This window comes from Kitasatospora sp. NPDC034035 (assembly GCF_055575755.1).
This window is the reverse complement of sequence record NZ_JBVISA010000014.1, coordinates 56404-111427: the sequence shown is the minus strand read 5'-3', so window position 1 is coordinate 111427 and position 55024 is coordinate 56404. Positions and strand designations below refer to the sequence as shown.

The 55024-nt window shown below is 73.1% G+C and carries 55 protein-coding genes (2 of these 55 running past the window's edge); 29 read left to right on the top strand and 26 right to left on the bottom strand.

The genetic code is table 11. From position 1 onward, the window contains the following. Together ACZ52J_RS21225 and ACZ52J_RS21220 are read right to left on the bottom strand one after the other, a co-directional pair. Positions 1–459, bottom strand: the 5' portion of a protein-coding gene (locus ACZ52J_RS21225) for an acyl-CoA dehydrogenase family protein (RefSeq protein ID WP_465620748.1). Its footprint begins 1257 nt before the window's first position; the window shows 459 of its 1716 coding nt (coding positions 1–459); the start codon lies at positions 457–459; the stop codon falls past the left edge of the window. Between the two features lie 84 nt (positions 460–543). Further along, entirely contained in the window at positions 544–1098 is a 555-nt protein-coding gene (locus ACZ52J_RS21220) for a PadR family transcriptional regulator (protein WP_465620747.1), read from the bottom strand. A 203-nt stretch (positions 1099–1301) separates the two neighbouring features. On the opposite strand from ACZ52J_RS21220, the gene ACZ52J_RS21215 reads away from it, so the two are divergent. Then, the gene (locus ACZ52J_RS21215; protein WP_360490268.1) at positions 1302–1772 is read left to right on the top strand and encodes an SPW repeat protein; all 471 of its coding nucleotides are present in this window, start codon (positions 1302–1304) and stop codon (positions 1770–1772) included. Positions 1773–1940: 168 nt separating this feature from the next. On the opposite strand, the gene ACZ52J_RS21210 is transcribed toward ACZ52J_RS21215, so the two are convergent. Then, on the bottom strand, positions 1941–3347 hold the full coding sequence (locus ACZ52J_RS21210) for a class II fumarate hydratase (RefSeq protein ID WP_465620746.1): 1407 nt from the start codon (positions 3345–3347) through the stop codon (positions 1941–1943). Between the two features lie 205 nt (positions 3348–3552). After that, positions 3553–4320: a carbon-nitrogen hydrolase family protein gene (locus tag ACZ52J_RS21205; RefSeq protein WP_465620745.1), complete on the bottom strand. Its 768-nt coding sequence runs from the start codon at positions 4318–4320 to the stop codon at positions 3553–3555. Between the two features lie 250 nt (positions 4321–4570). On the opposite strand from ACZ52J_RS21205, the gene ACZ52J_RS21200 reads away from it, so the two are divergent. Continuing rightward, complete coding sequence (locus ACZ52J_RS21200; protein ID WP_465620744.1) at positions 4571–6490, top strand: cholesterol oxidase substrate-binding domain-containing protein; 1920 nt, start codon at positions 4571–4573, stop codon at positions 6488–6490. 48 nt (positions 6491–6538) lie between these two features. Here the strand turns inward: ACZ52J_RS21200 and ACZ52J_RS21195 are convergent, their stop codons facing one another. After that, positions 6539–7129, bottom strand: coding sequence for a helix-turn-helix domain-containing protein (locus ACZ52J_RS21195; RefSeq protein ID WP_465620893.1), 591 nt, complete (start codon positions 7127–7129; stop codon positions 6539–6541). Positions 7130–7333: 204 nt separating this feature from the next. On the opposite strand from ACZ52J_RS21195, the gene ACZ52J_RS21190 reads away from it, so the two are divergent. The 8 genes from ACZ52J_RS21190 (at position 7334) to ACZ52J_RS21155 (ending at position 14587) form a co-directional block, all read left to right on the top strand. Next, positions 7334–8116: an AzlC family ABC transporter permease gene (locus tag ACZ52J_RS21190; protein WP_465620743.1), complete on the top strand. Its 783-nt coding sequence runs from the start codon at positions 7334–7336 to the stop codon at positions 8114–8116. Continuing rightward, positions 8116–8424: an AzlD domain-containing protein gene (locus tag ACZ52J_RS21185; protein WP_396287678.1), complete on the top strand. Its 309-nt coding sequence runs from the start codon at positions 8116–8118 to the stop codon at positions 8422–8424. Before ACZ52J_RS21190 ends, ACZ52J_RS21185 begins: the two co-directional genes overlap by 1 nt. A gap of 123 nt (positions 8425–8547) precedes the next feature. Further along, positions 8548–9735, top strand: a complete 1188-nt coding sequence (locus ACZ52J_RS21180; RefSeq protein ID WP_360490256.1) for an acyl-CoA dehydrogenase family protein — start codon at positions 8548–8550, stop codon at positions 9733–9735. Positions 9736–9808: 73 nt separating this feature from the next. After that, positions 9809–10183 (top strand): ADP-ribosylation/crystallin J1, encoded by a 375-nt coding sequence (locus tag ACZ52J_RS21175; protein WP_465620742.1) that lies wholly within the window; start codon positions 9809–9811, stop codon positions 10181–10183. Then, a complete protein-coding gene (locus ACZ52J_RS21170; RefSeq protein WP_465620740.1) occupies positions 10180–11004 on the top strand; it encodes an ATP-grasp domain-containing protein in 825 nt (274 codons plus the stop codon). Before ACZ52J_RS21175 ends, ACZ52J_RS21170 begins: the two co-directional genes overlap by 4 nt. Before the next feature lie 225 nt (positions 11005–11229). After that, positions 11230–12108: an alkaline phosphatase family protein gene (locus ACZ52J_RS21165; RefSeq protein WP_465620739.1), complete on the top strand. Its 879-nt coding sequence runs from the start codon at positions 11230–11232 to the stop codon at positions 12106–12108. Between the two features lie 436 nt (positions 12109–12544). Beyond that, the gene (locus tag ACZ52J_RS21160; protein ID WP_465620738.1) at positions 12545–13027 is read left to right on the top strand and encodes a hypothetical protein; all 483 of its coding nucleotides are present in this window, start codon (positions 12545–12547) and stop codon (positions 13025–13027) included. A gap of 246 nt (positions 13028–13273) precedes the next feature. Next, entirely contained in the window at positions 13274–14587 is a 1314-nt protein-coding gene (locus tag ACZ52J_RS21155; RefSeq protein ID WP_465620736.1) for a multidrug effflux MFS transporter, read from the top strand. 94 nt (positions 14588–14681) lie between these two features. Here ACZ52J_RS21155 and ACZ52J_RS21150 read toward each other — a convergent pair whose 3' ends face one another. The 9 genes from ACZ52J_RS21150 to ACZ52J_RS21110 all read right to left on the bottom strand — a co-directional run bounded on the left by ACZ52J_RS21150 (position 14682) and on the right by ACZ52J_RS21110 (position 22899). Next, on the bottom strand, positions 14682–16424 hold the full coding sequence (locus tag ACZ52J_RS21150) for a glycosyl hydrolase family 18 protein (protein ID WP_465620734.1): 1743 nt from the start codon (positions 16422–16424) through the stop codon (positions 14682–14684). 550 nt (positions 16425–16974) lie between these two features. Further along, positions 16975–17544 (bottom strand): hypothetical protein, encoded by a 570-nt coding sequence (locus ACZ52J_RS21145; RefSeq protein WP_465620732.1) that lies wholly within the window; start codon positions 17542–17544, stop codon positions 16975–16977. A 212-nt stretch (positions 17545–17756) separates the two neighbouring features. After that, a complete protein-coding gene (locus tag ACZ52J_RS21140; RefSeq protein ID WP_465620730.1) occupies positions 17757–18710 on the bottom strand; it encodes an ABC transporter substrate-binding protein in 954 nt (317 codons plus the stop codon). A 50-nt stretch (positions 18711–18760) separates the two neighbouring features. Next, positions 18761–19438: an ABC transporter permease gene (locus tag ACZ52J_RS21135; RefSeq protein ID WP_465620728.1), complete on the bottom strand. Its 678-nt coding sequence runs from the start codon at positions 19436–19438 to the stop codon at positions 18761–18763. Then, positions 19435–20103, bottom strand: a complete 669-nt coding sequence (locus ACZ52J_RS21130) for an ABC transporter permease (protein ID WP_360490236.1) — start codon at positions 20101–20103, stop codon at positions 19435–19437. Before ACZ52J_RS21130 ends, ACZ52J_RS21135 begins: the two co-directional genes overlap by 4 nt. After that, complete coding sequence (locus ACZ52J_RS21125; RefSeq protein ID WP_465620726.1) at positions 20093–21304, bottom strand: ABC transporter ATP-binding protein; 1212 nt, start codon at positions 21302–21304, stop codon at positions 20093–20095. The genes ACZ52J_RS21130 and ACZ52J_RS21125 overlap by 11 nt, the downstream gene beginning before the upstream one ends. A 346-nt stretch (positions 21305–21650) precedes the next feature. Continuing rightward, positions 21651–22037 (bottom strand): rhodanese-like domain-containing protein, encoded by a 387-nt coding sequence (locus ACZ52J_RS21120; RefSeq protein WP_465620724.1) that lies wholly within the window; start codon positions 22035–22037, stop codon positions 21651–21653. After that, the gene (locus ACZ52J_RS21115; protein WP_465620722.1) at positions 22031–22612 is read right to left on the bottom strand and encodes a cysteine dioxygenase; all 582 of its coding nucleotides are present in this window, start codon (positions 22610–22612) and stop codon (positions 22031–22033) included. Before ACZ52J_RS21115 ends, ACZ52J_RS21120 begins: the two co-directional genes overlap by 7 nt. A 209-nt stretch (positions 22613–22821) precedes the next feature. Beyond that, entirely contained in the window at positions 22822–22899 is a 78-nt protein-coding gene (locus ACZ52J_RS21110; RefSeq protein ID WP_107054354.1) for a putative leader peptide, read from the bottom strand. A gap of 412 nt (positions 22900–23311) precedes the next feature. Between ACZ52J_RS21110 and ACZ52J_RS21105 the strand changes: the two genes are divergently transcribed. The 4 genes from ACZ52J_RS21105 to ACZ52J_RS21090 all read left to right on the top strand — a co-directional run bounded on the left by ACZ52J_RS21105 (position 23312) and on the right by ACZ52J_RS21090 (position 28370). Next, positions 23312–24154 carry a nitrilase-related carbon-nitrogen hydrolase gene (locus tag ACZ52J_RS21105; RefSeq protein WP_360490228.1) on the top strand — a complete coding sequence of 281 codons (843 nt, stop codon included), beginning with the start codon at positions 23312–23314 and terminating at the stop codon, positions 24152–24154. Between the two features lie 11 nt (positions 24155–24165). Further along, positions 24166–25596, top strand: coding sequence for a dihydropyrimidinase (hydA, locus tag ACZ52J_RS21100; protein WP_465620720.1), 1431 nt, complete (start codon positions 24166–24168; stop codon positions 25594–25596). Positions 25597–25769: 173 nt separating this feature from the next. Beyond that, positions 25770–26783, top strand: coding sequence for a TIGR03842 family LLM class F420-dependent oxidoreductase (locus ACZ52J_RS21095; RefSeq protein WP_360490224.1), 1014 nt, complete (start codon positions 25770–25772; stop codon positions 26781–26783). A 39-nt stretch (positions 26784–26822) separates the two neighbouring features. Then, a complete protein-coding gene (locus tag ACZ52J_RS21090; RefSeq protein ID WP_465620718.1) occupies positions 26823–28370 on the top strand; it encodes an NCS1 family nucleobase:cation symporter-1 in 1548 nt (515 codons plus the stop codon). 146 nt (positions 28371–28516) lie between these two features. On the opposite strand, the gene ACZ52J_RS21085 is transcribed toward ACZ52J_RS21090, so the two are convergent. Continuing rightward, a complete protein-coding gene (locus ACZ52J_RS21085) occupies positions 28517–29758 on the bottom strand; it encodes a glycosyltransferase (protein WP_465620716.1) in 1242 nt (413 codons plus the stop codon). 199 nt (positions 29759–29957) lie between these two features. Between ACZ52J_RS21085 and ACZ52J_RS21080 the strand changes: the two genes are divergently transcribed. Both ACZ52J_RS21080 and ACZ52J_RS21075 read left to right on the top strand, forming a co-directional pair. After that, complete coding sequence (locus tag ACZ52J_RS21080; protein WP_360490218.1) at positions 29958–30224, top strand: GlsB/YeaQ/YmgE family stress response membrane protein; 267 nt, start codon at positions 29958–29960, stop codon at positions 30222–30224. Between the two features lie 186 nt (positions 30225–30410). Next, on the top strand, positions 30411–30677 hold the full coding sequence (locus ACZ52J_RS21075; protein WP_360490216.1) for a GlsB/YeaQ/YmgE family stress response membrane protein: 267 nt from the start codon (positions 30411–30413) through the stop codon (positions 30675–30677). Positions 30678–30760: 83 nt separating this feature from the next. On the opposite strand, the gene ACZ52J_RS21070 is transcribed toward ACZ52J_RS21075, so the two are convergent. The 4 genes from ACZ52J_RS21070 to ACZ52J_RS21055 all read right to left on the bottom strand — a co-directional run bounded on the left by ACZ52J_RS21070 (position 30761) and on the right by ACZ52J_RS21055 (position 34450). Further along, the gene (locus tag ACZ52J_RS21070) at positions 30761–31681 is read right to left on the bottom strand and encodes an ADP-ribosylglycohydrolase family protein (protein ID WP_465620713.1); all 921 of its coding nucleotides are present in this window, start codon (positions 31679–31681) and stop codon (positions 30761–30763) included. 110 nt (positions 31682–31791) lie between these two features. Further along, entirely contained in the window at positions 31792–32379 is a 588-nt protein-coding gene (locus tag ACZ52J_RS21065) for a TetR/AcrR family transcriptional regulator (RefSeq protein WP_465620712.1), read from the bottom strand. 93 nt (positions 32380–32472) lie between these two features. Further along, on the bottom strand, positions 32473–33486 hold the full coding sequence (locus tag ACZ52J_RS21060; RefSeq protein ID WP_465620710.1) for an aldo/keto reductase: 1014 nt from the start codon (positions 33484–33486) through the stop codon (positions 32473–32475). A 118-nt stretch (positions 33487–33604) separates the two neighbouring features. Beyond that, the gene (locus ACZ52J_RS21055) at positions 33605–34450 is read right to left on the bottom strand and encodes a class I SAM-dependent methyltransferase (protein ID WP_465620708.1); all 846 of its coding nucleotides are present in this window, start codon (positions 34448–34450) and stop codon (positions 33605–33607) included. 260 nt (positions 34451–34710) lie between these two features. Here ACZ52J_RS21055 and ACZ52J_RS21050 point away from each other — a divergent pair, with 260 nt between their 5' ends. The 8 genes from ACZ52J_RS21050 (at position 34711) to paaE (ending at position 43335) form a co-directional block, all read left to right on the top strand. Further along, the gene (locus ACZ52J_RS21050) at positions 34711–35955 is read left to right on the top strand and encodes a sensor histidine kinase (protein WP_465620706.1); all 1245 of its coding nucleotides are present in this window, start codon (positions 34711–34713) and stop codon (positions 35953–35955) included. Positions 35956–36035: 80 nt separating this feature from the next. Then, positions 36036–36695 (top strand): response regulator, encoded by a 660-nt coding sequence (locus ACZ52J_RS21045; RefSeq protein ID WP_465620704.1) that lies wholly within the window; start codon positions 36036–36038, stop codon positions 36693–36695. Between the two features lie 757 nt (positions 36696–37452). Further along, a complete protein-coding gene (locus tag ACZ52J_RS21040) occupies positions 37453–38877 on the top strand; it encodes a M20 family metallopeptidase (RefSeq protein WP_465620703.1) in 1425 nt (474 codons plus the stop codon). A 319-nt stretch (positions 38878–39196) separates the two neighbouring features. Further along, the gene (gene paaA / locus ACZ52J_RS21035) at positions 39197–40213 is read left to right on the top strand and encodes a 1,2-phenylacetyl-CoA epoxidase subunit PaaA (protein WP_360490200.1); all 1017 of its coding nucleotides are present in this window, start codon (positions 39197–39199) and stop codon (positions 40211–40213) included. Then, positions 40210–40527, top strand: a complete 318-nt coding sequence (gene paaB / locus ACZ52J_RS21030) for a 1,2-phenylacetyl-CoA epoxidase subunit PaaB (RefSeq protein ID WP_465620701.1) — start codon at positions 40210–40212, stop codon at positions 40525–40527. The genes paaA and paaB overlap by 4 nt, the downstream gene beginning before the upstream one ends. A gap of 13 nt (positions 40528–40540) precedes the next feature. Next, on the top strand, positions 40541–41467 hold the full coding sequence (gene paaC / locus ACZ52J_RS21025) for a 1,2-phenylacetyl-CoA epoxidase subunit PaaC (RefSeq protein ID WP_465620699.1): 927 nt from the start codon (positions 40541–40543) through the stop codon (positions 41465–41467). A 176-nt stretch (positions 41468–41643) separates the two neighbouring features. Then, positions 41644–42192 carry a PaaD-like zinc ribbon domain-containing protein gene (locus ACZ52J_RS21020; protein WP_396287677.1) on the top strand — a complete coding sequence of 183 codons (549 nt, stop codon included), beginning with the start codon at positions 41644–41646 and terminating at the stop codon, positions 42190–42192. Continuing rightward, on the top strand, positions 42193–43335 hold the full coding sequence (gene paaE / locus ACZ52J_RS21015) for a 1,2-phenylacetyl-CoA epoxidase subunit PaaE (protein WP_360490194.1): 1143 nt from the start codon (positions 42193–42195) through the stop codon (positions 43333–43335). Positions 43336–43403: 68 nt separating this feature from the next. On the opposite strand, the gene ACZ52J_RS21010 is transcribed toward paaE, so the two are convergent. Next, complete coding sequence (locus ACZ52J_RS21010; protein ID WP_465620697.1) at positions 43404–44615, bottom strand: NAD(P)-binding domain-containing protein; 1212 nt, start codon at positions 44613–44615, stop codon at positions 43404–43406. 84 nt (positions 44616–44699) lie between these two features. After that, complete coding sequence (locus ACZ52J_RS21005; RefSeq protein WP_465620695.1) at positions 44700–45071, bottom strand: YbjQ family protein; 372 nt, start codon at positions 45069–45071, stop codon at positions 44700–44702. A 124-nt stretch (positions 45072–45195) separates the two neighbouring features. Here ACZ52J_RS21005 and ACZ52J_RS21000 point away from each other — a divergent pair, with 124 nt between their 5' ends. The 3 genes from ACZ52J_RS21000 (at position 45196) to ACZ52J_RS20990 (ending at position 47650) form a co-directional block, all read left to right on the top strand. After that, complete coding sequence (locus ACZ52J_RS21000) at positions 45196–46125, top strand: hypothetical protein (RefSeq protein ID WP_360490188.1); 930 nt, start codon at positions 45196–45198, stop codon at positions 46123–46125. Positions 46126–46223: 98 nt separating this feature from the next. Beyond that, positions 46224–46748 carry a hypothetical protein gene (locus tag ACZ52J_RS20995; protein ID WP_465620693.1) on the top strand — a complete coding sequence of 175 codons (525 nt, stop codon included), beginning with the start codon at positions 46224–46226 and terminating at the stop codon, positions 46746–46748. Positions 46749–46849: 101 nt separating this feature from the next. Next, positions 46850–47650, top strand: coding sequence for an aminoacyl-tRNA hydrolase (locus tag ACZ52J_RS20990; RefSeq protein ID WP_465620691.1), 801 nt, complete (start codon positions 46850–46852; stop codon positions 47648–47650). A gap of 33 nt (positions 47651–47683) precedes the next feature. Here the strand turns inward: ACZ52J_RS20990 and ACZ52J_RS20985 are convergent, their stop codons facing one another. Beyond that, positions 47684–48802, bottom strand: a complete 1119-nt coding sequence (locus tag ACZ52J_RS20985; protein WP_465620689.1) for a fatty acid desaturase family protein — start codon at positions 48800–48802, stop codon at positions 47684–47686. Between the two features lie 7 nt (positions 48803–48809). Then, a complete protein-coding gene (locus ACZ52J_RS20980) occupies positions 48810–49865 on the bottom strand; it encodes a ferredoxin reductase (RefSeq protein ID WP_465620687.1) in 1056 nt (351 codons plus the stop codon). Between the two features lie 87 nt (positions 49866–49952). Here ACZ52J_RS20980 and ACZ52J_RS20975 point away from each other — a divergent pair, with 87 nt between their 5' ends. Beyond that, the gene (locus tag ACZ52J_RS20975) at positions 49953–51092 is read left to right on the top strand and encodes a helix-turn-helix domain-containing protein (protein ID WP_360490177.1); all 1140 of its coding nucleotides are present in this window, start codon (positions 49953–49955) and stop codon (positions 51090–51092) included. A 198-nt stretch (positions 51093–51290) separates the two neighbouring features. On the opposite strand, the gene ACZ52J_RS20970 is transcribed toward ACZ52J_RS20975, so the two are convergent. Genes ACZ52J_RS20970 through ACZ52J_RS20960 form a run of 3 tightly spaced genes read right to left on the bottom strand, consistent with a single transcriptional unit; the run spans position 51291 to position 53730 of the window. Beyond that, positions 51291–52040: a hypothetical protein gene (locus ACZ52J_RS20970; protein WP_465620685.1), complete on the bottom strand. Its 750-nt coding sequence runs from the start codon at positions 52038–52040 to the stop codon at positions 51291–51293. A 29-nt stretch (positions 52041–52069) separates the two neighbouring features. Further along, positions 52070–52816: a hypothetical protein gene (locus ACZ52J_RS20965; RefSeq protein WP_465620684.1), complete on the bottom strand. Its 747-nt coding sequence runs from the start codon at positions 52814–52816 to the stop codon at positions 52070–52072. Continuing rightward, positions 52813–53730 carry an ABC transporter ATP-binding protein gene (locus tag ACZ52J_RS20960; RefSeq protein ID WP_465620682.1) on the bottom strand — a complete coding sequence of 306 codons (918 nt, stop codon included), beginning with the start codon at positions 53728–53730 and terminating at the stop codon, positions 52813–52815. Before ACZ52J_RS20960 ends, ACZ52J_RS20965 begins: the two co-directional genes overlap by 4 nt. Positions 53731–53952: 222 nt before the next feature. On the opposite strand from ACZ52J_RS20960, the gene ACZ52J_RS20955 reads away from it, so the two are divergent. After that, positions 53953–55024, top strand: partial view of a sensor histidine kinase gene (locus tag ACZ52J_RS20955; RefSeq protein WP_465620680.1) — the 5' portion only. The gene runs 200 nt beyond the window's last position; 1072 of the gene's 1272 nt are visible here — the first part of the coding sequence; it begins with the start codon at positions 53953–53955; the stop codon falls past the right edge of the window.

Below are 55024 nucleotides of genomic sequence, written 5' to 3'. Positions count from 1 at the left end.
GCCGTCCGGGGTGAGGATCATGTCGGTGGAGTAGATGTCGGCGCCGTGGCTGCGCTCGGAGAGGCCGAACGCCATGACGTGGCCCTCCGCCAGGAGCTTGGCGGCGCGGGCCCGGACGGCCTCGTTCTCGCTCTGCCAGACCGGGCCGAGACCCAGGATGGTGACCTGCCAGGTGTACCAGTAGCCGAGGCCGTAGAAGCCGAGGATCTCGTTCAGCTCGGCGATCCGCGCGGTGTCCCAGCGCTTGTCGGGGTCGGCCGCGGACGGGGTCAGGAACTCCGCGAACAGGCCCTCCTTCGCGGCGAATTCGAGGAAGTCGGCGTACCAGGCGCGGTCGATGTAGGTGTCGATCAGCGCCTTCTTGCCGCGGGACTCGAACCAGTCGACGGTCGCACGCAGCAGCCGGCGGGTCGGCTCGTCGAACTGTGCGGGGTCGTAGGTGCGCGGGTTGAAGAGCATCGAGAGGCTCCCGGGGGTCGAAGGGGGTGAGGGTCGCGGGGTTGCAGATCCGCCAGGACGCCAGGACGCCAGGACGCCAGGGCGTCAGGACGTCCGGTCGGCGGCGAGGCGGCGCAGGGTGACGAGCACGTCGTCGAGCCAGGCGAGTGTCATCCGCTCGTACTCGATGCCGCCGCGCAGCACCACGTGCTGCAGTTCCTGGCGGGTGTCGAGCGCGTCGAGGTCCGGGAAGTCCCGTTCTTCGCCGTGCAGATAGCGGGCGAGCAGGGCGGCGTGGCTCTCGCGGTGGCGTTCGACCTCGGAGATCAGCGCGGCCGGGTCGTCGAAGGCCGCGGCCCGGATCTTGACCGCGAGTTCGTGCCGGACGGTCTCCGGCTCGACCGGCTCCCGCAGCCAGCCGGCCAGTGCGGCCCGTCCGGCCTCCGCCGCCGAATAGACCTTCTTGTCCGGGCGCCCGTCCTGGGCGACCTCCTGCGCGGCCACCCAGTCGTCCGCCTCCATGCGCCGCAACACCCGGTAGATCTGCTGGTGGGTGGCGGTCCAGAAGCGCCCGATGGAGCGGTCGAAGCGCCGGGCCAACTCGTAGCCGGAGCCGGGCTGCTCCAGCAGCGAGACGAGGATCGCGTGCTCCAGTGCCATGACCCGCATCCTGCTATGCAACGAGTTGCATAGGCAATGGTGCCCCGCCGGGTTGAGACGCAGGTCACCGGCGTGATCGGATGGTTATCGATCATTAAGGACGATCGGGTGCAAAACGTTAGATAAGGGACAGAATGGGTACGGGGCATGCGCCTTCCGAGGGAACATGCCTCCCAGGTTCCGGACCACAGGAGGTGGTATCGGTGGCAACCCATATCCCGACGGGCATGGAGCACCATCCGGACATCGTCGAACTACGGGAACACTACGAGCGGGTCACCTCGACCCCCCGCGCCCAGGGCATCGAAGCCCTGGCCGTACTGGCCGGCCTCTTCCTGGCGGCATCGCCATGGATCGTCGGCTTCACCGCGTTCAGCACCCTGACCGTGACCTGCCTGATCGTGGGTCTGGCCTACACGGTGCTGATGGCCGGCTACGGCACGGCCTACGAACGCACCCACGCGAGGGCCTGGGCGGCCACCGCGCTCGGTGCCTGGACGATCATCTCCCCATGGGTGGTCTCCGGTTCCGTGGCGCACGGCAAGAACATCGTCACCTGCATCATCGTCGGTGCCGTGATGTTCCTGCTCGGCCTCGCGGCGATCTCGATGGCCACCATGACCTCGAACGGAGCGGCCATGCGGCGCGGCCGGGCCGGCCGAGCCAGGGGCTGATCTTCCCCGCAGCCCGTGCCGGGGCGCGGAGGGCGCAACCGCCCACCGCGCCCCGGCGCACGTCCGCCGACGCTCCCGACGCTTCCGGCGCACCGACGCTTCCGGCGCACCGACGCTCCCGGCATATGTCCGCCGACGGTCCCGGCCATCCGGAGCGCCCCGAGGCGGCTATGGGCGCGTCATCCGCAGTACGTCCAGCGCCTCGTCCAACTGCTCCTCGGTGAGCTTGCCCTGCTCGACGTAGCCGCGCTCCAGCACCACCTGACGGATGGTCTTGCGCTCGGCCAGCGACTGCTTGGCGACCTTGGCGGCCTCCTCGTACCCGATGTAGCGGTTCAGCGGGGTCACCACCGACGGCGAGGACTCCGCGTACTCCCGGGCCCGTTCGACGTTGGCTGTGATGCCGTCCACCGTCCGGTCGGCCAGCAGCCTGGCGCTGTTGGCCAGCAGCCGGACCGACTCCAGGACATTGCGGGCGATCACCGGGAGCATCACGTTCAGCTCGAAGTTGCCGCTCGCGCCGGCCAGCGTCACCGTCGCGTCGTTGCCGACCACCTGGGCGGCGACCATCAGCACCACCTCGGGCAGCACCGGGTTCACCTTGCCCGGCATGATCGACGAACCGGGTTGCAGGTCCGGCAGGTTGATCTCGCCGAGCCCGGTGCGCGGACCGGACCCCATCCACCGCAGGTCGTTCGCGATCTTCGTGAACCCGACGGCCACCGTGCGCAGTTGACCGCTCAGCTCGACCAGGGCGTCCCGCGCGCCCTGCGCCTCGAAGTGGTCCCGGGCCTCGGTCAGCGGCAGGTCGGTGACGCGGGCCACCTCCGCGATGACCGCCGCCGGGAACCCGGGCGGGGTGTTGATGCCGGTGCCCACCGCCGTTCCGCCGAGCGGGAGTTCGGCCACCCGGGGGAGCGTGGCCAGCAGCCGCTCCCGCCCGTGCCGCACCTGCGCCGCATAGCCGCCGAACTCCTGGCCGAGCGTGACGGGCGTGGCGTCCATCAGGTGCGTGCGGCCCGACTTGACCACCCGCGCGAACTCGGCGGCCTTGCGCTCCAGCGCCTCCGCGAGGTGCTCCAGCGCCGGGATGAGGTCGTGCGTCACGGCGGCGGTGGCGGCGATGTGGATGGAAGAGGGGAAGACGTCGTTGGACGACTGGCTCGCGTTGACGTGGTCGTTCGGATGGACGGGGCGGCCCAGCCGCTCCCCGGCCAGGGTCGCGATCACCTCGTTGGTGTTCATGTTGGACGAGGTGCCCGAGCCGGTCTGGAACACGTCCACCGGGAACTGGTCGTCCCAGCGCCCCTCCGCGACCTCCTCGGCCGCCGACACGATCGCCGCCGCCGTCTCCTCCTCCAGGACCCCGAGACGGGCGTTCACCCGGGCCGCGGCGGCCTTGATCCGGGCCAGCGCGGCGATGTGCGCGCGCTCCAGCCGCTGGCCGGACACCGGGAAGTTCTCCACCGCCCGCTGCGTCTGCGCCTGCCACTTCGCGGCGGCCGGCACCCGGACCTCGCCCATCGAGTCGTGCTCGACCCGGAACTCCTGCGGCTTCGCCTGCTCGTCACCCATCGTGCGCTGCACCTCCTGTACGGGCCGGTCCGGCCCGGAACGGATCTCCGATCACGACAGCCCCGAGCGGGGCCCGGGTATTTCCGGCGGGGGTGATCGGGTACTCCGCCGGGCTCGGGTCGAGTACCGAGGCCTGCCCCGAGGCCCACCGCCGATGCCCGCCCCCGACGGCCCGCTCCCGATGCCCGCCCCCGACGGCCCGCCCCTACCGCCGGGGCAGCTCGGCGCGGACCAGTTCGCCCGGGGCGGTACCGGCCTGGGCGACCAGTGCGCCGCCCGGGGCCCAGACGCCGGAGCCGCCGGAGCTGTCCGGGAACTCGCCGGTGGCCCCGGCGGAGGTGGCGAGCACGCACCACACCCCGTGGGCGGCGGCGCGTGCCCCGACGTGCCCGTCGCGGCGCTCGGCCTGGGCGGGGCCGGGCCCGTACAGGGTGGAGGCGACGTACGCGTCGATGTCGAGTGCGGCGGTCTCCTCGGCGTGCGTCGGGTCGGCGGCGTCCGCGCAGACGGCGAGGCCGAGCCGCAGGCCGTCCAGTTCCAGGACGACGGGCTTCTCGCCGGCGGTGAAGCGCTCGACCTCGGCGCCGTGCAGGCGCATCTTCCGGTAGACGACGACGGCGCCCTCGCCGGTGACCGCCAGGGTGGCGATGGACTCGTGCCCGTCGGTCTCCCGGACCGGCGCGCCGACCAGCGCGAGGGCGCCGGTCGCGGCGCAGGCCTCGACCAGCGGCGCGAGGCGCGGGTCCGCAGGGTCGACGGCGGGCGCGGTCAGGTCGTAGCCGGTCAGTGACAGCTCGGGGAAGACCACCAGTCGTGTCCCGGCCTCCCGGACGGTCCGGGCGTGCAGTTCGACGTTGTCGGCCACGGTGTCCGGGCGACCGGGGGCGGCGCAGACGGGCTGGGCGACGGCGACGGTCAGCGGTGCGGGAGCGGGCACGGCCGAGGGCACGGCCGAGGGCACGGGCGAGGACATGGCGGAGCTCCGGGCAGGTGGCAGGTGGGTTCCGGGTGGTCAAGATCAACCTATGTGTCCGTCGAACAGCCTGGCAACGACCGGGCCGCACTCACTCGAACGAGTGAGACATCGGGTGGACCGCTTCAAACCGGCGTACGGCGCTTCGTACGCTCCTCCAGGGCCGGAGGGACAGACGGACAGCCGGCCCGGCCCGGACAGCCGAAGGAAGCTCGGCCCGGGGGGACCAGCGCAAGGGGTGGACGGACGGATGACCAGGGGACACGGCGCGACGGGCGCGACGGGCGACGCGGGCGCAGGCGGAGCCGGCGGCGGGCCGCACCGGGGCAGCGGCGCCGGGAGCGGCCTGACCCGGCGGCAACTGCTCGGCGCGTCGGCCGCGCTCGGTGGCGCGGCCTGGGTCCTGCGCGGCACGGTCGGACCGGACAGCGCCGGGGCCGCCGCGCCCGTCCCGCCCGGACTCCCCGGCGGCACCGAGCTCTACCAGCGGGTCTTCCAGAACTGGTCCGGCGAGATCCGTACCGACCAGCTGTGGACCTGCGCGCCCCGCACGCCCGAGGAGGTCCCGGCCCTCGCCGACTGGGCGCACGCCAACGGCTGGCGGCTGCGGGCCTCCGGCTACCGGCACACCTGGGCCCCGCTCACCGTCGCCGACCGGACCCCGGAGAGCGCCCGCGTCCTGCTGGTGGACACCAGCCGGTACCTCACCGCCGTCACCGCCGACTCGCCCAGCACCGTCCGGGTGCAGACCGGCGCCACCATGGAGGCCCTGCTCGCGCACCTGGCCGACCGCGGCCTCGGTCTGACCGCCTGTCCGGCCCCCGGCGAGATCACCGTCGGCGGCGTGCTCGCCATCGGCGGCCACGGCACCGCCGTCCCCGCCGCAGGGGAGGCGCGGCCGGACGGGCACGGCTACGGCTCGGTGAGCAACCAGGTGGTCCGGCTCACCGCCGTCGTCCTCGACCCGGCCACCGGCCGCTACGCGCTGCGCACCTTCGACCGCTCCGAGGCCGACAGCGCCGCCTTCCTGGTGCACCTGGGCCGCGCCTTCCTCACCGAGGTCGTCCTCCGGGCGGGCGCCGACCGGCCGCTGCGCTGCGTCAGCCGGCTCGACATCCCGGCGAGCGAGCTCTTCGCCCCTCCGGGCGCCGGCCGGGACGGCGGGTTGCTCGGGGGACTGCTGGGCGGTGGCGGCCCGCGGACCTTCGCCGAGTTCGTGGAGCGCGACGGCCGGGCCGAGGCGATCTGGTTCGCCTACACGGACCACCCCTGGCTGAAGACCTGGACCGTCGCCCCGACCAAGCCGCTCGCCTCCCTCGCCGTCGACCACCCCTACAACTACCCCTTCTCGGACATCGTCCCAGAACCGGTGGCCCGGCTCGCCGGCCAAATCGTCGCGGGCGCCTGGGGATCGGCCCCGCTGTTCGGCCAACTCCAGTACCTGGTCGCGAAGGTGGGGCTCACCGGTGACGTCACGGACGTCCTGCTCGCCGGCGGACTGCTCCGCGGACTGCTCACCGGCGACGTGCTCACCCACCTGCTCGCGGGCGGCCTGCGCTCCGACCTCTGGGGCCCCTCGCGCACCCTGCTGCAGTACGTCCGCCCCACCACCCTGCGGGTCTCCGCCAACGGCTACGCGGTCCTCGCCCGGCGCGCCGACCTGCAGTGGGTGGTCAGCGAATTCGCCGCGTACTACCGGAAGTTGCTCGCCGAGTACCAGTCGCGGGGCGAGTACCCGGTGAACGGCGCGGTGGAGATCCGGGTCACCGGTCCGGACGACCCGGCGTACTCCGGCGTCCCCGGCGCCCGACCCCCGCTGCTGTCCGCGCTGCGCCCGCGCGCCGACCGCCCGGAGTGGGACACCGCCGTCTGGCTCGACGTCCTCGCCTTCCCCGGCACCCCCGGGCTGGAGCACTTCGCCCGGGACCTGGAGCAGTGGCTGCTGCGCACCTTCGACGGCACCAGGGCGGGGCTGCGGGTCGAGTGGTCCAAGGGCTGGGCGTACACCGCCGACGCCGCCTGGTCCGACCCGGACCTGATCGACCGTGTCATCCCCGACAGCCTGCGCGCCGGCGGTGGGCCCGGCTGGGACGAGGCGGTCGCCGTCCTGGACCGGCACGACCCGCACCGGGTGTTCGGAAACCCGTTCCTGGACGGGCTGTTGAAGTGACCTCGGCGAATTGGCGGTGTGTCAGATGGGTCGGCTGGGTCAGATGGATCAGATGTGTTCCATCACGATCACCGCCAGGGTGTCCGGGGCCAGGGCGCGGAACACGTGCGGGGCGTCGCCCGGGTAGCTCACGTAGTCGCCCGGGCCCAGCTCGACCGGCGCCTCCGTCGGCCCGGCCAGCGCGCGTCCGGCGCCGATCATCACGTGCTCGACCGTGCCGGGCATGTGCGGGTCGGAGGCCCTGGTCTCACCCGGCTGCGCCTCGATCCGGTAGATGTCGCGCCGGGCGTTGGGCGGGCAGGAGGAGAGCACGGTGGCGGCGTAGTCGGCGCGCTCGGAGTGGGTCACCGGGCCCTCGCCGGCCCGGATCACCTTGACGACCGGGCGCGGCGGGTCGACCAGCCGGCTGAACGGCACGTTCAGTGCGACCCCGAGCGCCCAGAGCGTCTCCACGCTGGGGTTGCCCGCGCCCGACTCCAGCTGGGAGAGCGTCGACTTGGCGATGCCCGCGCGCCGGGCCAGCTCCGCCATCGACAGCCCGCTGCGCTCGCGCTCACGCCGGATGGAGGCGGCGATCTGGCCGATCAGTTCGGTTCCGGATCCGCCGGCGGCGGTGGCCGGGGTGGTCTGGTCACTCATGCTCGCCACTCACGCTTTCCTCCGGCTCCTTCGCTGCCTGCCGACAGCCGGGCTGCCGGGTTTCGGTGCGGCCCGGCGCGGCCGGTGCCGTTCATGCTGCCATGGCCGCCCTGGCCCTCGGGGGTGCCGGGCGATGGGCGTTCGGTCTGCCGGTCGTCTCGTTCGCCTTGACGAACGATGCTTGATGGGTTCACTCTGATGGACATGCGTTCGCTACTCCGAACACTGGAGCGTGCCACCCTTCGTGACATCGCCCTGGTCTGCCTGGCCGACGCCCTCGTCGGCGCCTCCTTCGGCGCGATCAGCGTCTCCGGCGGTCTGCCCCTCTGGGTGCCGATCGCGCTCTCCGCCCTCGTGTTCGCGGGCGGCTCCCAGTTCGCGGCGGTCGGCGTGGTGCTGTCCGGCGGCGGCGTGCTCGCGGCGGTCGCCACCGGACTGGTGCTCAACGCCCGACTGCTGCCCTTCGGCTTCACCGTGGCCGACGTCCTCGACGGCTCCTGGTGGCGGCGGCTGGTCGGCGCACAGCTGATCACCGACGAGACCGCCGCCTTCGTCCTGCAGCAGAGCGAGCCTCGCCGGCGCAGGGCCGCGTTCTGGCTCTGCGGGATCGCCCTGTACGTGGTGTGGAACGTCTCGGTGCTGCTCGGCGCCGTCGCGGGCGGGCTGATCGGCGACACGGACGCGCTCGGCCTGGACGCCGCCTTCCCCGCGGTGCTGCTCGCGCTCGTGCTGCCCTCGCTCACGGACCGGCGCACCCGTACGGCGGCGGTGGTGGGCGCGGTGGTGGCGGTCGCGGCGACGCCGTTCGTACCGGCCGGGCTGCCGGTGCTGCTCGCCCTCGTCGGGCTGCTGTTCGCCGGGCGGCCGGGAGCGGGCGAGGCGCCCGCGGGGGTGCGGCCGGTGGAGGAGGCCGAGCAGGTGGAGCGGGTGAAGCGCGTGAAGCGTGTGGAGCAGGCAGAGCCGACGGCGAAGGAGACGGTCCGATGATGCCGCTGTATGCCGTGCTGCTGCTGGCAGTCGGGACGTACGCCTTCCGGCTGGCCGGGCCGCTGCTCGGCGGTCGGCTCGCCCTCTCGGAGCGGCTGCGGCACCTGCTGGCGGTTGCGGCGGCGGTGCTGCTGGTCGCCCTGGTGGCGACCGGGGCGCTGACCCAGGGGCACGGTTTCGCGGGGTGGGCCCGTCCGGCGGGCGTGCTGGTCGCGGGGGTGCTCGCGCTGCGCCGGGCGCCGTTCCCGGCGGTGGTCGTCGCGGGCGCGGCGACGACGGCGCTGCTCCGGTTGTGCGGGGTGGGGTGAGCGGGGACGGCGGCTGACAGCCACCCGGCGCCATGTCGCTTTCCTCACTCGCTCGCGCCCACCCACCGCCCGGCGGCGTGCGGAATACTCGCCGGTACTCCGCCGAGACTACAAGGAGCTTCAATGACGAAGCCGACCCGGATCGACCCGTCCGACCTGCTCGCGGTCGGCGACCTGCTCTCCGACGAGGAGCGGCTGATCCGTGACACCGTCCGCCGGTTCACCGAGGAGCGGATCCGCCCGCACATCGGCGAATGGTTCGAGCGCGGGGTCTTCCCGGCCCGTGAAATCGCCCCCGAGCTGGGCGCCCTCGGCGTGCTCGGCATGCACCTCGACGGCTACGGCTGCGCGGGCGCCGACGCGGTGGCGTACGGGGTGGCCTGCATGGAGCTGGAGGCGGCGGACTCCGGGCTGCGCAGCTTCGTCTCCGTCCAGGGTTCGCTCGCCATGCGCTCGATCCACGCCTTCGGCTCCGAGGAGCAGAAGCAGCGCTGGCTGCCCGGCATGGCCGCCGGCGAGCTGATCGGCTGCTTCGGCCTCACCGAGCCGGACTTCGGCTCGGACCCGGCGAACATGCGCACCCGGGCGGTCCGGAAGGGCGGCGAGGGCGGCGACTGGGTGCTGTCCGGCAGCAAGATGTGGATCACCAACGGCAGCATCTCCGACGTCGCCGTGGTCTGGGCGCAGACCGAGGAGGGCGTGCGCGGCTTCCTGGTCGAGCGCGGCACCCGCGGCCTGACCGCCACCGACGTGCACGGCAAGCTCTCCCTGCGCGCCTCCGTGACCAGCGAGCTCGCCTTCGACGAGGTGGTGCTGCCCGCCGACGCGGTGCTCCCCGGGGTGGTCGGCCTGCGCGGGCCGCTCTCCTCCCTCAACGAGGCCCGCTACGGCATCCTCTGGGGCACCGTCGGCGCCGCCCGCGACTGCTACACCGCCGCCCTGGACTACGCCAAGAGCCGGATCCAGTTCGACCGCCCGATCGCCGGCTTCCAGCTGACCCAGCAGAAGCTGGTCGAGATGATGCTGGAGGTCGAGAAGTCCTACCTGGTGGCGCTGCGGATCGGCCGGCTCAAGGAGGAGGGCGCCGCCCGTCCGCCGCACATCAGCTTCGGCAAGCTCAACAACGTCCGCACCGCGCTGGAGATCGCCCGCAGCGCCCGGACCGTCCTCGGGGCCAACGGCATCACCACGGAGTACCCGGTGCTGCGGCACGCCAACAACCTGGAGTCGGTGCTCACCTACGAGGGCACCAGCGAGATCCACACCCTGGTCCTCGGCGAGACCATCACCGGCGAGTCCGCGTACCGCTGACGGGCCGTCCACCCGCCGTGAGCAGGAGAAATTCGGTGGCCGGGCCCGGCGCGGCCCGGCTACCTTCCCTGCCATGACCAGTCAGCCCGTCCGGACACCCCCGACCACCACCCTCTGGCGCCCCACCGGGCCCCAGGAGCTGGCGCTGGTCGAGGCCGCCGACCGGCGCGCCTGGCCGCCCCGGCTGCCCGACCAGCCGATCTTCTACCCCGTCCTCAACGAGGACTACGCGATCCGGATCGCCCGGGACTGGAACGTGCCGGCCTCCGGCGTCGGCTACGTCACCCGTTTCGAGGTCGAGACGGAGTTCCTCGCCCGCTACCCCGTGCAGCAGGCCGGCGGCCGGACGATCCTCGAACTATGGGTGCCAGCCGAGGAGTTGGACGAGTTCAACCGGCACATCGTCGGCCGCATCGAAGTGGTCCACGAGTTCCGGCCCCAGTCGTGACCCGGGCAGCCCTCGCGCAGGCGGGTACGCCGGCGGTGGCCGGCCGCGTCCTGCTCACCTCGGCCCAGCGGACCGGCACCACCGCCCTGCTCGTCGAGGCCGCCGCCCGCCGCGGCCTCGCCACCGCCGTCCTCGACGGCCCGGAGACGGTCGAGCGGCTCGCCGGGCGGCCCGTCCACTGGTACGGCGGGCCGCTCGCCGCCGCCCGGATCGCCGCGCCGCTGGGCCTGGCCCTGCTAGAACCCGCGGACGACTGGCTCGCCCGCCTCCCCGAGGAGTTCACCCGCCGCCGGATCGAGCTGACCACGCTCGCCGAGGCCTGGACACTGCGCCACCCCGCGTTCGTCAAGCCGCCTGCCGACAAGTCGCTGCCGCCCGCCGTCTACCCGGACGGCTCCCGGCTGCCGCGCACCGGCGAGCGGATCGGCCCGGACACGCCCGTCCTGGTCAGCGAGCCGGTGACCTTCGCCGCCGAGTACCGGCTGTTCGTCCGCGACGGCGAGGTGCTCACCGGCAGCCGCTACGCCCGCTTCGGCCGGCTCGACCCCGCGCCACCCACCCCCGAGGCCCTCGCCTTCGCCCGCCGCCTGCTCGCCGCCGTCGGCGACACCCTGCCCGGCGCGGTCGCCCTGGACGTCGGCCCGATCGCCGACCCGTACGACCCGGCCGAGCGGTGGGCCGTGGTCGAGGCCAACATGCCGTGGTTCGCGCACTGCTACGGCGCCGACCCGGAGCGCGTCCTGGACGTCGTGCTGCGCGCCGCCGGACCGGCGGCCGGGCTGGCGGAGGCCGACCGCCGGTTCGTCCGGACGGCCGCCTGACGCCCGCCGGGCGTCCGGTCGGTTGTCGCGGACGCCCGCCCGGCCCCGCCTGACAGCTGCGGACCTCCGCCCGGCACGCGTGGACGCCCGCCCGACACCCGCCGGACACCCGCCGTTCGACGGTGTGATGCCGACCGGTACGGCGGCCGGTGAAGCATGGCGCGGTCGGCGGCGCCCTCGGCGGGCGCGGCCGAGTGCGCGCACGACCGAAAGGAACCCCCAGCCATGTCCGCTGTCCTGTGGCCCCGCCCCCGGGTGCTCGTCGTCGGGATCGACGGCGTCCGCCACGACTACCTGGCACAGGTGCCGATGCCGCGCCTCCAGGAGGTCGCCGAGGCCGGGTTCCTGGTGCCGGTCACCGTGGCGGACACCACGCCGACCATGTCCGGGCCGTGCTGGGCCACCATCGTGACCGGCGTCGAGCCCGCCAAACACGGCGTCTGGGGAAACCACCTGGCCGGCAACCGCCTGGACGTGTTCCCCGACTTCGCCACCCGCCTCAACCGGGGCGACCGCCGCCGTACCTTCGTCGCGGCCGGCTGGGACCCGCTGATGATCAACGAGTCCGGCGGCCCGCTCTTCCGCGCCCCCGGCCGGCTCTCCTACATCGCCCCGGCCGAGGACACCCCCGAGGCCTGGGAGGTCGTGGACGAGGAGGTCACCCGGGAGGCCGTCCACGTCCTCGGTTCCGCCGACCCCGAGGCCTCCTTCGTCTACCTCGGCGCCGTCGACGAGACCGCCCACTTCCTCGGCTGCGGCGACGAGTACCGCGCCGCCATGCGCGCCGCCGACGAGCGCCTCGGCCGCCTCCTGGACGCCGTCCGCGGCCGGGCCGAGTACGCCGAGGAGCAGTGGACCGTCATCGTCGTCACCGACCACGGCCACATCGACGCCGGCGGCCACGGCGGCCGTACGGCCGAGGAGCGGACCGCCTGGGTCGCCTGCGCCGGGCACGACATCCCGGCCGGACCGCCCACCGGCGAGATCCGCCACCCGGACGTCGCCGCCCAGGTGTACGCCTCCCTGCTGCGCCCGATCGACCCGCACTGGACCCTCGACGGCCGCCCCTTCCCGGTCGCCCGCCCGGTGCCCGCGACGGTCTGACCGCGCGAGGCCCCGCCGCCGCGCGAGGCCCCGCCGCCCCGCAGCCTCGCGCACTGCCCGTGATGCCCCGGGTGCAGCAGGCCCGGCTGCGGTGGGGCCGGGCTTGAGCGAGGCTCGATCGAGGCTCGGGCGGCGCTCGATCCGGACAATGCCAGCCTGAGCGCCGGATCGGCACGGCACGTACCCGGGCCGTCGGGGCTCCGGGCCTCTGCCCAAAGGCATACGCCTGAAGGTGGAGACGGTACCCCGTGGGTTGGAGGCACGATCGCGACTTGGTAGTGACGCTCCGCCTGGTCGGCACGGGCCACGATGGTTGCACCGCACGGCGGAGCGCGTCGCACGGGCCGACAGCCGACAGACGGCAGCGGACAAACGCGGCACGGTACGGGCAAGCGGTACGGGCAAGCGGCAACGGACACGGAGAGGACAGCCGGGCATGAAGGGCATCGTGAGCAAGGTCGCGCTGGGAGTCGCGGGCACCGGCATGGCCGTGGCCGTGGCGGCCGTGGCAGTCGGCCCGCGGCTGTCCGACTGGTACGACGAGCGCCACCAGCAGCAGGCTTCGTACGAGACCGGCACCCAGGCCAAGGCGGACCGTCGCTCGGTGCCGGCCTGGCTGCCCGACAACGCCTCCGGCGTGCGGTACCTGATGTCCACCACGGGCGACGACCGTCTGCTGCGCGCCACCCTCCCGGAGGGGCGGCTGCCCATCGGCTGCACCGCCGGGCAGCCGGGAAAGGCCGCGCACCCGGTGCCGATGTCGCTCAAGGCCGGCTGGTTCCCGGACAACGTCGTGGCCAAGGCCAGCGGCACCTGCGGGCACTACAACGTGACACTGAACGGCAACCAGCTCTACGCCTGGCAGGACGGCGCGGCGATGCAGGCGGCGCTCCGTGCCGAGCACGTCGCCAAGCACTGAGCGCGCTGACCGGGAATCAGCCGTCCCGGGCAGGGATCGGCCGCCCCGGGCGTGGGGCGACCGGGTGATCGAACGGCCCGCCGGGCACCGGGAGGTGCGGGCGGGCCGTCGTCGTGCGTGTCCTGGCCGGCGGGGTGCGGGGGCGGCGACCGCACGCGGGCGCGCCCCCCGCTGTCGGAACCGGACCGGGTTGCGATAGGACGGACCGCGAACGAAGCCCTCGTCACCCCGTCCGCTAGGAGAGCCATGCCCGGCCCGACCGTCGGCCCCGCCGATGACACGTCGACCGCTGCCGCCACCACACCCGCCACCGGCGCGGTCACCACCGGCCAGGCCGGCACCGGCCAGGCCACCACCGGCAAGGCCGGCACCGGTTGGGCCACGATCGCGGTCCTGGGCGGTCTCACCGCGCTCGGACCGCTCACCACCGACCTCTACCTCCCGGGTCTGCCCGCGATCGCCGACGACCTGGCCGCGGAACCGGCCGCCGTCCAGCTCACCCTCACCTTCTCGATGTTCGGGGTCGCGGCCGGGCAGATGCTCTTCGGACCGCTCAGCGACCGCTTCGGGCGCCGCCCGCCGCTGCTCGCGGGACTCGTCGCCTACACCCTGTCCAGCGTGGTGTGCGCGCTCGCGCCGAACCTGTCGGTGCTGATCGCCGCCCGCTTCGTCCAGGGCGCGGCGGGCTCCGCCGGGCTGGTGATCGGGCGGGCAGTTTCCCGGGACCGCTTCCAGGGCGTCGCGCTGCTGCGCTTCCTCGCCTCGATCGCCCTGATATCGGGGCTGGCGCCGATCCTCGCCCCGATCATCGGCGCGCAGTTGCTGCGCTTCACCTCCTGGCGCGGCACCTTCGGCGCGCTCACCGCGCTGGGCCTGCTGCTCACCCTGGCCGCGTTCGGTGCACTGCGCGAGACGCTGCCGCCGGAGAGCCGGGACGGCGGCGGGGTGGGCGCGACCCTGCGGACGATGGGACGGCTGCTGCGCAACCTGCCGTTCCTCGGGCTGGCGCTGACCAGCTCCCTCGCCTTCGGGGCGCTGTTCGGCTACATCAGCGGCTCGTCGACGGTGCTGCAGCACGTGTACCAGGTCTCGCCGCAGACCTACAGCCTGCTGTTCGGGCTGAACTCGGTGGCGATCGTGGTGATGACGCAGGTGAACGGGCGGGTGCTGGCGCCGCGTTGCACGCCGCGGTCGCTGATGCTGGGGAGCCTCGCGGTGGCGGTCGCCGCCGGGGCGGCGCTGGTGCTGCTGACGACGGTGTGGGACTTCGGGCTGGTCGGGTTCTGCGCGCCTCTGTTCGTGATGATGGGCAGCCTGGGGGTACTCCTGCCGAACACCGCCGCGCAGGCGCTCGGCCTGGTCGAGCCGCAGGTCGCGGGCACGGCGTCGGCGCTGCTCGGGACGGGCAACTTCCTGGCCGGGGCGGTGGTCGCCCCGCTGAGCAGTCTCGGCGGGCGGCCGTCCGCGGCGCTGCTGGCGGTGGTGGTCCTGGCCTGCGGGGTGCTGGCGACGGCGGCGTACCTGACGCTGTGCCGGGAACAGGCGACAGATGACAGCTGACAGATGTTGAAATCTGTCAGCTGTCATCCGTCATTCGTCATCTGTCATGCGTTATCCGGCATGCGTTATCCGGCATCGGTGATCTGTCACCCCGCTACGCGATCGAGAAGTCGTCCCCGAACACGTTGCCCTGGCCGTACCAGCCGTGCAGGTACACGGTGACGGTGCCGGAGGCGCCGGTGGTGAAGGGGACGGACAGCTTGGTCCAGCCGGAGGAGTTGGCCCAGGAGGACGCGGTGGCGCCGCCGCTGACGCCGGCGTAGGCGTAGTTGCCCTGCACCCAACCGTTCAGCGTGTAGCCGGTGTTGGGCTTCAGCGTGACGGTCTGCGAGCACTCGCCGGTCTGGCTCGCGGTGGCCGCGGCCTGCAGCGCGTGGGTGCCGGAGTGGGCCGGGGTGGAGACCACGGCGCCGCCGCTCTGGCAGGTCCACGGGGCCAGGCTGCCGGTCTCCAGGTCACCGTTGACCAGGCCGGTCGTCGAGCCGGTCCCGGTGACGGTCAGCGCGTAGGTCGCGGTGTGGGTGCCGGACGGCGCAGTGGCGGTCACGGTCAGCGGGTAGGTGCCCGCCGCCACGGCCGAGGTGGTGGTGATGGTGAGCGTGGCGCTGCTGCCGGCGGTGACGCTGCCGGGGGTGACGGTGGCGGTGACGCCGGCCGGGGCGCCGCTGACCGAGAGGTTGACGCTCTGCGCCGAGCCAGCCGTGACCGCCGTCGCGATGGTCGTCGAGGTGGACGAACCGGCCTTGACCGTCCCGGAGTTCGGGCTGGCGGCGACGGAGAAGTCGTTGCTCGCCGTCGAGCCGCTGGTGAACGGCGCGAAGATGTGGGTGAAGTCCCAGGTGTTCTGGCTGATCCCGGAGCAGGAGTCGCTGCCGGCCGTGCCCGGGCAGCCGCCGTTGTCGCGCTGCAGGGCCCAGAAGGACAGCGTGTTGATGCCCTTGGAGACCGCCCAGTTGTAGACGGTGGTGGCGTTGGCCACGGTGAAGGTCTCGGCCGGGCCGTAGTCGTCGATGCCGAGCATCTCGGTGATCCCGATCGAACCCCACAGCTGGACGGGGGTCCTGGTCGGGTAGAGCTTGGCCAGCTGGTTGTAGAGGCCCTGCGCGGAGGTCTGGGTGTCCGTCGCCATGTCGTGACTGGCGCCGTCGTAGTAGTCGAAGGTCATCATGTTGACGACGTCGATCCGCGCGTTGTTGCTGACCGCGTTCCGCAGCACCGCGAGGCCGCTGTCGGCGAGCCCGCCGGTGGTGGTCGGCAGTGTGTAGGAGAACTGGATGCTCCGCCCCTTGGTGGCGGCCCAGTCCTGGACGAGTTTGATCGCCTTGTTGCGCCGGTCGATCCCGGCGGTGTTGGTCAGCGAGTTGTCCTCGATGTCGAGGTCGATCCGGCTGATGTCGTACGTCGTGATGACGTTCTCGAAGGCGGCCGCGATCTGGTTGACGTCGGTGCAGCTGTCGGCCAGCTCGGTGCCGGTGTTGTCGGCGGTGTAGCCGCCGAAGGAGGGGATCACGTCCCCGCCGTTGGCGCGGATGGTGGCGATGTCGGAGCCGAAGGTCGAGGAGGAGACCGGCATGGCGGAGTCGCCGTTCCAGTACGGCGTGCACGAGCCCTTGGTGGCGGCCTGCAGGAACGCCATGGTCAGGTTCTTGGCGCCGGACTGCGCGGCCAGCTGGGCCGGGCTCTGACCGGTCCAGGCCTCGAAGTAGGGGGCGAAGACCCGGCTGGGGAGCGGGGTGGCGGCCTGGGCGGGACTCGTCGCGGTGGCGACCAGGCCGACCGAGGCGGCCAGCGTGGCGCAGGCCGTCAGTGCGGCCTGGATGGTTCTGCGAAGACGCATGGATTCTCCAACAGACGTGGTGGGGCAGGACGTTGGCGAGGTGCGATCGGCCCGGGGCGCAGCGGACCGGTGGGGTACGGCCCGCCCGGGGCGCAGCGGGATACAACGGGGTGGAGCGCGGTGGATATGGGGGCGTGCGGGCGTGCGGCAGCCCACCGGCTCGCGTGGACGCGGGCGGCGTGCGAGTGCGCGCGGCCGTACGGAGCGGGGGTGGAGTGGAGCAGGGCAGGGCAGTGCCTCAGCCGCCGGTGGTCACACCCCCACAGTGCATCCCGGTCGGATCGACATGCTTATGTTTGGACTAGACCACTGGTCTGTCAAGAGATCTGATAGTTCGTCAGCCCACGGCCCGGGCGGTCGAAGGGTGCGCGGATCGGCGTCCGGGGAAGGGAAGTTGCCCGGAGGGAGGGCTGTCGGGCAGCGCGAGGGAGAAGCCACCGGGCACAAAGAAGACCGTGGCCGCGCACCCGATGGGGGCGCGGCCACGGCGGCCCGGCGCTCAGGACACCGGGCGGTTCGGGGCATCGCGGCGCGGTCGCCGCGGGCGGGGTCAGCGCGATGCCGGGCAGAGCGTGGCGCGCAGTGCGTCGTTGATCTTGGCGGCGGTGTCCGGCCCGAAGCCCTGCGGGTGGTCGGACGAGGTGAACCGCTGGTTGGCCAGGTCGTCCAGCTTCCCCTTGTCCTTGGGGAACTGGTACATCGACTGGCACTGGTTGCGGGCCCGGTCCACGGCCTGGTCGGGCTTGCCGCCGACGATGGCCGGGTCGATCGCGTTCAGCGCGGCGACCAGCTTCGCGGTCAGGTCGGCGCCCGGCTTGGTGGGCAGCCCGGCGTCGGCGGGCGGGGCGGGCTTGGCCGGTGCGGGGGCTCCCGAGGCGCCGGCGTCGGGGGCGGGCGTGCCCGTCGCGCCGTCGGCGGTGGGGGCGGCCGTGCCGGGAGCGGGGGCCACCGGCGTCGAGGCGGCGTCGGTGGGTGCGGCGGTCGGGGTGGTCGAAGCGGCGGCGGTGGGGGAGCCGGCCGCGGAGGTGGCCTTGCCCGAGCTTGATCCGGAGCTGGAGCAGGCAGCGAGGCTCACCGCGGCGAGTGCCGTGAGGGTGGCGGCGAGGAGACGAGTGCGCATGGCGCCCAGACTGTCATGTTCGCGGCGCGGAAGGGAAGGTCCCCCGGGAGGTCTCCGGGGGTCCTCCCGAGGGACCTTGGGGAGGACCCCCGGAGGTCACTCGGGAGAGCGCGGGCCGGACCCGGGGAACGACGGACGGCGGCCCCGGGGACCTTCCTCCCCGGGGCCGCCGTCCGTCGTGCCGGTCGGGCGTCCGTCGTGCCGGTCGGCCGTCAGCCGAGGCCGTTGGACTTCAGCCAGTCCTTGGCCACCGCCGACGGGTCCTCCTTGTCCACCGCGACCCGCTTCATCAGTGCCGTCAGCCCCGCGGTGTCGAGCTTGGCCGACACCGCGTTGAGCGCCGCCGTCGCGGTGGCGTCCACGCCCGCCTTGTTGACCAGCGGGGTGATGTTCTGCGCGCCGAAGACGTTCTTCGGGTCGGCCAGCGGGACGAGCTTGTACTGGACGATCTTCGGGTCGGTGGTGAACACGTTGCCGACCTGGATGCCGCCGTCCTTGAGCGCGTTGGCGGTGGTGTCGGCGGTGGGCTTCCACTCCTTGAAGGTCAGCCCGTAGACGTCCTTGAACTGCTGCTCGCGGCGGGACTTGAACTCCGGCGGGCCGCCGATGGTGAACTCGCCGGCCTTGGCAGCCAGGTCGGAGATGCTCTTGAGGCTGTACTTGTCGGCGGTCTCCTGGGTGACGCTGAGCGAGTCCTTGTCCTCGGCGGGGGAGGAGTCGAGGATCCCGAGCGAGGCGGGCAGCGTCGTGGTGAGCGCCGCGTTCACGTCCTGGGTGGTGACGGCGGTGGCCTTGGCGTCCAGGTAGGCGAGCAGTGCGCCGTTGTACTCGGGCAGGACGGTGAGGTTGCCGCTCTGCAGCTGCCCGTAGAGCACCTCGCGGCTGCCGATGTTGAACTTCTCCTCGACCTTGACGCCCTTGGCCTTGAGGGCCTGCGAGTAGATCGAGCCGAGCAGGACGTTCTCCGGGAAGTTCGCCGAGCCGACGACCACCGTCGACCCGGAGCCGCCCGAGCCCGAACCGCCTGAGCCGCCCGAGCCGCCTGATGACGCCGAGGCGCTCGAACCCCCGCTGAGCGGGTCGCCGCCCGAGGAGCCGCAGGCGGTGGCGCCGAGCGCGAGCGCGGCGAGCGTGCCGAGGACGACCGCGCGACGGCTTCGCTTCATTGTCGACATGGTGACAGATGTCCTTCCGAAGAGGATGGGGGAGAGGGGATTCAGCGGGCCTGGTGCTGGGCGCGCACCCCGGGCGGGAGCGCGAACCGGGCGAGCAGGGCGAAGAACAGCTGGGCGGCGACCGCGAGCAGCACCACCAGCAGCGCCCCGCCCACGGTCACGGCGTACTTGCGGGTCGCCAGCCCGTCGATGACGTAGCGGCCGAGCCCGCCGAGCCCGACGTAGGCGGCCACCGTGGCGGTCGCGATGACCTGGACGGTCGCGGTGCGCAAGCCCGCCAGCAGGGTCGGCGCGGCCGAGGGCAGGCAGACCTGCCACAGCACCTGGGGGTGGGTCAGGCCGATGCCCCGCGCGGCGTCCCGGACGTCCGGGTCGGTGCCGCGCACCCCCTCGACGGCGGCCACCAGCAGTGGCGGCGCGGCGAGCGCGACCAGCGGGAACAGGACGGCGGTGTCGCCGACCCCGGCGAGCAGCACCGCCAGCGTCACCAGCCCGAGGGTGGGTAGGGCGCGGGCGGCACCGGCCAGCGCGGTCACCACGGTGACGCCGCGCCCGGTGTAGCCGATCAGCAGCCCGAGCGGGATGGCGAGCAGCGCCGCGTACAGCACGGCCTCGCCGGAGAGCAGCAGGTGCTCAAAGACCCGGTGCGCGATCGAGTCCGGGCCGCTGCGGTGGTCCGGGGCGGTGAAGAAGTCGCTCAGCCAGTTCAGCCAGTTCACGAGCCCGCCCCCTTCTCCCGGACGGCCCAGGGTGCGAGCATCCGCCGGGCGCCCACCAGCAGCAGGTCGACCGCCAGTGCGAGGACGGCGATCAGCGCGATGCCGGCCACGATCGGGGTCGGGAAGGTGCGCTGGAAGCCGTCGATGAACAGGTAGCCGAGCCCGCCGCGCCCGACCAGCGCCCCGACACTGGCCAGCGAGATGCTGGACACCGCCGCGACCCGCAGCCCGGCGATCAGGTACGGGACGGCGGCGGGCAGTTCGACCGAGGTCAGCCGGTGCCACGGCCCGTACCCCATCGCGGTGGCGGCCTGCCGGACGGCGTCCGGGACGGCGCGCAGCCCGTCCACGGTGGTCGGCAGCAGGACGGCGAGGGCGTAGAAGGTGAGCGGGATCATCACGGTCGCCTGGGTGGCGAGCCCGGTGTACGGGATCAGCACCACGAACACGGCCAACGAGGGCAGCGCGTAGACGATGTTGAAGACGGCGGACAGCGGCTGGTAGAGCCGGGGGAAGCGGGCGCAGGCCAGGCCGAGCGGGATGGCCAGCAGCAGGCCGATGAGCACGGGGACGAGCGCGATCACGGCGTGGTCGGCGAGCAGGTGGCCGAGGTAGCCGAGGTGGTCGCCGATCCAGTACCAGCGGACGATCGGTTCATCGTCCACCGGAGGCTCCGCCCGGGGTGTCGTCGTCGGAGGTGTCTCCGTCGGAGGTGTCGCCGCCCGACGTGCCGCCGTCGGAGGTGTCGCCACCGGAGGGCTTGGCGGTGCGGACGGGTCCGTCGGCCCCGGGCCGGAGCGCGGCGAGGACGGCCTCGCGGCTCGCGGTGCCGGTGGCCCGCCCCTCGGCGTCCAGCGCGACCGCGACCCCGGCGGGGGAGAGGACGGCGGCGTCCAGCGCGGTGCGCAGGGTGTCGGTGTCCGGACGGAAGACGGCGGCCGGCTGCAGTTCGGCGGTGACGGCGTCGCGGTCGATCCAGCCGATCGGGCGGCGCTCGTCGTCCAGGGCCAACTCCCAGCCCCCGTACGTGAGTCCGTCCGGAAGTCCATCCGTGAGCCCGCCCTTGGGACCGACCTTGGGGCCGTTGCCCACCGGGCGCAGCGCGACGGCGCTGGCGGGGCGCAGGCCGAGGCCGCGCAGGCCGCGGTCGCGGCCGAGGAAGGCGGCCACGCCGTCGTCGGCGGGGGTGGTGAGCAGCGTGTGCGGGTCCGCGAGCTGGGCGATCCGGCCGTGCTCGCGCAGCACCACCACCTGGTCACCGAGTCGGACGGCCTCCTCGATGTCGTGGGTGACGAACAGCACCGTCTTGTGCAGCTCGGACTGCAGCCGCAGCAGCTCCTCTTGGAGCCCGGCGCGCACCACCGGGTCGACGGCGCTGAACGGCTCGTCCATCAGCAGCACCGGTGGGTCGGCGGCCAGGGCGCGCGCTACGCCGACCCGCTGCTGCTGGCCGCCGGACAGCTGGAACGGGTACCGCTTGGCGGTCTCGGGCGCGAGCCCGACCAGTTCGAGCAGTTCGGCGGCCCGCGTGCGGGCCTTCTTGCGGTCCCAGCCGAGCAGGCGGGGGACGGTGGCGACGTTGTCGATCACCTTGCGGTGGGGGAACAGTCCGGCCTGCTGGATCACGTACCCGATGCCGCGGCGCAGCTTGGCGGGCTCCAGCTCGGCGACGTCGGTGCCGTCCAGCAGTACTCGGCCCGAGGTGGGCTCGACCATCCGGTTGACCATGCGCAGCAGGGTGGTCTTGCCGCAGCCGGATGGTCCGACCAGGACGGTTATCCGACCGGTCGGGACCTCAAGGTCCAGGCCCTCGACGGCGACTGTGCCGTCGGGGTGGCGCTTTCCGGCGCCCTCGAATCTGATCACGGGGTGTTTCCTCGTCAGGGCGCCCCGGGGAGGCGGCGCCTGTATCGGTCGGTCGTTCGGTCGTTCGGTTGTTGGCGGTTTGTCGACAAACGGCCGGGCGGATCGGTGCTGGTGACGCTTGTCGTACCAACCGCCCGGGCGTTCTTCCGCCCGCGTGGCTGCCCCGGTTCGGACCGGCGGAAACTCTGATCAGCCTATGACCTGCATCATCTCCTGTCTCTGATTTGCCCGTGGGCGCGTACCGGGAGGCCGGGCCCGGACAGCTCGGCCTCCCGGACCGCTCAGCTCCGGCCGGCTCAGCCTCCCGACCGGTCATCAACCCTGACGGGTCGGCCGCCCTGACGGGTCAGCCGCCCTGACGGGTCGGCAGTCCGGCCGCCGCCCAGCCGACGAACCCGCCGTCCAGGTCGGTCGCCCGGTGCAACCCCAGTTCGCGGAGCGAGGCGGCGGCCAGACTGGAGGCGTAGCCCTCCGAGCAGACCACGATCACCTCGACGTCGTAGCCCGAGGCCTCGGAGATCCGGTGACTGCCCGTCGGGTCGAGCCGCCACTCCAGGACGTTGCGCTCGATGATCAGCGAGCCCGGGATCTCCCCCTCGGCCGCCCGCTGCCCCGCCGGACGGATATCCACCAGCAGCGCGCCGCCCAGCTGGGCCTGGTACGCCTCCTGGGCTCGCGGGCGGTGGACGCCCTCGCGGGCGCGCTCCACCAGGTCGTCGATCGTGGTCACCATTGTTCCGGTCCTTCCTCCGAGGTGCGGACGAGCCCTCCGGCCCGCAGGTCGTAGTGCGCCATCGCGCTCAGCGGGGGCGAGTAGGCGTGCAGGGTGACGGCCGGCCCGGGCGCGGTGTTGCGCACGTCGTGCACGTACTCGGGGCCGAAGGCGCGGGCGGTGCCGGCCGGGACCCGGCGGATCAGCAGGCCCTGGTCCGGGCCGCCGAGGGACAGCTCCTCCAGCTCGCCGAGGGCGACGGCGAACGCGCCGCGCGAGCCGCCGTGGTCGTGGAAGCCGGTGGACTGTCCGGGCAGCCAGCTGATCAGCCACACCTCGTGGTCGTCCTCGGCCACCAGACGCCGGTACCAGCGCTCCTCGGTGGAGAGGCGGACGTGGTGGATCCACTGGTCGGGCCGCTCGGCCAGCTCGCGGACGATGGTCCGCAGGGTGCTGGGGGTGAGCGGGGCGCGGTCGTCCGCCGCGGGGGAAGTGGTCGTCGGCGGCTCGGAGACGGAGACGGGGGCAGAGACGGGAACGGGAACGGGGGCGGAGAGGGAGACGGGGGCTGGGGCCGGGCTCGGGTGCAGGCTCATCAGGGCGTCCTCGGGTGCGCGGGAACGTCGGCGGGGGGTGCCCGGGTCCGGCGCCGGTCGGTGGGCGCGGGCCGATGGAGCGGCCCGGCACGCAACGGGGTGCGCCGGGAACGGGCGGAAGTTAGGACGGCGGGTGCGGGTGCGCGGCGCGGGCCCTGGCAGACGTCACAGGGCGGAAGCGGAAGCGGAACCGGCGGGGAAGTGCAGGGTCAACACGCACAGATGGAACTCGCCTGGCGTCGCAGATCGACGTGCAGGCGGCAGACCAGAGTGGCGCCGGATTCCATGTGCCGGATCCTTCCCGAGCGAACCGGACGAAGTCAAGCCGGGCCGGGGGCGGTCGTCGACCTGCCGGCGCTTGTCTCGACGCGGCCTTACCACGCAGTGGCCGAATCCATCCCTCAAGCCCCCGGTTTCAGTCGAATGAGTGTCGAATGAGTAAAGAAGCTACGTGCGGGGTAGATGAGCTTTTCATCCCACCCAGGACCGTCCGCGTGTCCGCACAACAAGATCGGCCCAGACGCGTTTCCGTCGACGTATTGTCAGGCCACCAAGGCCCGGCCTACCGTCTACAGATCGCTTTCTACGCACGTAGACCCCTGCGGATCCCCGAGCGGACCCGCGGGTGAGACCCGCCCCGTCAACCCTCATACCGCGGGTCCGACCGCACGGCCGGGCCGCGGAGTTGCGGAGGTACCCATGTCGCAGATCGTCCGTGCCGCGCTCGTCCAGACCCGTTGGACCGGCGACCAGGAGAGCATGATCGCCCTCCACGAGCGGTACGCCCGCGAGGCAGCCGGCCAGGGCGCGAAGATCATCGGCTTCCAGGAGGTCTTCAACTCCCCGTACTTCTGTCAGGTCCAGGAGCCCGAGCACTACCGCTGGGCCGAAGCCGTCCCGGACGGCCCGACCGTACGCCGGATGCAGGACCTCGCCCGCGAACTCGGGCTGGTCATCGTCGTCCCGGTCTACGAGGAGGAGCAGACCGGTGTCTACTACAACACCGCCGCCGTGATCGACGCCGACGGCAGCTACCTCGGCAAGTACCGCAAGCACCACATCCCGCAGGTCAAGGGCTTCTGGGAGAAGTACTACTTCAAGCCCGGCAACCTCGGCTGGCCGGTGTTCGACACCGCCGTCGGCAAGGTCGGCGTCTACATCTGCTACGACCGCCACTTCCCCGAGGGCTGGCGCGCCCTGGGCCTGGCCGGCGCGCAGATCGTCTACAACCCCTCCGCCACCAGCCGCGGCCTCTCCTCCTACCTCTGGCAGCTCGAACAGCCCGCCGCCGCCGTCGCCAACGAGTACTTCGTCGCCGCCATCAACCGGGTCGGCACCGAGGAGTACGGCGACAACGACTTCTACGGCACCTCCTACTTCGTGGACCCGCGCGGCCAGTTCGTCGGCGACGTCGCCTCCGACAAGGAGGAGGAACTGGTCGTCCGCGACCTCGACCTCGGCCTGATCGAACAGGTCCGCCAGCAATGGGCGTTCTACCGCGACCGCCGCCCCGACGCCTACGGACCGCTCGCCGAGGCCTGAGGAGCAGCGCGATGACCACCCGCGACCCCCAGCAGCGCACCGTCGTCCGCGGCGGCCTCGTCATCACGGCCACCGACGAACTCCACGCCGACGTCCTGATCGAGGGCGAGCGCATCGTCGCCCTCGCGGCCACCGGCAGCTCCGCCGCCGAGGCCTGGACCGCCGACACCGCCATCGACGCCACCGGCCACTACGTCATCCCGGGCGGCGTCGACGCCCACACCCACATGGAGCTGCCGTTCGGCGGCACCGCGGCCTCCGACACCTTCGAGACCGGCACCCGGGCCGCCGCCTGGGGAGGCACCACCACCATCGTCGACTTCGCCGTCCAGCCCGTCGGCGGCTCGCTGCGCGAGGGCCTGGACACCTGGCACGCCAAGGCCGACGGCAACTGCGCCATCGACTACGCCTTCCACACCATCGTCTCCGACGTCAACGACGGCGTGCTGAAGGAGATGGACGCCCTCGTCGACTCCGGCGAGTCCACCTCCTTCAAGCTCTTCATGGCCTACCCCGGCGTCTTCTACAGCGACGACGGCCGCATCCTGCGCGCCATGCAGCGCGGCGCCGCCAACGGCGGGCTGATCATGATGCACGCCGAGAACGGCATCGCCATCGACGTCCTGGTCGAACAGGCGCTCGCCGCCGGGCGCACCGCCCCCCGCTACCACGGCGAGGTCCGCCGCGAACTGCTCGAGGCCGAGGCCACCCACCGGGCGATCAAGCTCGCCCAGGTGGCCGGCAGCCCGCTCTACGTGGTGCACGTCTCCGCCGCCGCCGCCCTCGCCGAGCTCGCCCAGGCCCGCGACGCCGGGCTCAACGTCTTCGGCGAGACCTGCCCGCAGTACCTGTTCCTCTCCACCGACAACCTCGCCGAGGAGGGCGCCGACGGCTTCGAGGGCGCCAAGTACGTGTGCAGCACGCCGCTGCGGCCGCGCGAGCACCAGGAGGCGCTCTGGCGCGGGCTGCGCACCAACGACCTCCAGGTGGTCTCCACCGACCACTGCCCGTTCTGCTTCGTCGGACAGAAGGAACTCGGGCGCGGCGACTTCTCGAAGATCCCCAACGGCCTTCCGGGCGTGGAGAACCGGATGGACCTGCTCCACCAGGCCGTCGTGGACGGGCACATCAGCCGGCGCCGCTGGGTCGAGATCGCCTGCACCACGCCCGCCCGGATGTTCGGGCTGCACCCGCGCAAGGGCACCATCGCGCCGGGCGCTGACGCCGACCTCGTCGTCTACGACCCCACCGCGGTGCAGACCGTCTCCGCCGCGACCCACCACATGAACGTGGACTACTCCGCGTACGAGGGCCGCCGACTCACCGGCCGGGCGCGGACGGTGCTCTCTCGCGGCACCGTCGTGCTGGACGACGGCACCTGGCTCGGCCGGGCCGGGCACGGCACCTTCCTGCGCCGCGACACCTGCCAGTACCTGGTCTGAGCCGCACGTCGTTACCCGGGTGCCTCGGTGCCTCGGTGCCTCGGTGCCTCGGTGCCTCGCGACCTCGCGACCTCGGTACCCCCTTCGACCTACACGTCCCCTTGTCGACCAGCCGCCGCCCGGGCCCGACCGGCGGTCGGGCGGCGGTCCCACCCTTGTTCCAGGAGCCAGTTATGGACATCGGCCTCGTCCTGCAGACCGACCCGCCCGCCCGCAAGCTCATCGACCGGATGATCCGCGCCGAACAGGCCGGGTTCAGCCACGGCTGGACCTTCGACTCCTGCGTCCTGTGGCAGGAACCCTTCGTCATCTACAGCCGGATCCTCGCCGAGACCGAGCGGTTGACCGTCGGCCCGATGGTCACCAACCCCTCGACCCGCACCTGGGAGGTCACCGCCTCCCTGTTCGCCACGCTCAACGACATGTACGGCAACCGCACCGTCTGCGGGATCGGCCGCGGGGACTCCGCGATGCGGGTCGCCGGACGCCACCCCGCCACCCTCGCCCGGCTCTCCCAAGGCATGCACGCCATCAAGGAGTTGGCGGAGGGGCGCACCGTCGAGGTGGACGGCACCGAGATGCACCTGCCCTGGGTCGGCCCGGGTGCGTCGCTGCCGATCTGGATGGGCGCATACGGGCCGAAGGCGCTGGCGCTGACCGGGCGTCAGGCCGACGGGTTCATCCTGCAGTTGGCCGACCCCTACCTCACCGAGTTCATGGTCAAGGCGGTGCGGGCCGCCGCCGTCGAGGCGGGTCGGGACCCGAACTCGGTCACCATCTGCGTCGCCGCCCCCGCCTACGTCACCGCCGACGACTCGCCCGCCGCCCTCGCCCACGCCCGGGAACAGTGCCGCTGGTTCGGCGGAATGGTCGGCAACCACGTCGCCGACCTGGTCAGCCACTACGGCGAGCACTCCGACCTGGTGCCGGAGGCGCTCACCGACTACATCAAGAACCGCCAGGGCTACGACTACAGCCACCACGGCCGGGCCGGGAACCCGGACACGACCTTCGTCCCGGACGGGATCGTGGACCGCTTCTGCCTGATCGGCCCGGCCGAGACGCAGCGCGCCCGACTGGCGGAGCTCCGCTCGCTCGGCGTCGACCAGTTCGCCGTCTACGCCATGCACGACGCGATCGAGACCACCATCGACGCCTACGGGACGGACGTCATCCCCCACGTGTGATCCCGATGTGATCCCAGTTGCAGCAGACGGGAGTTGCCCATGGCCGACACCGCGACCGGCGGCGGCAGACAGTGGCAGCACCCCGACGGCCGGGTCGAACTCGACCCGGCCGTCGAGGAGTTGCCTCCCAACGGCTTCACCAGCGACGACCTGCGGCCGGTCCCGGTCGCGCGGCGCACCTGGTCCACGTACAACTTCCTCGCGCTCTGGGTCGGCATGGCCCACAACATCCCTTCGTGGACACTGGCTTCGGGCCTCGTCGCGATCGGCATGGACTGGAAGCAGGCGGTGCTGACCATCGCACTCGCCAACCTGATCGTGCTGGTTCCGATGCTGCTCACCGGGCACGCCGGCACCAAGTACGGCATCCCGTTCCCGGTGTTCGCCCGGGCCTCGTTCGGGCTGCGCGGCGCCAACCTGCCCGCGCTCGTCCGGGCGGCGGTCGCCTGCGCCTGGTTCGGCATCCAGACCTGGATCGGCGGGGAGGGCATCTTCCTGCTGGCCGGCAAGCTGTTCGGCCAGTCCTGGCGCACCGCCGGCGAGTTCGGCGGCTACCCGTGGACCCAGTGGCTCTCTTTCCTGGTGTTCTGGCTGATCGAGATGATCATCATCGCCCGGGGGATGGAAACGCTGCGGCGCTTCGAGAACTGGGCGGCGCCGTTCGTCATCGTCGGCGCGCTCGCGCTGCTGGCGTGGATCACCGTCAAGGCGGGCGGCTTCGGACCGCTGCTCGACCAGCCGTCCACGCTGGGGTGGGGCGGCGGGTTCTGGAAGGTCTTCTTCCCGGCACTGATGGGCATGATCGGGTTCTGGTCCACCCTGTCGCTCAACATCCCGGACTTCACCCGCTTCGGCGGCAGCCAGCGGGCCCAGATCCGCGGCCAGGCGCTCGGCCTGCCGACCACGATGACGCTCTTCGCGTTCCTGTCCGTCCTGGTCACCTCGGGCTCCCAGGCCGTGTACGGCGAACCGGTGTGGGACCCGATCCGGCTCGCCGCGAAGATGGAGAACCCGGTCGGCATCCTGTTCGCGCTGCTGACCGTCCTGGTCGCGACCCTGTCGGTGAACCTCGCCGCCAACGTCGTCTCGCCGGCCTACGACCTCGCCAACCTGCTGCCCCGGTTCGTCAACTTCCGTACCGGGGCGCTGATCACGGGCGTGGTCGGGATCGCGATCTTCCCGTGGCGGCTGATCTCCGACCCGCACGTCTACATCTACACCTGGTTGGGGGTGGTCGGCGGCCTGCTCGGCACGGTCGCCGGGGTCCTGATCGCGGACTACTGGCTGCTGCGCCGGACCCACCTCCGGCTCGCCGAGCTGTACCGTCCGGGCGGGGCGTACTGGTACACGGGTGGCTGGAACTGGCGGGCCGTCACGGCTCTGCTGGTGGGCGGCCTGCTGGCGGTCGGCGGTTCGTACTCCACCGTCGACGCCCACGGCGCCAAGCAGGGCCCGTTCCCGGCGGACGGCCTCATTCCCTTCCTCAAGCCACTCGCCGACTACGGCTGGGCCGTCGGCCTCGCGGCGGCGGTGATCCTCTACGTCCTCCTCAACCTCCGCCGGGGGCTGGAGGCTGGGGAGGGGTAGCGGCGGGGCGGATGACAGCGGACAGCGGATGACAGACGACAGCAGACAGCTGACAGATTTCGAAATCTGTCAGCTGTCTGCTGTTCGTTGTCTGCTGTCTGCTGCAACCCGTGACCCGTCGTGCTCCACGCGTCGTGCTCCGCCTGTCACCCGGCCGTCGCCCGCTCGACGGCGGCGAGGACCTTCGCGGCGCCGTCCTCGGCGGCGAGGGTGGTGGCGATGGCCTGGGCGCGGGTGCGGTAGCAGGGGTTGTCCAGGGTGCGGCGGAGGGCGGTGGCGAGGCGGGTGGGGGTGAGGGCCCGGAGGGGGACGGGGCCGGGGGAGACGCCGAGGGCGGCGAGCCGGGCCGACCAGAAGGGGGCGTCCAGTTGGGCGGGAACGGGGATGGTCGGGGTCCCGGAACGGAGGGCGGCGGCCGTGGTGCCGGCGCCGGCGTGGTGGACGACGGCGGCCGTGCGGGGGAACAGCCAGTCGTGCGGGGTGTCGCCGATGGTCAGGACGGTGTCCGAGTCCTCGGCGGCCAGACCGCTCCAGCCCGCCTGCAGGAGGAGGCGCACCCGGGCGGCGCGGGCGGCCGCGAGGACGGTGGCGGTGAGCCGCTCGGGGTCCGGGACGACCAGGCTGCCGAAGCCGACGAAGACCGGTGGTGGACCGGCGGCGAGGAAGCCGACGAGCCGGGCCGGAGGTCGCCAGTGCGGCTGTGCGACCGGCCACCAGTAGCCCGCCACGTCCAGTCGGGGGTGCCAGTCGGCCGGCCGGGGAACGACCGTCGGCGAGAAGCCGTGCAGGACGGGGTGGTTGCGCCGGGCCCGGGCGATGCCGAGCGGCGGCAGGCCGAGCCGGCGGCGCAGCCCGCGGACGGCCGGGACGAACAGCTGGTCGGTCGCGGCCTGGACGGCGTGTCCGGCGAGTAGGTTGCCGGGCCGGGAGAGCGATCGGGTGCCCGTGACGGCGGGCGCGAACTCGCGGGTGGGGGCGATGGGTTGGAGGAACAGCCCGATGGTGGGGATGCCGGCGGCTTCGGCGGCGGCCTGGCCGAGCGCGCTGGTGGTGCTGGTGGTCAGCAGGAGGTCGGTGCCGAGTGCGACGGCCCCGACGATGCCGTCGCCGAGCGCGGGCATGAACTTCCGGCCAAGTCGAAGGAGTTGGAGGACGACGGCCGGTCCGCTGCCGGCCTTGAGAAGGCGCCGGCCCTGCTCGGAGGCGAGTTCGGCGCGCGGGTCGACCGGCAGCGGGCGGAACTCCAGTCCGGCCGCCCGTACGGTCTCGGCGAAGGTGGTGTGGGTGGCGACGGCGACCTGGTGGCCGGCCGCCCGCAGGCGGACCCCGAGCCCGGTGAAGGGGGCCACGTCGCCGCGGGACCCGGCGGTGGCGATCAGGATGCGCATGGCCGCAGTATTGCGGCGCGGCCGGGCCGCAGGAAGGACGCCACGCGCGGCGGGCGGGGGAGGGCAGCGGGCGGCGATGGGCGGTGGCCGGATTCGGGCGCTGTGCCCCGCGGCATCGGAACCGGGCGGCGTGCGGTGGCGTCCTTGGGGGCAGAGCGGACGGAACGGGGCCGTCGCGCCGGGGACAGGAGGATGACGGATGGGCATCGTGGCGTGGATCGTGCTGGGCCTGCTGGCGGGAGGGCTGGCCAAGCTGCTGCTGCCGGGCAAGGACCCGGGCGGCTTGATCGTGACCACCCTGATCGGCATCGCCGGCTCCTTCGTCGGCGGCTGGATCGCGTCGCACTTCCTGCACCGGTCGATCAACGCGCACTTCTTCGACGGAGCGACCTGGGTGTCGGCGATCGGCGGCGCCCTGGTGCTGCTGATCGTCTACCGGCTGCTGTTCGGCAACTCGCGTCGCTAGGACGGCTGGTGCAGTCGTCGGCTGTTCGGAGCGGGGGCGCGGGTCGCGGGTCGTCCGGGTCGTGCGGGTGGCCGATTCGAGTCGGCCGTCGCGGGTACCGGAAACCAAGCGGCGCCCTCCGGCGTCCTTCGGACCGGACCCGCTGTCTCGACGGGGCCGTCACGCCGATGACGCGAGGGGCGACTGATGAGCTGGATGGCGTGGATCGTACTGGGCCTGGTGTCGGGCACCCTGGCCAGGATGGCGATGCCGGGGAAAGGTGAGCGCGGTCTGATCGGGACCACCCTGATCGGCATCGCCGGCTCCTACGTCGGCACCTGGATCGTCTCGCACTGGATGCACGGGTCGGTGAAGGTGGGTTTCCTCGACCTGACGACCTGGGTGTCGGCGATCGGCGGCGCGGTGGTGCTGCTGTTCGGCTACGGGGTGTTCCTGCGAGTCGTCCGGCGCTGATCGGCCGAATCACCCCGATCACCCTGACCGCCCTGACCGCCCTGATCGCTCCGATCACCCCGAACGCCCGGTCGGTCCGGCCGTCAGTCGGCGTCCGCGGACACCTCGGCGACCCAGCCCGGCAGTTCCTCGCGGGCGTGCAGCCAGGCGGCCGGGACCTCGGCGAGCCCGGTGCGGGCGGCGACCACCCCGGCGGCGATCGCGCAGGTGGTGTCCTGGTCGCCCCAGCCCTCCAGGGTGCGCCAGACGGCCTCGGTCAGTGAGTCCAGGTGCCCGGCGGCGGACCAGAGGGCGAACGGGGCGGTGTCCGGGGCGGAGATCAGGGCCCCGGAGCCGAGCACGGTGGCGGCGTGCCGGACGCTGGTGTGCTCGGGCAGCCGGGCGGCGATCCGCAGGCCGGATCGGACGTCACTGTCGGGCAGCCGTCCGGCGATCTCGGTCAGCAACTCGGCCCGGCCGGGCGGGGTTTCGCCCCGGCTCCGGACGGCGAAGGCCGCCGCGAGGGCGACCGCCACCGCGCCGACGACCGCCTCCGGGTGGAAGTGCGTGGTGAGCGCCTGCAGTTCGGCCTGCCGGGCCACCGCGTCCAGGTCGTCGGCGAACCAGGCGCCCAGCGGGGCGACTCGCATCGCGGCACCGTTCCCGTACGAGCCCTGGCCCTCGAACTGGCCCGCGGTGATGGTCCGCCAGTCCCCGCCCGCCCCGATCCCGCGCAGTACCCGGTGCATCGACGGACCGTACTTGCGGCCGTACTCGCGTGCGTACTCGGCGCCGAACTCCCCGGCCAGCGCGTCCTGACGGACCTCGCCGTGGGTGGTCAGGTGGCGGACCAGCACGAGTGCCATCGCGGTGTCGTCGGTCCAGTGCCAGGGCGCGGGGCGGGTCAGGCGCGCGGCCAGCGCCGCGGGCGCCTCGTCCACCGGGACCGAGAACCAGCGGTCGCCGAAGGCGTCGCCGAGGGCGAGCCCCCGCAGGCTGTCCAGGACCGGACCGGCCGTACGCATGTCATCCTCCAGGTGAGATCAACCGTGTGCGGCAGTCTGCCGGACGGCCGAGGCGCCGACGACCGGATTTCCTCCGGGTGTCGGCGTCTCGATCACCTGTGCGTGGTGCGTCACTTGGCCTTCAGGCCGCCGAGGACGAGCTTCCACACGGCCTCGAAACGCTCGTCGGCACCTGGAGCGGACCAGGTGGGCGCGTAGGCCGGGTCGTGGAACGGGGCGGTGGCGTCGAAGACGGCGCGGGCGGTGTTCAGGATGTGGCCGAGCTTGAACTCCTTGCTGTCCACGCCGTCCTGGAAGATCTGCGCGATCTGCTTGACCAGGGTGTCGATGTGCGCGTCGACGGTGCCGCTGGTCTCCTCGACCAGCACCATGTAGGTGGCGAACAGCTCCGGGTCGTCGAGCGCCTTCTTCCGCTTGGCCGCGAACAGTGTCGTCAGCCAGCGGTGCAGCCGCTCGGCGGCGGGGCCGCCCTCGGTGGAGATGGTGGCGAGCTGGTAGTGCGCCTGGTCGAGCCAGCGCTGGGTGACCGCCTCGCGCAGCGCCGCCTTGCTCGGAAAGTGGCGGTAGACGCTGCTGTGGCTTACGCCGAGGATGCGGGCGACGTCCACGACGGTGGCCTTGGCCGGGCCGAACCGCCGGAGGACGTCCTCCGCCGCGATCAGGATCTGCTCGGCGGTGAGTGTGGTGTCCGTGGTCACGGGGAGGTCCGTCCTTAGGGTCGTGCGATCGGTCGGTGCCGGGGTGCTCCGGCCCGCGGTGTCGGTGCTGCGGGTGTCGCAGCCCGGGGCTGGTCAGCGCTCGCTGTCCAGGTGGGCCATCTGCGCCGCAGCGTACCGGTCACCTGCGGCGGAGCCGGCGGGGACGGCCGCCTCGATGGCGGCGAGGTCGGCCTCGGTCAGGGTGACGTCGAGGGAGCCGAGGGCCTCGGCCAGACGCTCCCGGCGGCGGGCGCCGACCAGCGGGACGATGTCCTGCCCGCGCGAGGCCACCCAGGCGATGGCGACCTGGGCGACGCTCGCTCCCTTCGCGGCGGCGATCACGCGCAGCGCCTCGACCAGCGCGAGGTTGTGGGCCAGGTTCTCGCCCTGGAAGCGCGGGCTGTGGCTGCGGAAGTCGGTGCCGGCGAGGGCGCGCTCCTGGTTCCAGTGGCCGCTGAGCAGGCCGCGGGAGAGCACGCCGTACGCGGTGATGCCGATGCCGAGCTCACGGGCGGTGGGGAGGATGGCGGTCTCGATCGAGCGGGTGAGCAGGGAGTACTCGATCTGCAGGTCGCTGATCGGGTGGACGGTGGCGGCCCGGCGCAGGGTGTCGGCGCCGACCTCGGAGAGGCCGATGTGGCGGACGTAGCCGCCCTTCACCAGGTCGGCGATGGCGCCGATGGTCTCCTCGATCGGGATCGTCGGGTCGAGGCGGGCCGGTCGGTAGATGTCGACGTGGTCGGTGCGCAGGCGGCGCAGGGTGTAGGTGAGCGCGGTCTTGGTGGCGGCGGGGCTCGTGTTGTAGCCGAGCCACTGGCCGTCCGGGCCGCGCTGGGCGCCGAACTTCACGCTGATCTGCACGCTCTCGCGGTCGCGGCCGCGCAGGGCCTCGTGGATCAGCAGCTCGTTGTGGCCCATGCCGTAGAAGTCGCCGGTGTCGAGGAGGGTGAGCCCGGCGTCGAGGGCGGCGTGGACGGTGGCGATGCTCTCGGCCTCGTCGGCCGGGCCGTACATGTCGGACATGCCCATGCAGCCGAGGCCGAGGGCCGAGGTGACGGGCCCGGCGGTGCCGAGGGGGCGCTGCGCGGGGCGGGTGGTCGAGGACATGGGTACTCCAGGGGAGGCGGGGGCGGGGTGGCCCGAGTCCCACTATGGCACGACAGCGAACAGATTTCAAAATCTGTTCGCTGTCGTCTGTTATCTGAAAGTTGAAATCTGTCGATTGTCATCTGTTGGGGATTGCGGAACGCCCCGACCGGGTCGCCCAGTCCTCACGCCCGCCCGGGGAGCGGAGGAGGTGGGCCCGGGCGGGTGGCAGGTTTCGCCACACCGTGCGCTCGCCCAGCCCGTACGTCGCCTCGAACTGCCGCAGCAGTCGCACCACCGCGCGGTGGTGGGCGCCCCGGCGGGCTCCCGAGGTGAGGGTGCGCGCCGTCGTGGTGCCGAGGTACCCGAAATACGTCAGCTCGCCGCCGGGCGCCAGCAGCCGCAGGTAGAGGCCGAGGATCTCGCGGACCTGCGCGAGGTGGAAGTTGGTGAACGGCAGCCCGGACACGATCGCGTCGTACCGCTCCCCGTGCTCCGCCGGTCCGGACCCCGCCGGTCCGGACCCCGTCGGTGCGGCCTCCGTTGGTGCGGCCTCCGTCGGTCGGGCCCCTGTCGGCGCCGGCGGGCGGGGGCACTGCAGCTCCTCGACCCGGCAGGCCGAGAGTCGCAGCCCTACTCCGGGGCGGCGGGCGGCCAGCACCGGGTCCTCCCGCAGCCGGTCGGCGAACCGCGGGTTCGCCTCGACGACGTGCAACCGGTCTCCCGGGCGCAGCACTTGGACCAGCCGGCGGGTCACCACGCCGGTGCCGGCGCCGACCTCGAGCACCGAGATCGGCCGGTCGGGGCGGCTGGTGACCGGCACCACCAGCGCGCTCACCAGCTCCGGGCCGCTCGGGGCCAGGGCGCCGGTGTCGTGGAACGTGCGCAGGGCCTCGGCGAGGAACAGCAGGTGGTCCCGACCGGACGGTGAACAGTGTTCCGAGGGAGCAGAGTTGGTGCGTCGGTGGAGCTGGTCGTCCGTCATGTCATCGACGTTAGGAAGGGCGGGAGCGCCGCGAATCGGCCGGTCAGCGGCGCGCACCCCCGACGAAAGTCGAGGGTGCGGTTGGCCGGAAGACGGAGGCGGCCCGGAGCCGAGCGCCCCTAGCATCGAGCCCGTGTCCGTGTCCGTCCGTGTCCGCGCCCGCGTCCGCGCTTGTGCCCGACGGACCGCAGGGCGGAAGGCGGAGGCGGAGGGCGGAGGGAACGGCGAACGAACCGCGGAACGAGGAGAGGAGGAGCCCGATGCGCAGGAGCCTGCTCGGCTGGTACGGCCCGGACCGTCGGCCCTGGACCGACACGTTGCTGCTGTTCGGCCTGCTCGCCCTCGCCGCCGAGGAGTCCCTGGTCCAGTGGCTCCACGCGGACGGCCCGCTGCGCGTGCCGCGTACGGTCGTGGCCGCGCTCGCCTCGCTCTCGCTGCTCTTCGCCCGCCGTTCCCCGGTCGCCTCCGCCGTACTGCCGGTGCTCACCGCCGGGCTGTTCAACCGGGCCTTCCCCGGTCTGTTCAGCGTCTTCCACCTCGCCTACCTCGGCCGGACCGGCCCGGCGGCGGCCGGGGGCACGGTCATCGCGGTGGTCAGCGCGTCCGGCGCGCAGTCGCTGGTCGGCTGGGCCGGCACCACCGGCTCCCAACTCCTTGTCCAGGCAGCCACCTTGTCGGTCGGCCTGTGGCTGCACGGCAGACGGGTGCTGATCCGCACCCTGCACGAGCAGGTCGACGCGCTGCGCCGCGAGCGCGAGTTGCGCGCCGAACAGGCCCGGGCCACCGAACGCGCCCGGATCGCACGGGAGATGCACGACGTGCTGGCCCACCGCCTCAGCTTGCTGGTGCTGCACGCCGGCGTGCTGCGCGACCAGGCCCCGGCGGGTACCGTCGCCGCCGACCAGGACCGGCTCACCCACCGGCTCGAACTGCTGCGCACCACCGCCGCCAGCTCGCTCGACGACCTGCGGGACGTCCTGGGAGCGCTGCGCGCCGGGCCGCCGACCCGACCCGACGCCCAGGGCGAGAGCGAGGGCGAGCCGTCCCGGCCGAGCGGGGCCGGGCCCGTCGCGGGGCCCGCCCTGCGCGACCTCACCGAGCTCGTCGGCGAGGCGGTCCAGGCCGGGCAGCAGGTCGAACTGGCCACCGCCGGCGACCCGGAGACCGTCCCGACCACCCACCGGCTGGCCGTGCACCGCCTGGTCCAGGAGGCGCTGACCAACGCCCGCAAGTACGCGCCCGCCGCGCCGGTCACCGTCCGGGTCGGCTACGGGGAGCCGGCGACCACCGTCGAGGTCCGCAACGGCCCGGGTGAGGCGCCGCCGGACGGTCCGGGCACGGGCGGCGGGTACGGCCTGGTGGGGTTGAGCGAACGGGTCGGCGCGCTCGGCGGTCACTTCGACGCGGGCCCGGACGGCAGCGGCGGCTTCCGGCTCTCTGCCCGGTTACCCGGGCCGGTCCGCTCGCCGCGGCCGGTCCAGCGGCAGCAACCGATCCAGCCGTAGCGGCCCGAGCGGCCCGATCAGTTCCAGCAGCCGACACCGCAACCGACACCGCAACCGACGCAGCAGCCGAAGGAGAGCGCATGATCCGTACGATGGTGGTCGACGACGACCCGCTGGTTCGCCTCGGTCTGGTCGACCTGCTCGCCCAGGACCCGGTGCTCACCGTGGTCGCCGAGGCCGCCGACGGGCTCCAGGCCGTCGAACTCGCCGGGAGTCGGCGGATCGACGTCGCGCTGATGGACATCCGGATGCCCCGGCTCGACGGCATCGCCGCCACCCGCCGCCTGCGCGAACTGCCCGACGCCCCGCGGGTGATCGCGCTCACCACCTTCGACCTGGACGAGTACGTGTACCAAGCGCTCGCCGCCGGGGCCGACGGCTTCCTGCTCAAGGACACCCCGCCCGCCGAGATCGCCCGGGCCGTGCACGTCGTCGCGGGCGGCCAGGGGATGCTGCACCCGGCGGCCGCGCGACGCCTGATCGACCGCTACCACCGCGGCGGCGCCCCCCGGTCGGTGGCCGCCCGCGGCCGGGTCGCCGGGCTCACTCCGCGCGAGACCGACGTGCTGCGCGAACTCGCCGACGGGCTTTCCAACGCCGAGATAGCGGGCGTCCTGGGGATGCGGGAGAGCACCGTCAAGGCGCACGTCAGCCGGATCCTGAACGGGCTCGGCGTCGGAAACCGGGTCCAGGCCGCGCTGCTGGCACGCGATGCCGGGCTGGTCGGGGACGGCGTCTGAGGGCGGCGGCCGTGCCGCCCCCAGCGGCGGCGCACCGGCGGTCCCTCGGCGGTGCGGGCGGCCCTTCGGCGGCCCAGCGGCGACGGAGCGGTCGAGGACGGCGCACGGCAGGGGCTCGTCGGGGCATGACATCGACCGGTGTTCACGCGGGTATTCCCCGGATGTTCCCCCGGAGTCAGGGCGGCCGTCGGAGCGGGCTTCCCTGAGCCGTCGCGTGCTCCCGGTTCGTACCGCGGGCTGAGCCGCTGTCACCCATCCGGCGTGGAAATGCCGTGCCTTGGCGGTTTGCGCTGCCGAACCCGGGAGGCGGGTCCATGGTGGAGATGGGCGCGATCCGGCGACCGCGCCCGCGCGCCGATCCAGGCCCGCGTGCCGCGCGCCCGCCGCCGTTCCCCGACGGGTGTCCGAGGCTGGGCCCGGTACCGGCACGCTGGGAGCAGGGCCACCTCGCAGGAAGCCGAACGGTTCTTCTAGGCTCACATCTCGGCTTCCCTGCGGTGGTCGGGTCACTGCGCCCGCCGTCAGGAGGCCGCCGTCCACGGGGCTCCGGGCGGACCGGGGCCACCGGATCGAGCGAGGAGAACGCAATGCCAAGCACGCCGCCCAGCCGTTCCACCACACTTGGGCCAGACGGGCCGTTCCGGCGGGCCGTCGATCATCCCGGCCGCACGGCGCGGTCCGGCCGGGGCCGGTACCCGGGTGGGAGCGGTCGGCCGGCCCGGCCGCTGAATACCGGCGGCGGCCGCGGAGGCGAGCGTTGAGTCCCCAGATCGTCGGCTCGCCCGCCGCGCCGGATGCCGCCGCGGAACCCGACAGAACCCAGGCCTCCGTCCCCGCCGCCGCCGACGGCGAAGCCCTCGCCGCAGCCGTCACCACCACCGCGGCAGCCACCACCACCGCAGCCCCGACGCCGGGCGGCACCGCGAACCCCGCGCCTGCCGCCGTTGGCACCGCCGTTGCCGCTGTCACCGCTGCCACCGCCGCCGCCGCGAACGCCCCGGTCACCGCGGCGCTGCCCGGTCTGCCGCAGGCACTCAGCGCCCGCGCCCGTACCCTCGCCGGCGCCGTCCGACGCCGCTGCGCCGACCTGGCCCGGATCGAGTCACCCAGCGGGGACGCCCCCCGACTCGACGCCCTCGCCGAGGAGTTGGCCGCCGGCTTCCGCGCCACCGGTGCCACGGCCCGCCGCGAACCCGGTCCGGCCGGTGACCACCTCGTTCTGGAGTGGGAGGGGCGGGACGAGTCCCTGCCGCACCTGCTGATCGTCGGCCACCATGACACCGTCTGGCCGGTCGGCACCCTGGTGGACTGGCCGGTCACCGAGCAGGACGGCCTGCTGACCGGCCCCGGCGTGGTCGACATGAAGGGCGGACTCGCCATCCTGGAAGGCGCGTTGGCGCTGCTCGCGGACCTGGGGGAGCGGCCGCACCGGGCCGTGCGCCTGGTCGTGGTCTCCGACGAGGAGGTCGGCAGCCCGGACGGGCGGCGCCTGGTCGAGCGCCAACTGCGCGGCGCCGCCGCAGTGCTGGGGCTGGAGCCGCCGCACCCCGACGGCCGGCTGAAGACCGCGCGGCGCGGCAGCACGCGGGTCCGGCTCACCGTGACCGGGCGCGAGGCGCACGCGGGCAACGACGCCCACGACGGGGTGTCGGCGGTCGACGAGCTGGTGGACCAGCTTGTGGCCGTCCGCGGCCTCGCGGGCCAGCCCGGTACGGAGCTCAACGCCGGTCGGATCAGCGGTGGTTCGCGGGCCAACGTGATAGCGGGACGAGCCGAGGCCGAGCTCGGCCTGCGGTTCTCCACCGCCGAGGCGCAGCGCCGTACGCTCGACCACCTCGCCCGGCTCACCGCGCTGCGCCCGGGTGCCCGGGTGCGGACCGAGGTGCTGTCCAGCCGTCCGGCGTGGCCTGAGCGGACGGGCAACCCACTGCTGCGGCACGTGCGTTCGCTCGCCGCGGTGCTCGGGCAGCAGGTGGACGGCGCCCCGGCGGGCGGGGCGGGGGACACCAACCTGCCGGGCTCGCGGGGGCTTCCGACCCTGGACGGCTTCGGCGCGGTGGGCGCCGGGGCCCATGCCCGGCACGAGCACATCCGGCTGGACCAGCTCGCCCCCCGGATCGCCCTGCTGGCGGCGCTCCTGGCCGTACCGCTGCCGCGACTGCGCGACCGCGCGGAGGGGTGAGCGGACGGTGGGCCGCTGACGGCGGACGAGTCGCGGCCGACTGCGAACAGGTAGCCGCTGACGGCTGACTGTCGGCAGCGGGCGGTCGGCAGCCGGCGGTCGGCGGCTGGCGGCGAACAGATCACAGATCACAGATCACAGATCACAGATGACGGAAGACAGATAACAGCTGACAGATTTCGAAATCTGTCAGCTGTTATCTGTCTCGCGCCTTGCCATCCCTCTGCCCCGCCGCGCAGAATGGTACCGACCGAACGGTCAGTCGGTTGGCGCCCGAGCCCGGGCAGACCGACAGCGCAGGACACGAGAGGGGACTGTGGTGACAGCAGAGGTGGCCGAGGCGGTCCCCGCGCAGACGCCGGAGGACCGGTTCGAGGCGGTCATCGCCGCCGAGCAACGGATCGAGCCCAGGGACTGGATGCCCGACGCCTACCGGGCCACCCTGATCCGGCAGATCGCCCAGCACGCCCACTCCGAGATCATCGGCATGCAGCCCGAGGGCAACTGGCTCACCCGGGCCCCCTCGCTGCGCCGCAAGGCCATCCTGCTCGCCAAGGCCCAGGACGAGGCCGGCCACGGCCTCTACCTCTACGCCGCCGCCGAGACCCTCGGCATCGACCGCGCCGAGCTCACCGAGAAGCTGATCTCCGGCCGCCAGAAGTACTCCTCGATCTTCAACTACCCGACCCTCACGTTCGCCGACGTCGGCGTGATCGGCTGGCTGGTGGACGGCGCGGCGATCTGCAACCAGGTCCCGCTCTGCCGCTGCAGCTACGGCCCGTACGCCCGCGCGATGGTGCGGATCTGCAAGGAGGAGTCCTTCCACCAGCGCCAGGGCTACGAGCTCCTGATGACGCTGATGCGCGGCACCGAGGCCCAGCGCCGGATGGTCCAGGACGCCGTGGACCGCTGGTGGTGGCCGTCGCTGATGATGTTCGGCCCCTCGGACGCGGACTCGCCGAACACCGCCCGCTCGATGGCCTGGCGGATCAAGCGGCACAGCAACGACGAGCTGCGGCAGCGCTTCGTCGACATGACCGTCCCGCAGGCCGAGCACCTGGGCGTCACCCTCCCCGACCCCGAGCTGAGCTGGAACGAGGAGCGCGGCGGCTGGGACTTCGGCGAGCCGGACTGGTCCGAGCTGAACCGGGTCATCCGCGGCCAGGGCCCCTGCAACGCCCAGCGGATCGACCGCCGCCGCGCCGCCCACGAGGACGGCGCCTGGGTCCGCGAAGCGGCCGTCGCCTACGCCGCCAAGCGCGCCGCGGAGCAGTCCGCCCGCACCGCCGAGCAGCACGCCGAACAGCACGCCACCGAACAGGAGAACGGAAAGTGACCGAGCCCAAGGCCGACTCCACGGCCGCGCCCAAGGCCGGCTGGCCGCTGTACGAGGTGTTCGTGCGCCCCCGGCGCGGGCTGAACCACGTCCACGTCGGCTCGCTGCACGCGGCCGACGACCGGATGGCCCTGCTCGCCGCCCGCGACCTCTACACCCGCCGCAACGAGGGCGTCAGCCTGTGGGTGGTCCGCTCGGACGCGATCACCGCCTCCACCCCGGACGAGCGCGACCCGTTCTTCGAGCCCAGCGGCGACAAGGTCTACCGCCACCCGACCTTCTACGACATCCCCGAGGATGTCCCGCACATCTGACGGGGGAACCGCCATGCAGGACCACACCGCCACGCAGGGACACGCCGCCACCGGCGCCGACCACGACGACCACGTCTACCTCAGCCTCACCGAGGCGGCCCCCGGCCCCGAGGGCGAGGGCCGCTGGGCGTACGGGACGGGCTTCGCCGACCCGCTGCTCGGCGTGGACACCACCCTGCCCGCCGGGATCGACGGCACGGACCTGGCCGCCTACTGCCAGATGCTCGGCGACGACGCCCTGGTCCTCTCCCAGCGGCTGATCGAGTGGTGCACCCGGGCGCCCGAGCTGGAGGAGGAGGTCGCGCTCGCCAACCTGGGCCTCGACCTGCTCGGCCAGTCCCGCCTGCTGCTGACCCGGGCCGGCCAGGCGGACGGTTCCGGCCGCACCGAGGACGACCTCGCGTACTGGCGCGAGGACCGCGAGTTCCGCAACGTCCGGCTGGTGGAGACGCCGAACGGCGACTTCGCGTACTCGATCGCCCGGCTGCTGCTGTTCGCCACCGCGCGAGGCGCCCTGTACGAGGCGCTGAGCGCGCACCCCGACCCGGTGCTGGCGGCGGTCGCGGCCCGGGGCGTCAAGGAGCTGGCGTACCACCGCGAGTACGCCACCGCGTGGACCCTGCGCCTGGGCGACGGCACGCCGTACTCCGCCGAGCGGATGCAGGCCGGGCTGGACGCCGTCTGGCCGCTGCTGGAGGAACTGTTCACGGCCCACCCGGTGGAGCTGCGGGTGGGCGTCGACCCGGCGACCCTGCGCGAACCCGTGCTGCGCTCGCTCGCCGCCGTCCTCGCCGAGGCCGGGCTGACCGTGCCGGACGTGCCGCCGCTGGCCACCGTCCTCGGCCTGGCCGGCCGGGACGGCGTGCACACCGAGGCCCTCGGCCCGCTGCTCGCCGAGCTGCAGGTGCTGGCCCGCGCACACCCGGGGGCGACGTGGTGACGGACGACGTGGTGACGGAACACGCGGTGGTGGACGACGCGCTGGTGGGCGACGTGCTGGTGGACGACGTGGTGACGGAGGACGCGGTGGTGGAAACCGTCGGCCTGGCGACCGTGGGCACCACCCGCGACCCGGCCTGGGCGGTCGCCGCGGCCGTCCCGGACCCGGAGCTGCCCATGCTCACGCTGGCCGACCTCGGCGTCCTGGCCGACGTCGAGGTGGACGGTGGCACCGGTGCGGTCACCGCCTGGCTGACCCCGACCTACTCGGGTTGCCCCGCCGTCGCCGAGATGGCCGCCGACGTGGACCGCCGCCTGCGCGCCGCCGGGTACCGGGAGGTCCGGGTGCGGCTGCGGCTGGACCCGCCGTGGTCCACCGACCTGATCACCGCCGAGGGCCGCCGCAAACTCGCCGAGGCCGGGATCGCCCCGCCGCGTCCGACCTCCGCCGTCCGCGCGGCCGGACCGGTCCTGCTCGCCCTCGGCCCGACCCGCGCCGGAGCCGAGACCCGTACCGGAGCCGAGACCCTCGCCGGAGCCGCCATCGCCGCGACCGGTACCGCAGTCGCGACCCGTACCGCAGCCGTTGCCGCGGCCCCCGTGCCGTGCCCGCTCTGCGGTGCGACGGAGACGGAGGAGCTGTCCCGCTTCGGCTCCACCGCCTGCAAGGCGCTCTGGCGCTGCCGCGCCTGCCGGGAGCCCTTCGAACGCGTCAAGGAGATCTGAATGCCCGCCGCCGTCTCGCCCGCCTCCGCCGACACCCCGGCGACCGGCATCCGCCCGGCCCGCCGCCCCACCTTCCACCGGCTGCGGATCGACCGGGTGGAGCGGCTCTGCGAGGACGCCGTGGCGGTGACCTTCGAGGTGCCGGACGAGCTGACGGAGGCGTTCGCCTTCCGCCCCGGGCAGACCCTGACGCTGCGCAAGCTGGTGGACGGCGCGGACGAGCGCCGCTCGTACTCCATCTGCGCCCCCGTCGGCGGCCCGCTGCGGATCGCCGTCCGGGAGGTGCCGGGCGGGCTGTTCTCGCGCTGGCTGGTGCGCGAGGCCCGGTCCGGCGAGGAGGTGGAGGTCCTGACGCCGTCGGGCCTCTTCACCCCCGAACTCGGCGTCCCCGCCGACCACGTGCTGCTCGCGGCCGGCTCCGGCATCACCCCGATGCTGTCGATCGCCGGCTCGGTGCTGGCCGCCGACCGCCGCTCCACCGTCACCCTGCTCTACGGCAACCGGCGCAGCGACACGGTGATGTTCGCGGACGAGCTCGCCGACCTGAAGGACCGCTACCTCGGCCGCTTCCAGCTGGTCCACGTGCTCTCCCGGGAGACCAGGGACGCCGAGCTGCTCAGCGGACGCCTGGACCCGGAGCGGGTGCGGGCGCTGCTGGCGGCGCTGGTGGATGTCGGGAGCGTCGGGCACTGGTGGCTGTGCGGCCCGTTCGGCATGGTCACCGGGGCGAAGGAGTTGCTCGCCGAGCTGGACGTCCCGGGCGAGCGGGTGCACCAGGAGCTGTTCCACGCCGAGGACGAGCCGCTCCCGGAGCGCGACGAGGACTGGGACCGCACGGACGCCTCGTCCGCCGGCGGGCCCGGTGAGCACAGCGAGGTCACCCTCGTCCTCGACGGCCGGGGCAGCGCCCTCTCCCTCCCGCGCGACCGCTCGATCCTGGACGGCGCCCAGCGCTCCCGCCCCGACCTGCCGTTCGCCTGCAAGGGCGGGGTCTGCGGCACCTGCCGCGCCCTGGTCACCGAGGGCGAGGTGGAGATGCGCCGCAACTTCGCCCTGGAGGAGAAGGAACTGGCCGCCGGTTACGTCCTCACCTGCCAGGCCCGCCCGCTCACCGACCGGGTGACGGTGGACTACGACCGCTGAGCCCCGCGGTCGGCGGGTGATCCGGCGGCGGCCGGGTGGTCAAGCGTCAGACGACGCTCCGGGGACGGTCAGACCGCCGCCGGCACGGGCTGCTCTACCGGGTCGGGCTGCATCGCCGGGCCGGGCTGTTTCGCAGGGTCGGGCTGCTCCGCAGGGTCGGGCTGCTCCGCAGGGTCGCCGAGCAGCTTGACCAGGTCGTTGACGGCCGCGCGCCCGGCCCGGTTGGCGCCGACGGTGCTGGCAGAGGGGCCGTAGCCGACCAGGTGGACGCGCGGATCGGCGGTGGCGCGGGTGCCGGTGAGCGCGATGCCGCCGCCGGGGGAGCGCAGCCCGAGCGGGGCGAGGTGACCGACCTCGGGGCGGAAGCCGGTGGCCCAGACGATCGCGTCCACCGCCAGCTCCTCGTCACCCCACGCGACTCCGCGCTCGGTGAGGCGGTCGAACATCGGCCTGCGGTGCAGCGCGCCCAGCTCCTCGGCGCGCCGGTAGGCGACGGACGGGCCCAGCCCGGTCACGCTCACCACGCTGCGCACCGGCAGCCCCTGCCGGACCCGCTCCTCGACCTTGGCGACCACCGCGCGCCCGTACTCAGGAGTGAACGGCCCTTCGTGGTAGACGGGTTCGGAGCGGGTGACCCAGACCGTCTCGCCGACCGCCGCCACCTCGGACAGCACCTGGATCGCCGAGGCGCCGCCGCCCACCACCAGGACGCGCTTGCCCGTGAACTCCTCGGGGCCGCGGTAGTCGGCGTAGTGCAGCCGGCGCCCGGCGAAGTGGCCCGGGTAGTGCGGGAGGAAGGGTCGGGTCCAGGTGCCGGTGGCGTTGATCAGCGCGCGGGTGGACCAGGCGCCGCGGTCGGTCTCCACCAGCAGCCGGGAGTCGGGGCGCTCGGACTCGGCGTGTACGGCGCGCACCGCGACCGGGCGTACGACCGGGAGCGCGTGCCGGGCCTCGTACGCCGCGAAGTACCCCGGCACCACCTCGCGTGCGGGCGCCTCGGGGTCGGCCGGCGGGAGTTCGGCGTCCGGGAGGTCGTGGAAACCGTGCACGGTGGCCATCCGCAGGGACGGTGAGCGGTGCGCCCAGGCGCCGCCGGGCTCGGCGTCGGCGTCGAGCACGACGAAGCCGCCGTCGGTGCCCGCCCGGTGGGGGGCGAAGCCGCGGCGGCGCAGGTGGTAGGCGGCGGACAGGCCCGCCTGCCCGGCGCCCACCACCAGGACGTCCACGCGCTGCGGCGCGGCGTCCGTCGCGCCGAAGGTTGTTGCACCGTAAACAGTCACGCCCGTGAAACATCGGGGGCCCGGCGACTGTTCCCGCCGTTCGTGCTTGTACCCGCTGCTCCCGTGGGCGGGCGGGACCGGGTTTCAGCCGATCGGGGAGATCAGCGCGGCGGTGCCGTAGGCGCAGACCTCGGTGCCGACGTCCGCCGCCTCCGTCACGTCGAAGCGCATCATCAGGACGGCGTTGCCGCCGCGCGCCCTGGTCTGCTCCACCAGCCGCTGCATCGCCTCGTTGCGGCTCTCGACCAGGGTCTTCGTCAGACCGCGCAGCTCGCCGCCGATCAGCGACTTCAGACCGGCACCGATCTGGCTGCCGACGTGGCGGCTGCGGACGGTCAGCCCGAAGACCTCGCCGATCACGTGATCGACCCGGAAGCCGGGGATGTCATTGGTGGTCACGACCAGGACATCGGCGTTCGGGCCCTGCCCGCCGCCGTACTCATTGATGTCAGCCATGGGACGCATCCTGCCAATGTCATGCGTCCGAGTGACCGAGGCTGGGCCGGGCGGTGGCCGAGAAGGCTGCCGGAAGCTGGGCCGGACCGGTGATCGGGCGGCCGAAAAGCCGTACCGTAGCCCCATGGGCGAGCGAAGCGATCATCCACAGGGGCCGGGCGCGGCGGAGGACTCCGGTGCGCAGGAGATCGAGGCGACGGTGGTGCTGGGCCTGCGGATCACCGACTGGCCGGCCCTGCGCGCGGCCGCGATCAGGGTCGTCGAGGAGCTGGACTTCGGGGGCATCGACCCGGCCGGCCAGCGCCGTGAACTGCTGCGCGAGGTCGCCGAGGACGCCAACGCGGCGCTCGGCGCGCTGCTGCACCCGGACCGGTTGGTGGCCGCCATCCCCGGGGTCGAGGCGATCGGCGGCACGCTGGAGATCAGCGTGACCGAGGACTTCACGCCGGACTTCGCCGAACTCTTCCCGCTGGAGAGCGACGACGAGGACGGCGGCGCGGGCGCGGACTGGACGCTCACCCCGCGCACCGCCTGCCTGCTCCACGCCCAGCTGCTCGGCCTGGCCGACGCCGCCTACGACGACCTCGACGAGCACGGGGACGAGGCGGTCGCCGACGGCGAGGACATCGACTGGACGGTCTTCGCCCGCCTGCCCCAGCGCACCTGGCGGATGCACGTGGCCTGGCGCCGGGCGATCGCCCGGGCCTTCGACGACTTGGCCGACGACCTCGCGCTCGGCGAATGGCCGCTGCCGCGCTGCCTGGCGGAGGAGATCGGGCTGCGGATGGCGCTGGTGGACGCCCGGGCACTGCTCGGTGCGCAGCCCGAGTCGGTGGCCGACATGATGGGCGACCTCCCGGCCGATCTCTACGACTACGACTGGGACGGCTGCAACGACGAGCTGTTCGGCGTCTACGGGCCCGACGACGGTGACCCCGAGCTCGGTGCGGAACAGCGGACGGAGGCGCTGCTGGCGGCCACGCACCCGGAGGGCTGGTTCCTGATGTACGAGGACGCGGAGGAGCGAGACCCGCAGCGCGGCTACCGGCGCTGACCGGAGCGGATGGGACGGCCGGGACTGGGCGCCGGACGGCCGGGGCGGGTCTGTGATCGGGTGGGGCGGGTCGCCGGCCGGGCGGCTAGGCTGCGGGCATGTCCGATGTGCCTGATATGCGTGAGGTGTCCTCGACTGGTTCCGGCCGGGCCGGCGAACCCCTGGCCGGTGGCGACGATCGGGCACTGGACCGGATCGCGCTCGGGCTGGACGGCGTACGGGCGGCCCAGCGCGGGCAGACGGCCGAGGCGCGGGCCGGCTTCGAGGCGCTCTGGGAGGAGCTCGGGGACCAGGACGTCTTCCACCGCTGCGTGCTGGCGCACTATCTGGCCGATCTTCAGGACGACCCGCAGGCCGAGCTGGAATGGGACCGGCGGGCGCTGGCCGCCGCCGACTCGCTGACCGCCGAGCGCGCCCGGACCTACGAACCGGCCCTCCAGGTACGCGCCTTCTACCCCTCGCTGCACCTCAACCTGGCCTCCGACCACCTCAAGCTCGGCGAGCCAGACCTCGCGCGCGAACAGTTGGATCAGGCCGTGCGCAGCCTGGACGCGCTGCCCGAGGACGCCTACAGCGCGGGCATCCGGGCGGCCGTGGACGAGCTGCGGCAGCGGCTGCGCTGAACGGGGGCTGAACCGGGGCCGAAAGCGGGCCGAAAGGGGGCCGAAAGCGGGCCGGACGGGGTGGGCCGAGCCGGGCCGGGTGGGGCTGGCATGCTGGACGGGTGACTTCTCCGTTCGATGCCCCGGCTTCCGTTCCCCCGGTTTCCTCGCCTGCCTCACCTGCCTCGCCTTCCGCAACTGACGCGGGCTCCGGCGAATCCCCGGCCCCCGAGGGTCGTGACGCGCGGCCGCAGTACGTGCTGCCGCTGCTCGTCCGACTGGAGCGGGCCACCCCGCCGGGGCGGACGGACGCGCTGGAGACCTCGGCCCGGGCGGTGCTCACCCTGCTGGCCGACCCGCGGGTGACCGAGGCGGACGGCGAGTGGGCCGAGCGGGTCGCGGCCTGGGAGGACGCCCGGATCCGCAAGGTGGTCCGGCGGGCCCGTGGCGGGGAGTGGCGCCGGGCCGGGGAGCTGCCGGGCATCACGGTGCGGGGGCGGGAGGCGGAGGTGCGGGTGTTCCCGCCGATCCCGCTGGACGGCTGGCCGAAGGAACTCGCCAAGTTGCAGGTCTCCGGGACGGACCTGGAGGAGACCGCCGAGGTCGGCGCGCCCGAGCCGGGGCTGCCGGTGCTGTGGCTCAACCCGGAGCTGGAGATGAGCGCGGGCAAGACCATGGCCCAGACCGGACACGCCGCCCAGCTCGCGTGGTGGGAGCTGGACGAGACGCAGCGCAAGGAGTGGGCGGAGTCCGGCTTCGCGCTGGCGGTGCGGACGGCCGAGCCCGAGGCGTGGGAGGAACTCCTCCGCAGCGGGCTGCCGGTGGTCCGGGACGCGGGCTTCACCGAGATCGCCCCCGGGCCGACTGTTGCAGTCGAAGGAGGCGAGCGCTACTGCCCCACCCCGCGCCTTCGGCGTTCGTGAACGCGTCGTCACCCGGAGAACCGGTACCGGGGATCAGGCCGCGACGAGTTCCTGCTCCCGGTCCGGCGTCGTGACCTTGGGCTTCTTGTTCGGCAGCGAGAGCCGGAAGACCTTGCGCCACGCGGAGAACACCTGCTTCGGCAACGGTCCGGTGACGTACTCCAGCTCGTACTTCTCGAACAGCGCGCGCACCTTCACCGCGACCTCGGCGTACCGGTTGCTCGGCAGGTCCGGGAACAGGTGGTGCTCGATCTGGTGCGACAGGTTGCCGGTCATGAAGTGCATGGCCCTGCTGCCGCTGATGTTCGCCGAGCCCATCATCTGGCGCAGGTACCACTGGCCGCGCGTCTCGCCCTTGATCGACCGGCGCTCGAAGACCTGGACACCCTCGGGGAAGTGCCCGCACATGATCACCGAGTGGGTCCAGATGTTGCGGACCAGGTTCGCGGTGAACGTGGCGGCCAGCGTGGTGAGGAACGACGGGCCCGACAGCAGCGGGTGGATCACGTAGTCCTTGAGCACCTGCTTGCGGATCTTGCGGCCCACGGCCTTGGCCCGCGCGCGGAACTCCGGGTTCCTGCGGCGGCGCTTGTGCAGGTTCTTGCCGAGCTCCAGGTCGTACGCCGCGATGCCGTACTCGAAGAAGCAGGCGTTGACGAGGTTCCACAGCGGCTGGCCGAGGTGGAACGGGTGCCACTTCTGGTCCTCGTCGACGCGCATGATGCCGTAGCCGAGGTCGTTGTCCTTGCCGATCACGTTGGTGTACGTGTGGTGCAGCTCGTTGTGCGAGTGCTTCCACTGCTCGGACGGCGAGACGTGATCCCACTCCCAGGTGGTGGAGTGGATCTTCGGGTCCCGCATCCAGTCCCACTGGCCGTGCAGGATGTTGTGGCCGATCTCCATGTTGTCCATGATCTTCGCCACGGACAGACCGGCGGTGCCGAGCAGCCACGCGGGCGGGAAGATCGAGAACAGCAGCACGCCCCTGCTGGCCAGCTCGAGCTTGCGCTGCGCCGAGATGACCTTGCGGATGTAGGCGGCGTCCTTCTCGCCGCGATCGGCGATCACCTCGTCGCGGATCGCGTCCAGCTCGCGGCCGAGCTCCTCGATCTGCTCCGCGGTCAGGTGGGCGGTGGGGTCGATGGCGGTCAAGGTGCCTCTACCGTTCGATGTCGCAGGGGCCCGCCGCGGCGGACACGCAGGTCTGGATGAGGACGCCCGGTTCGGCCTCGGTGATCTCGCCGGTGCGCAGGTCGCGGACGGCGCCCGCCTTGAGCGGCGTGACGCAGCCGAAGCAGATGCCCATACGGCACCCGGAGGGCATCAGCACGCCGGCTTCCTCGCCGACGTCCAGCAACGGCGTGGCGCCGTCCGCGTCGACGGTCTTGCCGGTGGCGCTGAACGTGACCTCGCCGCCGTCGCCGGTGACGACGATGCGGGGGCGGAACCGTTCGGTGCGCAGACGCTCTCGGACGCCGTGCTCGGTCCAGTGCTCCTCTGCGGCGTCGAGCAGGCCCGCGGGCCCGCAGGCCCAGGTCTCGCGCTCGGCCCAGTCGGGCACGAGTTCGCCGAGACGGGCGATGTCGAGCCTGCCGCCTTGGTTGGTGTGCACCTCGGTGAGGCGCAGCTTCTTGTCCGCGACCAGGCTGTGCAGTTCGCCGCGGAAGATCATGTCTTGCGGCTGCGGCGCGCAGTGGACCATGACGACGTCGTCCAACTCGATGTCGCGCAGCATGCCCATCACGGGCGTGATGCCGCTGCCGGCCGTCAGGTAGAGCACCTTGGCGGGCGTGGCCTGCGGCAGCACGAAGTCACCGGTCGGCTGGTCGAGCTGGATCAGCGTGCCCGGTGTCGCCCTGCGGACCAGGTGGTTGCTGACCTTGCCGTCCGGGATCGCCTTCACGGTGATCGTGATGCGGCCGTCCTGGCGGTTTGTCGGCGAGGTGATGGAGTAGGCACGCCACAGGCGCCTCCCGTCGACGTCGACCCCGATCCGCACGTACTGACCGGCCGTGTGGCCGCGCCAGCCCCGTCCCGGCCTGATCACGATGGTCGCGGCGTCACCCGTCTCGGGGTGCACGGCCTCGATGCGCCCACGCAGGTCCGCGCCCGCACGCAGCGGGCTGACCAGGTCGAGGTAGTCCGACGGCAGCAGCGGCGTCGTGACCATCTCCAGCAGTTTCCACGCCCTGCTGCGGAGGGCTGCACTCGTCATGACTCCAGCTTGCTGCGCCTCAGGGCGTAAAGTCCTGACCATAGGACGTAAATCTGGTCGGCTGAATTGTTCGCAGGGAACAAAAACGTGAGCCATGCAATCCTGAGGGCCAGCGAGCTGGTCCTGGATGAGACGACGGTCACCGCGCTTCGGGCTGTGCTGACGGCCACCGCCGACGAGGTCGTCGAGGCGATCATTGACGAGGTCCCTCCCTATGCCAACGCCCTTTCGGGCCGCATGGGCGGCACCATCCGCCGAGCCGTCCGCACCGCCCTGGGGCACTACCTGGACCTCGCGAGCGGGAACGCCACGGGTGGCGACGCCGGTGACGCAGCCTACGAGCTGGGCCGCGGCGAGGTGCGCGACGGCCGTTCGATGGACGCCCTGCTCAGTGCCTACCGCGTCGGCGCCCGCGTGGCCTGGCGATGCCTGGCAGCGGGTGCCGTACCCGCGGGTCTGCCCGCCGCCGAGGTCGCCAAGTTCGCCGAGCTGACCTTCGCCTACATCGACGAGCTCTCCGCCGCGAGCGCCGCGGGCCATGCCGACGAACTGGCCGCCCGGGGCAGGGCCCACGAGCGCCACCTGGAACACCTGGCCCGCGACCTCCTCGCCGGCGCGAGCCCGGACGTGTTGCTGGCCTCTGCTCAACGGGCCGGGTGGCAGCCCCCGGTTTCGCTGACCGCCGTCCTGCTGCCCGCCGCCCAGGCCCGGCCCGCCTACCGCGCGCTCGACCCGAGCACTCTCGTCCTCGACGATCTGCCGGACGCCACCGGTGTGCTGCTCGTCCCCGATGCCGACCGATCACACCTCTTGCGGCAGCTGACCGACCGCACCGCCGTGGTCGGTCCGGCACGGCCATGGACTCGTGCGTCCGCCTCGTACGCACGAGCCGCACGCGCGCGCTCCCTCTCCTCTGATATTCGCGACACCGAGGACCACCTTCCCGAGCTGGTGCTGAGCGCCGACGTGGACGCGTTCGCAGACCTGCGTGCCCGAGCCCTCGCACCGTTGCGGACCTTGCCTGCCGCGACCGCACGGCGGCTGGAGGAGACCTTGCGGGCGTGGCTGCTGCACCAGGGCAGGCGGGACGAGGTGGCGGCGGCGTTGTTCGTCCATCCCCAGACAGTCCGGTACCGGATGTCGCAGCTGCGGGAGCTGTTTCCGGATCTCGCATCGCCGCACCGGGTCCTTGAACTGACCCTGGCGGTGGGTCTTCGGGTCAGTTAGGCCCTTGATCTCTTGTGCGACCAGCAAGGACCCCCGTACAGGGAGATCGCCCCGGGCGGCTGCACGGTGATCGCGGCACCCGGCGCTGTGGCGGCTGGCGGATGGCAGCGAACAGCGAACAGCGAACAGCGAACAGCAGACAGATGACAGATTTCGAAATCTGAAAGCTGAACCCTGTCATCTGTTCGCTGTCTGCCGTTACCCGCCCGACGCCTCGTACCGGCGCATCGCCCGCAGGCCGCCGAGGACCGCCAGCGCCGTCCAGAGCGCCATGATCAGCAACCCGGTCCAGTGCCCGTAGTGGACGCCCGGCTCCGGCTGGGTGCGCATCGCGTACAGGCCGGCCCGGTCGGGCAGGAACTGGCCGACCTCGCGGACGCCGGGGATGGCGGCCAGCCATGTGGTGCCGAGGAAGACCATCGGGGTGAGCAGGCCGAGTGCGGCGCTGAAGTTGCCCAGCATGGTGGTCAGTCCGAGGCAGATCAACACCATCATCGGGTGGTACAGGACACCGGCGAGGAAGCTTCGGGTCAGGCCCGGGGTGGAGAAGTCCAGGCCGGCGGTGGCGTCGACGGCCAGGAACGATCCCGCCGTGGAGACCAACCCGAGCAGCAGGCCCAGCCCGGCGCCGAGCGCGAGCTTGGCGCCGTAGAGCCGACCGCGTCGCGGGACGGCGGTGAGCGAGCTGCCGATCATGCGGGTGTTGAACTCCGGCCCGATCAGCAGGATTCCGAAGCAGGCCACGGCGACGTGGCCGAACAGCAGCCCGTAGAAGATCCCGCCGGCCGGGTCCGCTCCGGGGGTGTGGTCCTTCGCCCCGTAGGCGGCGTTGACCGCCGCCGTGATGCCGACGGTCAGCGCCAGTGCGACCAGCGGGGCCGCCCACTGCGAGGGCAGGGTGGTGAACTTGATCCGTTCGGCGCGCAGGGCGCCGGAAAGCGTGCTCACGGTCTCTCCCATCTCCCGTTCATCCGGGGTTACTTGGTGGGGCTACGGCGCATCGCCCGCAGGCCGCCGTACGCCGCCAGCGCCGTCCAGAGCGCCATGATCAGCAGTCCGGTCCAGTGGCCGTACCCGACCTGCGGGTCGTCGACGTACCGCAGCGCGTACTGGCCGGCCCGGTCGGGCAGGAACCGGACCACCCGGCGGATCCCGGGCACGCCGCTGAGCAGCGGCGAGAGCAGGAAGACGGTCGGGACCAGCAGCCCCATGGCGGCGGTGAGGTTGCCGAGCGCGGTGGTCACTCCGAGGCAGAACACCACCAGTAGCGCCTGGTAGAGCACACCGGCGACGGCGCTGCGGACGAGGGGCGGGCCGTCCCAGGCGCCGGGGACGGTGGCCGCGTACCCGGCGAACGCGCCCGCCGTCCCGACGGCGCCGACGACCAGGCCGACCAGCCCGCCCAGCGCCAGCTTGGCGCCGTACAGTCGGCCGCGTCGGGGCACGGCGGTGAGCGAAACGTCGATCATCCGGGTGTTGAACTCCTGGCCGATCAGCAGGATGCCGAAGCAAGCCAGCGCCGCCTGACCGAAGTTGAGCCCGTAGAAGACGCCGATGCTCGGGTCGTCGGTGATGTTGCGGTCCCTGCCGCCGAGGGCCGCGCCGACGGCCGTGGTGGCCCCGGCGGTGAGCAGGAGGGCGAGCAGCGGGGTGACCCAGAGCGAGCGGAGGGTGGAGAGCTTGACCCGTTCGGCGCGGAAGGCGCCGAAGGCGGCCGACCTCATACGGCGGCCTCCGCCCGGTACTCGACGCTGTCCGCGGTCATCCGCATGAACGCCTCCTCCAGTGAGTCCTGTTGGACGGCGATCTCGTACAGCACCACGCCGTTGGCCGCGGCGAGCGCGGCGATCCGCTCGGGCTCGGCGCCGCTCACCTCCCAGGCGCCGCCGTCGACTTCGGTGGCGTCGAGGTCATGGCCGGTGCCGCCGAGCAGGGCGGCCAGCTTGGTCGGGTCGACGGCCCGCACCCGGATCCGGGTGCGTCCGTGGCGGTCGATGAAGTCGGAGGTCGCGGCGTCGGCGAGCAGCCGGCCGCGGCCGATCACCACCAAGTGGTCGGCGGTGAGGGCCATTTCGGTCATCAGGTGGGAGGAGACCAGTACCGCCCGGCCCTCGGCGGCCAGGTCGCGCAGCAGGGTGCGGATCCAGCGGATGCCTTCGGGGTCGAGGCCGTTGACCGGCTCGTCCAGCATCAGGACCGGCGGGTCGCCGAGCAGTGCGGCGGCCACGCCGAGGCGCTGGCGCATGCCGAGCGAGAAGCTCCGGATCCGGCGCCCGGCCGCGTCCGCCAGGCCGACCTGGGCGAGCACCTCGCCGACCCGGCGCTCCGGCAGCCCGTTGCTCGCGGCGAGCCAGCGCAGGTGGCCCCGGGCGGTCCGCCCGCCGTGCAGGGCCTGGGCGTCCAGCAGCGCGCCCACCCGGCGCAGCGGGTCGGCGAGTTCGGTGTACGGGCGGCCGTCGATCAGGGCGCGGCCGGCGGTGGGGCGGTCGAGGCCGAGGACCAGGCGCATGGTGGTGCTCTTGCCGGCGCCGTTCGGGCCGAGGAAGCCGGTCACCACGCCGGGTCGGACCTCGAAGGTCAGCTCGTCGACGACGCGTCGGCCGTCGTACTCCTTGGTCAGGCCCTGGATCTCGATCACGGTCGCCTTCCCCTCCTCGGGCTGCGGTCTGCGCCGGTCGTGTCCGGCGGTGGTGTCCGTCGGCGGTCCCCGGCGGTGGTGTCCGGCGGTGGTTCCATTCGACCGGAGGGGGCGGGTGCGGCGGATCCCGCCGGGGCGGGGATCCGCCTCCCTCCTCGGAGGGAGATCGCGGGCGACCGGTGCGGGAGCCCGGCGGCATGGTTGACCTGGCAGGATGGCCGGATGCCCAAGATCGCAGCGCTCAAGGCCCGCGCGCCCGGGAACGGTGTATCCACGACGGCCGTACCCAGGTTTCTCGCACCGCTGCTGGCCGGCGCCACGTACGCGCGGCTGGTGCACCTGCTGGTCGGGTGGATCTTCGCGGGCGTCGTCCTGATGATCTATCCGGGGACGTACCACAAGGGCCTCGGCGAGATCCTGATGGCGAGTGTCACGTCGGACACCGTGCTGCTGGTGGTGGTCGCCCTCGTGCCGGCGGCGCGGCGCGCCGAGGGGGTGCAGGCCCGGCTGCTGCTGGTGCCCGACCGCGAGGAGGACATCGCCATCGACCCCTCCCGCAGCTGGGCCGACCGGCGGCGGACGGCCGGCTGGCTGGTCGGGCGGGTCGCGCTCGGTTCGGTGGTCGGGTTCGCGATGGCCCTCGGCCTGGCCGCGGCCTACGGTCGGCTGACCGGCCCGGACGCGCTCCGGTACCTCCCGCTCCTCCCGCTGCTGGTGCTCGGCTTCGGCTGGTTCCTGGTGTACGCGGGCCGACTCCAACTCGCCCTGGCGGTAAGACTGCTGGGCCCGTCCCCGGCGGAGCGGCTGGCGGAGGCGGAGCTGCGGGCCGAACGACTGCTGGAGCGCAACCGGTTGGCGCGCGAACTGCACGATTCGATCGGCCACGCACTGACGGTGACGGTCCTTCAGGCCGGCGCGGCGCGCGAGGTCAGGGACCCGGCCTTCGTCGCCAGGGCGCTCGAAGTCATCGAGGAGACCGGGCGCCAGGCCATGGAGGACCTCGAACGCACCCTCGTCCTGCTGCGCGAAACCCCGGCCGGGGCGAACGGCGTGGCCACCGAACAGCCCGGCATCGACCAGCTGCCCGCACTCTTCGACACCGCCCGCGCGGCCGGCAGCCCGGTCGAGGCGCGGATCGACGTGCCGGTGGGCGCGCTGCCCGGGGTGCTCTCCCGCGAGTCGTACCGGATCGTCCAGGAAGGGGTCACCAATGCGCTCAAGTACGCGCCCGGCGAACCGGTCGACGTCCGGATCGCCGTACGGGCCGGGCAGTTGGAGCTGCGCTGCGCCAGCC

Bases quoted from the DNA above. Each gene is read 5' to 3' on its own strand.
- ACZ52J_RS21220 (WP_465620747.1), bottom strand. From the start codon at position 1,098: ATGGCACTGGAGCACGCGATCCTCGTCTCGCTGCTGGAGCAGCCCGGC.
- ACZ52J_RS21210 (WP_465620746.1), bottom strand. From the start codon at position 3,347: ATGGGTGACGAGCAGGCGAAGCCGCAGGAGTTCCGGGTCGAGCACGAC.
- ACZ52J_RS21205 (WP_465620745.1), bottom strand. From the start codon at position 4,320: ATGTCCTCGCCCGTGCCCTCGGCCGTGCCCTCGGCCGTGCCCGCTCCC.
- ACZ52J_RS21200 (WP_465620744.1), top strand. From the start codon at position 4,571: ATGACCAGGGGACACGGCGCGACGGGCGCGACGGGCGACGCGGGCGCA.
- ACZ52J_RS21195 (WP_465620893.1), bottom strand. From the start codon at position 7,129: ATGAGTGACCAGACCACCCCGGCCACCGCCGCCGGCGGATCCGGAACC.
- ACZ52J_RS21190 (WP_465620743.1), top strand. From the start codon at position 7,334: ATGCGTTCGCTACTCCGAACACTGGAGCGTGCCACCCTTCGTGACATC.
- ACZ52J_RS21185 (WP_396287678.1), top strand. From the start codon at position 8,116: ATGCCGCTGTATGCCGTGCTGCTGCTGGCAGTCGGGACGTACGCCTTC.
- ACZ52J_RS21180 (WP_360490256.1), top strand. From the start codon at position 8,548: ATGACGAAGCCGACCCGGATCGACCCGTCCGACCTGCTCGCGGTCGGC.
- ACZ52J_RS21175 (WP_465620742.1), top strand. From the start codon at position 9,809: ATGACCAGTCAGCCCGTCCGGACACCCCCGACCACCACCCTCTGGCGC.
- ACZ52J_RS21165 (WP_465620739.1), top strand. From the start codon at position 11,230: ATGTCCGCTGTCCTGTGGCCCCGCCCCCGGGTGCTCGTCGTCGGGATC.
- ACZ52J_RS21160 (WP_465620738.1), top strand. From the start codon at position 12,545: ATGAAGGGCATCGTGAGCAAGGTCGCGCTGGGAGTCGCGGGCACCGGC.
- ACZ52J_RS21155 (WP_465620736.1), top strand. From the start codon at position 13,274: ATGCCCGGCCCGACCGTCGGCCCCGCCGATGACACGTCGACCGCTGCC.
- ACZ52J_RS21150 (WP_465620734.1), bottom strand. From the start codon at position 16,424: ATGCGTCTTCGCAGAACCATCCAGGCCGCACTGACGGCCTGCGCCACG.
- ACZ52J_RS21145 (WP_465620732.1), bottom strand. From the start codon at position 17,544: ATGCGCACTCGTCTCCTCGCCGCCACCCTCACGGCACTCGCCGCGGTG.
- ACZ52J_RS21140 (WP_465620730.1), bottom strand. From the start codon at position 18,710: ATGAAGCGAAGCCGTCGCGCGGTCGTCCTCGGCACGCTCGCCGCGCTC.
- ACZ52J_RS21120 (WP_465620724.1), bottom strand. From the start codon at position 22,037: ATGGTGACCACGATCGACGACCTGGTGGAGCGCGCCCGCGAGGGCGTC.
- ACZ52J_RS21115 (WP_465620722.1), bottom strand. From the start codon at position 22,612: ATGAGCCTGCACCCGAGCCCGGCCCCAGCCCCCGTCTCCCTCTCCGCC.
- ACZ52J_RS21110 (WP_107054354.1), bottom strand. From the start codon at position 22,899: ATGGAATCCGGCGCCACTCTGGTCTGCCGCCTGCACGTCGATCTGCGA.
- ACZ52J_RS21105 (WP_360490228.1), top strand. From the start codon at position 23,312: ATGTCGCAGATCGTCCGTGCCGCGCTCGTCCAGACCCGTTGGACCGGC.
- hydA (WP_465620720.1), top strand. From the start codon at position 24,166: ATGACCACCCGCGACCCCCAGCAGCGCACCGTCGTCCGCGGCGGCCTC.
- ACZ52J_RS21095 (WP_360490224.1), top strand. From the start codon at position 25,770: ATGGACATCGGCCTCGTCCTGCAGACCGACCCGCCCGCCCGCAAGCTC.
- ACZ52J_RS21090 (WP_465620718.1), top strand. From the start codon at position 26,823: ATGGCCGACACCGCGACCGGCGGCGGCAGACAGTGGCAGCACCCCGAC.
- ACZ52J_RS21085 (WP_465620716.1), bottom strand. From the start codon at position 29,758: ATGCGCATCCTGATCGCCACCGCCGGGTCCCGCGGCGACGTGGCCCCC.
- ACZ52J_RS21080 (WP_360490218.1), top strand. From the start codon at position 29,958: ATGGGCATCGTGGCGTGGATCGTGCTGGGCCTGCTGGCGGGAGGGCTG.
- ACZ52J_RS21075 (WP_360490216.1), top strand. From the start codon at position 30,411: ATGAGCTGGATGGCGTGGATCGTACTGGGCCTGGTGTCGGGCACCCTG.
- ACZ52J_RS21070 (WP_465620713.1), bottom strand. From the start codon at position 31,681: ATGCGTACGGCCGGTCCGGTCCTGGACAGCCTGCGGGGGCTCGCCCTC.
- ACZ52J_RS21060 (WP_465620710.1), bottom strand. From the start codon at position 33,486: ATGTCCTCGACCACCCGCCCCGCGCAGCGCCCCCTCGGCACCGCCGGG.
- ACZ52J_RS21055 (WP_465620708.1), bottom strand. From the start codon at position 34,450: ATGACGGACGACCAGCTCCACCGACGCACCAACTCTGCTCCCTCGGAA.
- ACZ52J_RS21050 (WP_465620706.1), top strand. From the start codon at position 34,711: ATGCGCAGGAGCCTGCTCGGCTGGTACGGCCCGGACCGTCGGCCCTGG.
- ACZ52J_RS21045 (WP_465620704.1), top strand. From the start codon at position 36,036: ATGATCCGTACGATGGTGGTCGACGACGACCCGCTGGTTCGCCTCGGT.
- paaC (WP_465620699.1), top strand. From the start codon at position 40,541: ATGCAGGACCACACCGCCACGCAGGGACACGCCGCCACCGGCGCCGAC.
- ACZ52J_RS21020 (WP_396287677.1), top strand. From the start codon at position 41,644: ATGCTCACGCTGGCCGACCTCGGCGTCCTGGCCGACGTCGAGGTGGAC.
- paaE (WP_360490194.1), top strand. From the start codon at position 42,193: ATGCCCGCCGCCGTCTCGCCCGCCTCCGCCGACACCCCGGCGACCGGC.
- ACZ52J_RS21005 (WP_465620695.1), bottom strand. From the start codon at position 45,071: ATGGCTGACATCAATGAGTACGGCGGCGGGCAGGGCCCGAACGCCGAT.
- ACZ52J_RS21000 (WP_360490188.1), top strand. From the start codon at position 45,196: ATGGGCGAGCGAAGCGATCATCCACAGGGGCCGGGCGCGGCGGAGGAC.
- ACZ52J_RS20995 (WP_465620693.1), top strand. From the start codon at position 46,224: ATGTCCGATGTGCCTGATATGCGTGAGGTGTCCTCGACTGGTTCCGGC.
- ACZ52J_RS20980 (WP_465620687.1), bottom strand. From the start codon at position 49,865: ATGACGAGTGCAGCCCTCCGCAGCAGGGCGTGGAAACTGCTGGAGATG.
- ACZ52J_RS20965 (WP_465620684.1), bottom strand. From the start codon at position 52,816: ATGAGGTCGGCCGCCTTCGGCGCCTTCCGCGCCGAACGGGTCAAGCTC.